Origin of the sequence: Pseudonocardia asaccharolytica DSM 44247 = NBRC 16224 (genome assembly GCF_000423625.1) — a bacterium.
Taxonomy (GTDB): Bacteria; Actinomycetota; Actinomycetes; order Mycobacteriales; family Pseudonocardiaceae; genus Pseudonocardia; species Pseudonocardia asaccharolytica.
On sequence record NZ_AUII01000024.1, the window covers coordinates 1 to 55,706 of the forward strand.

The 55,706-nt window shown below is 71.9% G+C and carries 56 protein-coding genes and 2 pseudogenes (1 of these 58 running past the window's edge); 36 read left to right on the forward strand and 22 right to left on the reverse strand.

From position 1 onward, the window contains the following. Window positions 1–249: pseudogene (locus G567_RS29970) on the reverse strand (IS1380 family transposase); the annotation flags it as partial. A 1,058-nt stretch (window positions 250–1,307) separates the two neighbouring features. Here G567_RS29970 and G567_RS0119470 point away from each other — a divergent pair. Next, complete coding sequence (locus G567_RS0119470) at window positions 1,308–1,652, forward strand: hypothetical protein (RefSeq protein WP_028931301.1); 345 nt, start codon at window positions 1,308–1,310, stop codon at window positions 1,650–1,652. Window positions 1,653–1,844: 192 nt separating this feature from the next. Here G567_RS0119470 and G567_RS32310 read toward each other — a convergent pair whose 3' ends face one another. Next, complete coding sequence (locus tag G567_RS32310) at window positions 1,845–2,372, reverse strand: helix-turn-helix domain-containing protein (protein WP_084796271.1); 528 nt, start codon at window positions 2,370–2,372, stop codon at window positions 1,845–1,847. Between the two features lie 277 nt (window positions 2,373–2,649). Between G567_RS32310 and G567_RS29980 the strand changes: the two genes are divergently transcribed. The 6 genes from G567_RS29980 (at window position 2,650) to G567_RS0119505 (ending at window position 8,717) form a co-directional block, all read left to right on the forward strand. Beyond that, window positions 2,650–3,624 carry an ATP-binding protein gene (locus G567_RS29980; protein WP_211223975.1) on the forward strand — a complete coding sequence of 325 codons (975 nt, stop codon included), beginning with the start codon at window positions 2,650–2,652 and terminating at the stop codon, window positions 3,622–3,624. Between the two features lie 62 nt (window positions 3,625–3,686). Continuing rightward, a complete protein-coding gene (locus tag G567_RS0119485) occupies window positions 3,687–4,130 on the forward strand; it encodes a zinc finger domain-containing protein (protein ID WP_028931302.1) in 444 nt (147 codons plus the stop codon). Continuing rightward, the gene (locus G567_RS29985; protein WP_084796273.1) at window positions 4,120–4,599 is read left to right on the forward strand and encodes a single-stranded DNA-binding protein; all 480 of its coding nucleotides are present in this window, start codon (window positions 4,120–4,122) and stop codon (window positions 4,597–4,599) included. Before G567_RS0119485 ends, G567_RS29985 begins: the two co-directional genes overlap by 11 nt. 41 nt (window positions 4,600–4,640) lie before the next feature. After that, entirely contained in the window at window positions 4,641–5,024 is a 384-nt protein-coding gene (locus tag G567_RS0119495) for a hypothetical protein (protein ID WP_154667165.1), read from the forward strand. Continuing rightward, window positions 5,021–6,343 carry a metallophosphoesterase family protein gene (locus G567_RS0119500; protein WP_028931304.1) on the forward strand — a complete coding sequence of 441 codons (1,323 nt, stop codon included), beginning with the start codon at window positions 5,021–5,023 and terminating at the stop codon, window positions 6,341–6,343. The genes G567_RS0119495 and G567_RS0119500 overlap by 4 nt, the downstream gene beginning before the upstream one ends. Before the next feature lie 40 nt (window positions 6,344–6,383). Then, on the forward strand, window positions 6,384–8,717 hold the full coding sequence (locus G567_RS0119505; protein ID WP_028931305.1) for an AAA family ATPase: 2,334 nt from the start codon (window positions 6,384–6,386) through the stop codon (window positions 8,715–8,717). 240 nt (window positions 8,718–8,957) lie between these two features. On the opposite strand, the gene G567_RS0119510 is transcribed toward G567_RS0119505, so the two are convergent. After that, a complete protein-coding gene (locus tag G567_RS0119510) occupies window positions 8,958–9,218 on the reverse strand; it encodes a Txe/YoeB family addiction module toxin (RefSeq protein WP_028931306.1) in 261 nt (86 codons plus the stop codon). Continuing rightward, a complete protein-coding gene (locus G567_RS0119515) occupies window positions 9,215–9,460 on the reverse strand; it encodes a type II toxin-antitoxin system Phd/YefM family antitoxin (protein WP_028931307.1) in 246 nt (81 codons plus the stop codon). The genes G567_RS0119510 and G567_RS0119515 overlap by 4 nt, the downstream gene beginning before the upstream one ends. Window positions 9,461–10,411: 951 nt before the next feature. Between G567_RS0119515 and G567_RS0119520 the strand changes: the two genes are divergently transcribed. From G567_RS0119520 to G567_RS29990, 4 genes are read left to right on the forward strand one after another with little or no spacing between them, the layout of a single operon-like run. Further along, entirely contained in the window at window positions 10,412–12,328 is a 1,917-nt protein-coding gene (locus G567_RS0119520; protein WP_028931308.1) for a methylmalonyl-CoA mutase family protein, read from the forward strand. Beyond that, window positions 12,325–14,529: a methylmalonyl-CoA mutase gene (scpA, locus tag G567_RS0119525; RefSeq protein WP_028931309.1), complete on the forward strand. Its 2,205-nt coding sequence runs from the start codon at window positions 12,325–12,327 to the stop codon at window positions 14,527–14,529. Before G567_RS0119520 ends, scpA begins: the two co-directional genes overlap by 4 nt. Continuing rightward, window positions 14,529–15,509, forward strand: a complete 981-nt coding sequence (meaB, locus tag G567_RS0119530) for a methylmalonyl Co-A mutase-associated GTPase MeaB (protein WP_028931310.1) — start codon at window positions 14,529–14,531, stop codon at window positions 15,507–15,509. Before scpA ends, meaB begins: the two co-directional genes overlap by 1 nt. Before the next feature lie 46 nt (window positions 15,510–15,555). After that, a complete protein-coding gene (locus G567_RS29990) occupies window positions 15,556–16,521 on the forward strand; it encodes a YihY/virulence factor BrkB family protein (protein ID WP_051233315.1) in 966 nt (321 codons plus the stop codon). A 79-nt stretch (window positions 16,522–16,600) separates the two neighbouring features. On the opposite strand, the gene G567_RS0119540 is transcribed toward G567_RS29990, so the two are convergent. Next, window positions 16,601–17,200, reverse strand: a complete 600-nt coding sequence (locus tag G567_RS0119540) for an MEDS domain-containing protein (protein ID WP_211223976.1) — start codon at window positions 17,198–17,200, stop codon at window positions 16,601–16,603. 49 nt (window positions 17,201–17,249) lie between these two features. Beyond that, complete coding sequence (locus G567_RS0119545) at window positions 17,250–18,977, reverse strand: helix-turn-helix domain-containing protein (protein ID WP_211223977.1); 1,728 nt, start codon at window positions 18,975–18,977, stop codon at window positions 17,250–17,252. A gap of 262 nt (window positions 18,978–19,239) precedes the next feature. On the opposite strand from G567_RS0119545, the gene G567_RS0119550 reads away from it, so the two are divergent. From G567_RS0119550 to G567_RS0119580, 7 genes are read left to right on the forward strand one after another with little or no spacing between them, the layout of a single operon-like run. Beyond that, window positions 19,240–20,751: an aromatic/alkene/methane monooxygenase hydroxylase/oxygenase subunit alpha gene (locus G567_RS0119550; RefSeq protein WP_028931313.1), complete on the forward strand. Its 1,512-nt coding sequence runs from the start codon at window positions 19,240–19,242 to the stop codon at window positions 20,749–20,751. A gap of 2 nt (window positions 20,752–20,753) precedes the next feature. Further along, window positions 20,754–21,002: a toluene-4-monooxygenase system B family protein gene (locus G567_RS0119555; protein WP_028931314.1), complete on the forward strand. Its 249-nt coding sequence runs from the start codon at window positions 20,754–20,756 to the stop codon at window positions 21,000–21,002. After that, complete coding sequence (locus tag G567_RS0119560) at window positions 20,999–21,364, forward strand: Rieske 2Fe-2S domain-containing protein (RefSeq protein ID WP_028931315.1); 366 nt, start codon at window positions 20,999–21,001, stop codon at window positions 21,362–21,364. Before G567_RS0119555 ends, G567_RS0119560 begins: the two co-directional genes overlap by 4 nt. Before the next feature lie 13 nt (window positions 21,365–21,377). Beyond that, on the forward strand, window positions 21,378–21,680 hold the full coding sequence (locus G567_RS0119565; RefSeq protein ID WP_028931316.1) for an MmoB/DmpM family protein: 303 nt from the start codon (window positions 21,378–21,380) through the stop codon (window positions 21,678–21,680). Between the two features lies 1 nt (window position 21,681). After that, entirely contained in the window at window positions 21,682–22,701 is a 1,020-nt protein-coding gene (locus tag G567_RS0119570) for a ferritin family protein (protein ID WP_028931317.1), read from the forward strand. 9 nt (window positions 22,702–22,710) lie between these two features. Next, window positions 22,711–23,712, forward strand: coding sequence for a 2Fe-2S iron-sulfur cluster binding domain-containing protein (locus G567_RS0119575; RefSeq protein WP_028931318.1), 1,002 nt, complete (start codon window positions 22,711–22,713; stop codon window positions 23,710–23,712). A 22-nt stretch (window positions 23,713–23,734) separates the two neighbouring features. Beyond that, a complete protein-coding gene (locus G567_RS0119580) occupies window positions 23,735–24,796 on the forward strand; it encodes an alcohol dehydrogenase catalytic domain-containing protein (protein ID WP_028931319.1) in 1,062 nt (353 codons plus the stop codon). On the opposite strand, the gene G567_RS29995 is transcribed toward G567_RS0119580, so the two are convergent. Further along, the gene (locus tag G567_RS29995) at window positions 24,770–25,270 is read right to left on the reverse strand and encodes an aldolase/citrate lyase family protein (protein WP_051233317.1); all 501 of its coding nucleotides are present in this window, start codon (window positions 25,268–25,270) and stop codon (window positions 24,770–24,772) included. The two genes, G567_RS0119580 and G567_RS29995, sit on opposite strands and share 27 nt — an antisense overlap. 80 nt (window positions 25,271–25,350) lie before the next feature. Between G567_RS29995 and G567_RS30000 the strand changes: the two genes are divergently transcribed. Both G567_RS30000 and G567_RS0119595 read left to right on the forward strand, forming a co-directional pair. Next, a complete protein-coding gene (locus G567_RS30000) occupies window positions 25,351–26,175 on the forward strand; it encodes a metal-dependent hydrolase (protein ID WP_161631725.1) in 825 nt (274 codons plus the stop codon). A 49-nt stretch (window positions 26,176–26,224) separates the two neighbouring features. After that, window positions 26,225–27,082 (forward strand): NAD(P)-dependent oxidoreductase, encoded by an 858-nt coding sequence (locus G567_RS0119595; RefSeq protein WP_028931320.1) that lies wholly within the window; start codon window positions 26,225–26,227, stop codon window positions 27,080–27,082. On the opposite strand, the gene G567_RS36720 is transcribed toward G567_RS0119595, so the two are convergent. The 3 genes from G567_RS36720 to G567_RS0119610 all read right to left on the reverse strand — a co-directional run bounded on the left by G567_RS36720 (window position 27,079) and on the right by G567_RS0119610 (window position 30,782). Further along, window positions 27,079–27,207 (reverse strand): hypothetical protein, encoded by a 129-nt coding sequence (locus G567_RS36720; protein ID WP_261763864.1) that lies wholly within the window; start codon window positions 27,205–27,207, stop codon window positions 27,079–27,081. The two genes, G567_RS0119595 and G567_RS36720, sit on opposite strands and share 4 nt — an antisense overlap. 108 nt (window positions 27,208–27,315) lie before the next feature. Next, on the reverse strand, window positions 27,316–27,927 hold the full coding sequence (locus G567_RS30005; protein WP_245585715.1) for a PadR family transcriptional regulator: 612 nt from the start codon (window positions 27,925–27,927) through the stop codon (window positions 27,316–27,318). Between the two features lie 314 nt (window positions 27,928–28,241). After that, window positions 28,242–30,782 carry a DEAD/DEAH box helicase gene (locus G567_RS0119610; RefSeq protein WP_028931321.1) on the reverse strand — a complete coding sequence of 847 codons (2,541 nt, stop codon included), beginning with the start codon at window positions 30,780–30,782 and terminating at the stop codon, window positions 28,242–28,244. A 180-nt stretch (window positions 30,783–30,962) separates the two neighbouring features. Between G567_RS0119610 and G567_RS32315 the strand changes: the two genes are divergently transcribed. Then, window positions 30,963–32,471, forward strand: coding sequence for a histidine kinase (locus G567_RS32315; protein WP_161631726.1), 1,509 nt, complete (start codon window positions 30,963–30,965; stop codon window positions 32,469–32,471). A gap of 129 nt (window positions 32,472–32,600) precedes the next feature. Here the strand turns inward: G567_RS32315 and G567_RS0119620 are convergent, their stop codons facing one another. Beyond that, a complete protein-coding gene (locus G567_RS0119620; protein ID WP_028931322.1) occupies window positions 32,601–32,990 on the reverse strand; it encodes a hypothetical protein in 390 nt (129 codons plus the stop codon). 308 nt (window positions 32,991–33,298) lie between these two features. On the opposite strand from G567_RS0119620, the gene G567_RS0119625 reads away from it, so the two are divergent. The 4 genes from G567_RS0119625 (at window position 33,299) to G567_RS0119640 (ending at window position 37,467) form a co-directional block, all read left to right on the forward strand. Then, entirely contained in the window at window positions 33,299–34,045 is a 747-nt protein-coding gene (locus tag G567_RS0119625) for an HAD family hydrolase (protein WP_028931323.1), read from the forward strand. Beyond that, a complete protein-coding gene (locus tag G567_RS0119630) occupies window positions 34,042–36,405 on the forward strand; it encodes a glycoside hydrolase family 65 protein (protein ID WP_028931324.1) in 2,364 nt (787 codons plus the stop codon). The genes G567_RS0119625 and G567_RS0119630 overlap by 4 nt, the downstream gene beginning before the upstream one ends. A 116-nt stretch (window positions 36,406–36,521) precedes the next feature. Then, on the forward strand, window positions 36,522–36,869 hold the full coding sequence (locus tag G567_RS30015; protein ID WP_051233320.1) for a TraR/DksA family transcriptional regulator: 348 nt from the start codon (window positions 36,522–36,524) through the stop codon (window positions 36,867–36,869). Between the two features lie 46 nt (window positions 36,870–36,915). After that, the gene (locus G567_RS0119640; RefSeq protein WP_028931325.1) at window positions 36,916–37,467 is read left to right on the forward strand and encodes a type 1 glutamine amidotransferase domain-containing protein; all 552 of its coding nucleotides are present in this window, start codon (window positions 36,916–36,918) and stop codon (window positions 37,465–37,467) included. 28 nt (window positions 37,468–37,495) lie between these two features. On the opposite strand, the gene G567_RS30020 is transcribed toward G567_RS0119640, so the two are convergent. Then, window positions 37,496–38,284 carry an RNA polymerase sigma factor SigF gene (locus G567_RS30020; RefSeq protein WP_037057722.1) on the reverse strand — a complete coding sequence of 263 codons (789 nt, stop codon included), beginning with the start codon at window positions 38,282–38,284 and terminating at the stop codon, window positions 37,496–37,498. A 248-nt stretch (window positions 38,285–38,532) separates the two neighbouring features. Between G567_RS30020 and G567_RS0119650 the strand changes: the two genes are divergently transcribed. Together G567_RS0119650 and G567_RS36330 are read left to right on the forward strand one after the other, a co-directional pair. After that, a complete protein-coding gene (locus G567_RS0119650) occupies window positions 38,533–40,770 on the forward strand; it encodes a HelD family protein (protein ID WP_084796280.1) in 2,238 nt (745 codons plus the stop codon). A 104-nt stretch (window positions 40,771–40,874) separates the two neighbouring features. Next, window positions 40,875–40,985: pseudogene (locus G567_RS36330) on the forward strand (F420-dependent glucose-6-phosphate dehydrogenase); the annotation flags it as partial. A 57-nt stretch (window positions 40,986–41,042) separates the two neighbouring features. On the opposite strand, the gene G567_RS0119655 reads toward G567_RS36330, so the two are convergent. Beyond that, window positions 41,043–41,354, reverse strand: coding sequence for a transglycosylase family protein (locus G567_RS0119655; protein ID WP_245585716.1), 312 nt, complete (start codon window positions 41,352–41,354; stop codon window positions 41,043–41,045). Window positions 41,355–41,969: 615 nt separating this feature from the next. Between G567_RS0119655 and G567_RS0119660 the strand changes: the two genes are divergently transcribed. The 3 genes from G567_RS0119660 to G567_RS34420 are packed head-to-tail and all read left to right on the forward strand — an operon-like array spanning window position 41,970 to window position 44,435. Next, window positions 41,970–43,100: an amidohydrolase family protein gene (locus G567_RS0119660; protein ID WP_186814222.1), complete on the forward strand. Its 1,131-nt coding sequence runs from the start codon at window positions 41,970–41,972 to the stop codon at window positions 43,098–43,100. Further along, a complete protein-coding gene (locus tag G567_RS0119665) occupies window positions 43,097–44,263 on the forward strand; it encodes a M20 metallopeptidase family protein (RefSeq protein ID WP_028931329.1) in 1,167 nt (388 codons plus the stop codon). The genes G567_RS0119660 and G567_RS0119665 overlap by 4 nt, the downstream gene beginning before the upstream one ends. Then, window positions 44,244–44,435: a hypothetical protein gene (locus G567_RS34420; protein ID WP_147201169.1), complete on the forward strand. Its 192-nt coding sequence runs from the start codon at window positions 44,244–44,246 to the stop codon at window positions 44,433–44,435. The genes G567_RS0119665 and G567_RS34420 overlap by 20 nt, the downstream gene beginning before the upstream one ends. A 48-nt stretch (window positions 44,436–44,483) precedes the next feature. Here G567_RS34420 and G567_RS32320 read toward each other — a convergent pair whose 3' ends face one another. Next, window positions 44,484–44,903: a DnaJ domain-containing protein gene (locus G567_RS32320; protein ID WP_051233321.1), complete on the reverse strand. Its 420-nt coding sequence runs from the start codon at window positions 44,901–44,903 to the stop codon at window positions 44,484–44,486. Between the two features lie 507 nt (window positions 44,904–45,410). On the opposite strand from G567_RS32320, the gene G567_RS0119680 reads away from it, so the two are divergent. Continuing rightward, window positions 45,411–45,785 carry a histone-like nucleoid-structuring protein Lsr2 gene (locus G567_RS0119680; RefSeq protein ID WP_028931330.1) on the forward strand — a complete coding sequence of 125 codons (375 nt, stop codon included), beginning with the start codon at window positions 45,411–45,413 and terminating at the stop codon, window positions 45,783–45,785. A gap of 27 nt (window positions 45,786–45,812) precedes the next feature. On the opposite strand, the gene G567_RS30030 is transcribed toward G567_RS0119680, so the two are convergent. Then, window positions 45,813–46,127 (reverse strand): hypothetical protein, encoded by a 315-nt coding sequence (locus tag G567_RS30030; protein ID WP_037057724.1) that lies wholly within the window; start codon window positions 46,125–46,127, stop codon window positions 45,813–45,815. 53 nt (window positions 46,128–46,180) lie between these two features. Further along, window positions 46,181–46,378: a hypothetical protein gene (locus tag G567_RS0119690; RefSeq protein ID WP_028931331.1), complete on the reverse strand. Its 198-nt coding sequence runs from the start codon at window positions 46,376–46,378 to the stop codon at window positions 46,181–46,183. A gap of 567 nt (window positions 46,379–46,945) precedes the next feature. Here G567_RS0119690 and G567_RS0119700 point away from each other — a divergent pair. Beyond that, window positions 46,946–47,428 carry an ATP-binding protein gene (locus G567_RS0119700; RefSeq protein WP_161631727.1) on the forward strand — a complete coding sequence of 161 codons (483 nt, stop codon included), beginning with the start codon at window positions 46,946–46,948 and terminating at the stop codon, window positions 47,426–47,428. 12 nt (window positions 47,429–47,440) lie between these two features. Here the strand turns inward: G567_RS0119700 and G567_RS30035 are convergent, their stop codons facing one another. The 6 genes from G567_RS30035 to G567_RS0119730 form a co-directional block, all read right to left on the reverse strand. Beyond that, window positions 47,441–48,292 carry an AfsR/SARP family transcriptional regulator gene (locus G567_RS30035; RefSeq protein WP_147201318.1) on the reverse strand — a complete coding sequence of 284 codons (852 nt, stop codon included), beginning with the start codon at window positions 48,290–48,292 and terminating at the stop codon, window positions 47,441–47,443. 171 nt (window positions 48,293–48,463) lie between these two features. After that, a complete protein-coding gene (locus G567_RS0119710; protein ID WP_028931334.1) occupies window positions 48,464–49,417 on the reverse strand; it encodes an anti-sigma factor RsbA family regulatory protein in 954 nt (317 codons plus the stop codon). Beyond that, a complete protein-coding gene (locus tag G567_RS30040) occupies window positions 49,414–50,418 on the reverse strand; it encodes an MEDS domain-containing protein (RefSeq protein WP_245585717.1) in 1,005 nt (334 codons plus the stop codon). Before G567_RS30040 ends, G567_RS0119710 begins: the two co-directional genes overlap by 4 nt. Before the next feature lie 157 nt (window positions 50,419–50,575). Further along, window positions 50,576–51,622: a class I SAM-dependent methyltransferase gene (locus G567_RS35635; protein WP_028931335.1), complete on the reverse strand. Its 1,047-nt coding sequence runs from the start codon at window positions 51,620–51,622 to the stop codon at window positions 50,576–50,578. Beyond that, a complete protein-coding gene (locus G567_RS0119725) occupies window positions 51,622–53,199 on the reverse strand; it encodes an acetolactate synthase large subunit (protein ID WP_028931336.1) in 1,578 nt (525 codons plus the stop codon). Before G567_RS0119725 ends, G567_RS35635 begins: the two co-directional genes overlap by 1 nt. 73 nt (window positions 53,200–53,272) lie before the next feature. Continuing rightward, window positions 53,273–53,794, reverse strand: coding sequence for an OsmC family protein (locus G567_RS0119730; protein WP_028931337.1), 522 nt, complete (start codon window positions 53,792–53,794; stop codon window positions 53,273–53,275). 88 nt (window positions 53,795–53,882) lie between these two features. Between G567_RS0119730 and clsA the strand changes: the two genes are divergently transcribed. The 4 genes from clsA to G567_RS0119750 all read left to right on the forward strand — a co-directional run. Then, window positions 53,883–54,509, forward strand: a complete 627-nt coding sequence (clsA, locus tag G567_RS30045; RefSeq protein ID WP_051233323.1) for a cardiolipin synthase ClsA — start codon at window positions 53,883–53,885, stop codon at window positions 54,507–54,509. A gap of 17 nt (window positions 54,510–54,526) precedes the next feature. Next, window positions 54,527–54,916, forward strand: coding sequence for a glycine cleavage system protein GcvH (gene gcvH, locus G567_RS0119740; protein WP_028931338.1), 390 nt, complete (start codon window positions 54,527–54,529; stop codon window positions 54,914–54,916). 82 nt (window positions 54,917–54,998) lie between these two features. Next, window positions 54,999–55,454 (forward strand): glycogen accumulation regulator GarA, encoded by a 456-nt coding sequence (gene garA, locus G567_RS0119745; protein WP_028931339.1) that lies wholly within the window; start codon window positions 54,999–55,001, stop codon window positions 55,452–55,454. Window positions 55,455–55,616: 162 nt separating this feature from the next. Further along, window positions 55,617–55,706, forward strand: partial view of a bifunctional nuclease family protein gene (locus tag G567_RS0119750; protein WP_028931340.1) — the beginning only. 387 nt of this gene lie beyond the right edge of the window; the window shows 90 of its 477 coding nt (coding positions 1–90); it begins with the start codon at window positions 55,617–55,619; its stop codon lies off the right edge, out of view.

Here is a 55,706-nt window from a genome sequence, read left to right on the forward strand (position 1 = left end):
AGCTCGGGTGGTGTCGAACAGCGTCCCGGTCGCGCCGGCGCGCAGCAGCTCGGTGTCGTCGATGCTGTCGCCGCCGGCGAGCATGGACCCGATCACGGTCAGTGCCTTGGTGCCGCTGTTCGCGCCGTGCCGCTGCAAGGTCAACCGGCGGTCCACGAGTCCGGCCAGGCCGACTCGCTGCGCCAACACCGCGGCCGGCAGCAGCCCGGCGGACGGCACGAGATTCGGTTCGTCGAACCTCACGGACACACGCGCCAGGTCATGAGATGCTCGCACTCGTCAGATGCCTTCCCTGCGCGGACGTGGTGGCCTCAGCAACCGACATCGTTCCCGCTCGGAGGGCATTTGATCTTTCAGGCGCGCCGTAGCCCACGAGGCTCAGCGGTGGATCCGGGCTTATGCCTGTCCGGTTGGCCGAGCAGGGCAGGGCCGTAGCGGCCGTCCTTCGGGACGGCCGAGGATCGCAACATCGGTTCGCTGGTCGACACGGGCGAACTGGTGCGGTAGCGGCCGTCCTTCGGGACGGCCGAGGATCGCAACCACCAGGCGATCTCGACGGCCCGGTGCTTGGCGGGGGCAGCGGCCGTCCTTCGGGACGGCCGAGGATCTGCGCGACCCGAACCCGAAAAGCCGCACCGGCGCGATCCGGATCATCGGGGTTCTCCCCGGCCGCCGGCTTCGTGGTGACCGTCATCGTGGACCCGGTCGACGACGCAGGCATCACCGCCTGGAAGACCACCGGAACCGACACAAGGGCGGCGGCCCGCGGCTGGTCGAGCAGATCACCTCCCGGACCCAGCTCCTGCCGATCGACGAGTGAGCTCAGAACCCGGACGAGAGGAGAAGCGTCATGAACGCCCGCCGCACCAGTCCGTCGCTGCGTCTCGCCCTCGCCGTCGCCGGGCTGATAACCCTGCTCGTCGCCGCCGGGTTCGCCGGGCAGGCAACGTGGGTGACGACCATGCTATGGCCGCTGCCGGACGGGCGGCTGTCTCACCTGTTCATCTCGGCGATCCTCGCGGGTTCGGCGATGCCGCTGCTGCTGGCCGCGGCGACCGGGGAACTCGCCGGACTGGTCGGCTACGCGGCCGGATTCGGCGTGATGTACGGCGGGATGGGCGCCTATGCGGCACTGCTGGCCGCCCGCGGAACGCACCTGTGGGCGCTCGGCTTCGCCCTGGCCTGCGCGGGGTTGACCGCCCTGTTGATCGCGTTGGCCGCGGCCGCGCGGCGGGGTCCGAGGCGGGCAGCTGCTGGCGCGGGTACCCGGAGCGCTGCCCTGGCCGCTGGCGGCGGAGTCGTCGGTCATGTACGGGCTCGCGTTCGTCGGGATGGGTGTCTATTTCGGGTACGCGCTGCGCAGGCCCACCTGGGTTCACGCGCGGGGCCAGCTGCTCGGCTTCCTCGCCTACGACGCGGTGCTGATCGGCCCGTTCCTCCACGGCTTCTCGGTCGTGCGGCCGGAGTATCTGCCACGTCTGGTCGTCGCCACCGCGATCGTCGTGGGCAGTGCGGCACTGGCGGTGTATTACCTGCTGCTGCACCCGCCGACGCGGCTGTGGCCGGTGGCTCGGCCGGGGGCGGGGTCGTCGTACCGGCGGCAGGCGGCCCCTCGTCGCGGCGCCGACGCCAGGCCGGCCGGATCGGCCTGAGCGCCTCCCCGCCCGACCCGTGATCAACGGTTCGGAGCCACCGGCCGCGGCAGGCGCGGCTCCCGGCTCCCAACCGTTGATCACGGGCGATGGGCCGGTGCGTTTGCCGGCTGCGGCGATGACGCACCGCGCCCGGGTCGGTGACGCGGACGAGTCGGGACTTCGGTCAGGGACCCGATCAGCCGGCCCGTCCTACCGGCGGCTCATCCCCCACATCGGGGCCGAGGGGCCCGGGACCCGGCCGGTGAGCGGCGACTCGTCGACCCCCGTGCCGAGCTCGGCGATCGTCTCTTCGAGAAGGTTGGACAGGATGAGCAACTTGTCGCGCGGCCCGATGCGCAGCTCGCGGAAAGCCGCCATCCATACGTGACCGTTCGACACGCTCACGCGGTCGTCGCGGATCGGGGGGAGCGTCTCGTCGGCCTCGCCGAGAATCGGGCGGCCGCCCGCGAGGACGCGACGGATGCTGCCCGCACCCCAGTCCAGGGCTCGCTCGAGCCGACACAGGATATGCGGCCGATAGGAGCCGCGGTGACCACTCTCGAGCAGGTAGAGGGTGGCGGGGGAGGGGCCGCCGGCGCTGTACACCTCGGCCTGGGTCAACCCGAGCTCGGCTCGCCGTTCTCGCACGAGCCGACCGAGCTGCGCCCAGTCCTGTTGATCTGAATCGTGGTCGGCGTCCAACCCCGGATCCCGATCTTCCTCATGCCTCGGCCGCATGGGTCGATGATGCCGTACGCCTTAGGACAAGCCTAGCACCGGAGGGGCCTGGCGCGCCGAATACTAGGGCTAGACAGGGATGTCTGAGGCGTTTTACTAGCCAATTTAGGGATTGCTTTCATTCAGACAGAGCCAGGCGTCGCTATCTTGCCCTATCTAGCCCTCGCCGTCTATGATACGAACACATGTACGAATCCGGGGTCGAGGGTTCGGTGCGGCCATCACGCCCACCACGCTCGGCTCCTACCCGGACCACTCTCCGGATGGGAGAAGGGGCGTGACCAGTTTCATCTTCAACCGCGCCAGCAAGGAACAGGCCAAGGCGCGCATCGCGCTGACCGGACCGACCGGGTCGGGCAAGACCTACACCGCACTGATCGTGGGCACCGAACTCGGCGAACGGGTGGCCGTCATCGACACCGAGCGCGGCAGCGCATCCAAGTATGCAGACAAGTTCACCTTCGACACCTTGCAGCTGACGGCGTTCGAGCCGAGCGCGCTGATCGACGCGCTCGCCGTCGCCGCTCACACCGGGTACGACGTCCTGATCGTCGACTCGTTCTCGCACTTCTGGTCCGGCGCAGGCGGGATCCTCGAACAGGTCGACAACGCCGCCAAACGCTCCGGGACCGGGGGCAGCTTCGCCGGATGGCGGGAAGCCCGTCCCCAGGAGCGGGCGATGCTCGACGCCCTGCTCGCCTACCCCGGCCACGTCATCACCACGATGCGGGCGAAGACCGAGTACGTCGTGGAGACCGATGAGCGCGGCCGCAAGGTACCGCGCAAGGTCGGGCTCAAGCCCGAGCAGCGGGACGGGATCGAGTACGAGTTCGACATCGTCGGCGACCTCGATCACGAGAACACACTGGTGATCTCGAAGTCTCGCGCGGAACTGCTGTCCGGGCGCGTGGTCCGCAAACCGGACGCACAGTTCGCCGACGAGATCCGTGACTGGCTCAACGCCGGCGTGCCCGCCCCGACCGTGTCCGACTACGTTGCGGCCGCCACCGCCTCCGACGCCACGTACGACCAGCTGCGCGCCCTCTATGACGAGGTGAGCCGGCGCGCCTGGCTCGACGCCGCCGTCCTGGACACCGAGGGCAAATCCGTCACGCTCGGTGAGCTGATCGTGCACCACGGCACCGAGGCGAAGAACAGGAACGGGTCGCCGGACGGCGAGGGGTCGCCGAATGAGACGAGCCCAGGTTCGCGGCGGCCGGGTCAGCGGGACCACCGCGGTCAGGCCGCGTGACCTCACTCGTCACCGCCCCGTGGCTCCGGGGCACCGACGGGTCTCGTGGAAGACAGCGACCGATGGCTCTGGTTGAACGGTCACAGCTCGCCGCGGTGCTGGCCGCAATGGGCTCGCCGGTACGGATACTGGACGTTCCGGGCGGGATCTGGCGGGAGCTGCTCGCCGACGTGGACGCCGCCGACGCGCTGCTCGCCGTCATCCGGTTGGCCCGCCGGCGGCGCGACATCACCGCCGGTGATATCCGCGGCGAGGCGCGCGCCATCCGCGAGGAGCGGCGCACCGGTCGTCCGGGGGACTGCGAACCCGACGGACCCTGGCACTACCGCACGGAGCTCCCGGCCGCCGTCACGGCGATGGTGTCCCGCAGGGTGTCGTGCCCGTGGTGTGGGGCAGGCCCGGGCCAACCGTGCACCCTGCCCGGCGGCCACGTCCCCTTGCGACGAACCCCCGTCCACCCGGCTCGAGTCCTCGCGGCGGGATTGGAGGAACCTCATGTACGGTGAGACGCTCATCACTCTCGTCGGTAACCTGGTCGACGATCCGGAGCTGCGCAGCACTCCGAGTGGTCAGACCGTCGCGGACTTCCGCGTCGCATCGACCCCGCGCCACTTCGATCCCCGGACCAACGAGTGGGCGGACGGCGAGAGCCTCTTCCTCACCTGCCGTATCTGGCGGCAGCCCGCGGAGCACGTGGCCGAGTCCCTCCGCCGTGGGATGCGGGTCATCGTCGCGGGCAAGCTCCGGCAGCGGTCCTACGAGACCAGGAAGGGGGAGAAGCGGACCGTCTGCGAGATGGAGGTCGACGAGGTCGGCCCGAGCCTCCGCTACGTGACCGCACGGGTCGCCAAGCCCGCGCGCGACCCCGGTTCCGGATCTGCCGGCGGCGCCGACGACCTGCTCTCGGCAGTCGGCTCCCCTGGCGAGGGCGGCCGCAGGGCCGCGCCGCCGAGGGAGGAGAAGACCCCGTTCTGATCCCGGGCCGGGCCGGTGGAAAAGACCAGGAGGTGACGATGATGAGCCCGAGCACGTCCACGACCTACGCGGTCAACCCGTATGAGGCCACCGCCCGTGCGCGCAAGGCGTTCCGGCTGTTCCGGATCATGGGGGCGGCCATCGACGCCACCCCCGGGTTGCCGGTGACCGCCGGCAACCTCCGCGTGATCTGCACCGACGATTCCCTGACCGGGCTGCGCCATGAGATCGAGGAGCTGGCCGGCGTCCGCCCCGCCTCGGAGATCACGTGGGCGACGGTCGAGGGACTGCTCATCGAGCGCTACCTCGGCCGCCCCGAGGTGACCGACCCGGTCCCGCGTCTCGTCGACGAGATGGACCGCAGTGAGGAGGAGAGGCAGGCGGCGCCGGCCACTCACGAGGCCCCCGGCGAAAGGTCCAGATGACGGGCCACGGCTACACGATCGGCGTACGCGGCTGTCAGCATCTGGGCTACGCGGCCCGCAGCATGCGCCTCAACCCCACCACCACCTGGAACCAGCGGATCGTCGACGGCCACGTCGCGCACCGTCTGATCATGCAGGACATGATCGACGCGCGCGTCGACGGCATCGTCGACGGCGGCGACCTCACCCACTGGAACAAGCCGGTTCCACGGGATGTCGAGGTCGCCAACCGGACCGACGACCTGCGGGTTTCGGCGGGGATCTGGGCGGTCGCCAACTCCGGGAACCACTGCGCCGGGGGCGGCAGCGACCTGTCGGCCATGAGCATCATGCATCGCCCCCATCTGGGCATGAACGCCGTGTATCCGGATCCCAAGCGGGCCCGGGGGGACGGGACGGGTCCGTATCCGGGGCTCTACGAGATCCACATTCCCGTCGACGGCCTGGCCCTGCACTGCGTGTCGCACTATGGACTCGACCGGTCGCTGGCCGACCACGGGATCCGCATCGATCCCCGACCCGTGCCCGGCCTGGTCAACCTGTTGTTCTGTCACGGGGTGTTTGCCGCTGACGGACGCCTCTACCAGTGCGTCAACCCCCATGGCGAGGAACGGACGATCCCGGTCGACTGGGCGCACCGCGGCTGGGAGGCCATGCTGCTGTCCCACTATCACCGCGCCGGGCCCGTTCCCGGTTTCGACAGCGGCGAACACGGTCAGGTGTGGTACACCGGCTCGGCGCTCACCCGCGGCTTCGCGGACGACACCGGTCCCCGTGGCTGGCTGCTGGTCACCATCCACGACACCGGCCGCGTCGCGATCGAACTGCGGACCATCTGGCAGCGGCCCCAGTTCGACCTGCCGGCCATCGACGCGGCCGGACTCTCCGCCACGGAGCTGGACGACATCCTCGTCGGCAACATCGGCCGCACTCCGCTCGAGGACGCGGAATCCGCCCGCGTCACCGGTCACGGGGGCGCCATCGTGCGGCAGGTCATCCGCAACACCTCCCCCACGCAACGGCAGGCCCTCGGCGCCCGAGCGGGCCGGTACGCCACTCTCACCCGCGCCGCCGCCTGGTGGGACATCACCTATGACCAGCGGAGCAACGGGGACCTCGTCAGCGAGAGCGGGACCGGACGCGACATCACCCGGCGGTTCACCGACTTCGGCGCCGAACTGCGTCGCCGTTCCGGCCGCCTCGCCGAGGCGCTCGAGATCCCCCGCCGCCTGCGGGGTCCCGTCCTCGAGCAGGCCGGTATCTGGGCGGACGAGACCGTCTCCGCAGCCGAGCTCGCCGAGCCGGACCGGCTGGGCTGACGGGGTGGGCTGACGTGGGTCGACGACGAGGACGTACCCGATGATCCTGCTGACCCGCATCGAGGTCACCAACATCCGGTCGATCACGCACGGCGTCATCGAGCCGTTGCCCGACGGCATCACTGCGCTGGTCGGCGTGATCGGGACGGGCAAGAGCACGTTCCTCGAGGCGGTGCGCTGGGCGTTGTACGGCGAGGTGCCCGGTGGCCTGCGGCAGGCCGAGATGCGTCGCCGCGGCGCGGACGGCCGGCGGTGCGAGGCGGCGGTGGACTTCATCGTCAGCGGCACCGCGTTCCGTGCTGTCCGGGGCCTGCGACAGAAGACAGCCAAGGGACGGGTCATCGAGACCGCCTACGCCGAGCTGTTCATCGACGGTGCCCGGCAGCCCCAGATCACCCCGACCAAGCTCACCGAGAAGGTGGTCGGGATCAGTGGGCTCACCGGTCGGGCCTTCAGCGGCGCGTTCTTCATCCCGCAGAACCGGCTGCCGACCCTCGCCCAGGGAACTCCCGGCGAGATCCAGCAGGTCTTCGAGGAGCAGACCGGCCTGACCCCGTTGACGCGCCGGGTGGAGGCGGCCCACCGGGACGCCGGTCAGGCGGCGGCGACAGCGGAGGCACTCCCCGGCTCGGCGGAGGAGGTGAAGACCGCCCAGGAGGCACTGGAGATCGCCCGGGCCGAGGAGCGGGGCGCCCAGCAGCGGTTCGCGACCGCGAAGGCGGGCGCGGACGCCTCGCGGCGCGCGCTCACCGCGGCCCAGGCCGTCCACGGCCTGCTCACCGACCGGCGGTCGGCCGCCGAGCAGGCCCGCCTGGACGCCGCCCGCGCCGAAACCCGCGTCGCGGGTCTCGCCGAGACCATCCGTGAACTCGTCGAGCAGGCCCGGGACCTCCCGGCCGGCGACGGCCGGGACGCCCGCCGTCGCCTGGCCGAACTGCGGACCGCGCGGCAGGCAGCCGACCATGCCGGACACACCATGGAGTCGGCGTCCGCGTCGGTGTCCGAGGCCCGGCGGCGGCTGCGCGACGCCCGCGGCCAGCTCGAGCGGTTGCCCGTCGACCTGGAGGAACGCCTGGATGCCGCCAGAAGGGCGCAGACCGATGCCGAGCATCGAGTGGGGAGACTGCGCGGTGAGTACACCCGGCTGAACCAGGCCGTGCAGGCCCTGCGGTCCGCCGGCGCGCGCGCGGCCCGCTGTCCCACCTGTGGCCAGGAGGTCGCCCACCTGGCCGAGTTGCTCACCGGCCTTGCCGAACAGGCGGCGCAGTGCGAGACGGACGGTCACCAGGCGGCCCGCAGCGCCCACGCCGCGGCCGCACAGAACGCGGAGCTCGCGGCCGCGCTCCGTCGGCAGGAGGCCGCCCGCACCGCACTCCGGCAGGCCCGAGACGAGGTGCGCGACGCCGTCCGGGCGCGGCGCACCGCCGCCGGGCGGGCGAGGGTCACCCTGGACGAGCTCGCGACGCTGCTGCAGGTGGCGGGGGAGGGCGCGCGGGTCATGGCTGCGGCCGAGGCGGCCGAGGACGCCGCGGCCCGGGAGGTCAGTGCGGTGCGCTATGCCGAGCAGCTCCGAACCCGGCTGGTCAGGGCGCGCGGCGACCACGCGGCGGCTCAGGCCGCGCTCGCCGAGCTCCACACCCGGGCGGCCGACGTCACCACCGTCGAAGAGCTGGACAACGCCGCCGCGGCGCTGGCCGCGGCCCGTGCGGACTGGGAGGCCGACAGCGCCCGGTGCGCGGAGGCCGCGACGAGGGCCGAGGTTCTCGCCGAACGCTGCCGGGTGCTGGAGGCGGCCCGCGACGGCGAGCAGCGGCTGCTCGAGGCCAAGCTGGACGCGCTGGGCAGGGCGGAGATCCTCCGGCACGCGGCCCGCATGCTGGCCGGGCTGCGCCGCGACCTGCTGGCCGAGTACACGGCCACCGTGTCGGAGGCGGCGACGGACCTGCTGCGGCAGATCGGCGGCGAGCACACCGCCTTCCACATCGACGAGCGGTTCGCCCCCGAGGTCGTCCTCGCCGACGGCACCCGGCGGCCGTTGCGAATGTTGTCCGGTGGGGAACAGGCCCGCAGCGCCCTGTGCTTCTGCCTCGGGATCTCCGCCCAGATCACCGGCGGCAGCCGCACCGGAACGATCAGCGCCGACGAGATCACGGCCGCCTACGACGACGAGACCCGCCAGGCCATCGTCGACCTGCTGCGCGACCTCGGGTGGCCGTTGCTGATCATCGCTCACAGCCCGGAGATCGTCGAGATCGCCAATCGCGTCGTCCGGCTCGGCAAACCCGACGAGGCCACCGGCACCCGCGTCCTGTCCGGGGCCCCGGACGAACCGACACCGGGGGAACTGGCCGACCTGCTGCCCCGCCCAGAATGATCGACGGTCGGGAGCCGGGAACCGCGTTTGCCGCGGCCGGCGATGCCCAATCCTTGATCATGGGTGGTGGAGGTGGCCCCCGGCTCGATCCGCACCGTCGCGGTGTCGGCTGCTGCGAGCACGTGGAAGCGGTCGGTGAGGGCGCCGGTGCGGGTGTCCCGATCCCGGGGCTGTCCCATGATCCCGTCCGGCCTGCTGGCCGCTCACCGCGGGCGTGGTCGACGGGGCCCGGGGGGCAGGTCAGTCGCCGTAGTGGTAATGGGCTTGCAGGATCACGATGTCGTCGGCCTCGACGAGGTAGACCAGTCGATGTTCCTCGCTGATGCGGCGTGACCAACTGCCGGCGAAAGCGTGGCGCAGAGGCTCGGGCTTGCCGATGCCCTCGAACGGGTCGCGGAGGATGTCCTCGATGAGCCGGTTGATGCGCTTGACGGTAACGCGGTCGGTGGCCACCCAGTGCTGGTAGTCCTCCCACCCGTGGGGAGTGAAGACCAGCCTCACCGCGTCAGTGGACGCTCGTCGCGTTCGCCCCGGTGTGCCTGGGCCAGGCTCTCGAGCAGACGACGCGCATTCGCCGGGGAGCGCAGCAGGTGCGCGGTCTCCTCCAATGCCTCGTAGTCCGCGCGGGACATCAAGACCGCATCGCCGCGGCGAGAGTTGATCTCCACGGGCGTACGGTCGTTGTTGACCTGTTCGATGAGCGGAAAGAGGTTCTTGCGTGCTTCGGACGCGGTGATCGCCATCGTGACCCCTCCAAGTGGTACAAAATATCGTACCAGTTGATGTGGGTCAGTGTCGGCCAGGGCGTCCCACCGTCGGGGTCGAACGCGGGCTCGGCCGGGTCGAGACGCGGACCTGGTACTCGACGATCCGAGCTTGGCCAACGCGTCGAGGGCCTCGTCCGCGGCGCAGCAGCGCGCGGTCCCGGTCGGTCTCGGCGATCCCCTCCACGTACCGGGCCCTGGCGAGGTAGGCCGACCGGCCGCAGCGCTCCAGCTCGGCGGCGGGCGGCGCCGATGCGGCTGGTACACCTCCAGCAACCAGGTCATCAACCTGCCCGGTGGCGGCTCCGCGAGGGCCGCTTCGGCCAGTGCCCGCAGCGCAGCGGCGTCGAGGGCGGGCAGGGCAGCCGGCGCAGCAGCCCGTTCCGACCCGGCGCAGAGCGCCGCGATCTCACCGCGCGGCAGCACCCGCAGGTGCCGCTCCAACGCCGCGGCCCACAAACCGAACGCCGAGCTGACGCCCAGTGGGTAGGCGCGGGCCGACAGCACGGTCCACCCCGGATCCGTGAGCAGCTCCCTGGCGAGACGGGTTTGCCCACCCCGGCGTCGGCGGCGATCAGGACGCAGCGGCACGTGCCGTCGCGCGTGCGCGCGGCCTCGGCGCGCAGGGCCGCCAGCTTCTCGGTGCGCCCGACGAGCGGCGGGCCGGGCTGCGTCGCGTCGGCACCCTCGGTCCGATCCGGCGGGTCGACACGCTCCGGGGATGAGGCCGGTCCGGCGGGGCGGTGCGGTGGATCGTTTCGGCCGATGATCGCCTGGCGTGAGCCGCCTGACACAGGTCGTGTCGGCGTGCGGCGCCCGACCTAGACTCGGCAGGATTCCCACGGGCCGGACAACTCCCGCCCGCGGCGACCATGCAGGAGAGGCGCCCGTCGCGGCCGTGCAGGCGGTGGCGGCCGGTGAGGAGCACGGATGAATACCCCGCAGGTGGACACCGACGCGCTGGACCGGGCCGTCCCGGACGAACCGGACGAGCTGGTGCTCGCCGCGGAGTTCCCCGCGGCCACCCGGGAGCAGTGGGTCGAGCTCGTCGACGGGGTCGTGCGCAAGACCGGTCGCATCGCCGCCGACGCCCCCGCCGGTGCCGGCGCGGAGAAGATCGGCTGGAGCACCCCGGACGGCGTCCGGGTCCAGCCCCTCTACACCGGGCAAGACCTCGCCGAGAACCTGCCGATCGGCGTCCCGGGGGCGCTCCCGTTCGTCCGCGGCTCCCGCGCCGGAGGGCCCGTCCCGGATGGCTGGGACGTCCGGCAGCGGCACGCCGACCCGGACCCGCAGGCCGCGAGGAACGCGATCGCGGCCGACCTGGAGAACGGCGTGACCTCGCTGTGGCTCGCGGTCGGGGAACACGGCACCGCCGTCGCCGACCTGTCCGCCGTGCTCGCCGATGTGCTGCTCGACCTCGCCCCCGTCGTGCTCGACGCGGGCGCGCAGGCACCGGCCGCCGCCGAGGCGTTCCTCGCACTGGCCGCGCAGCGCGACGCGCCCGCCGCCGGCCTGCGCGGCAACCTCGGCCTCGATCCGATCGGGCTGCGCGCCCGGACCGGCTCCGGGCCCGCCGTGGAATCGGTCGCCGACCTCGCGCGCCGGGTCGCCGAACGGTTCCCGGTGCTGCGCGCGATCGTCGTCGATGCCCTTGCGGTGCACGGCGCCGGCAGCTCCGATGCCCAGGAGCTGGGCTTCTCCCTCGCCGCCGGGGTCGCCTACCTGCGCGCGCTCACCGCCGCGGGGCTCGACGTCGCCGCGGCCGCCCGGCTGGTGGAGTTCCGCTACGCGGCCACCGGCGAGCAGTTCGCGACGATCGCGAAGCTGCGCGCCGCGCGCCGGCTGTGGGGTCGCGTTCTGGAAGCCTCCGGTGCGGACGGCCCCGGCCAGGCCCAGCACGCCGTCAGCTCGCCGGTGATGCAGAGCCGCCGCGATCCGTGGGTGAACCTGCTGCGCGGCACCGTGGCCGGGTTCGCGGCCGGCGTCGGCGGCGCCGACGCGGTGACCGTCGCGCCGTTCGACGCCGCGATCGGGGTGTCCGAGCCGTTCTCCCGGCGCATCGCGCGCAACACCCAGGCCCTGCTCATCGAGGAGTCGCATCTGGCCAGGGTGATCGACCCGGCCGGCGGCTCCTGGTATGTCGAGCATCTCACCGACGACCTGGCCAGGGCGGGATGGGCGTTCTTCCAGGAGATCGAGGCCGCGGGCGGCGCGGTCGCCGCGCTGGACTCCGGGCTGGTCGCCGATCGGGTCGCCGCCGTGCGCGAGCAGCGGCAGCGGGCGGTCGCGAAGCGGACCGTCCCGCTCACCGGGGTCAGCGAGTTCCCGGACCTCGACGAGCGGCCGGTCGCGCGTCGCCCGCTCCCGCGGCCCGCGGCCCACGAAGCAGTTCACGGCGGCCTGCCGACGTTCCGGCTGGCCGAGCCGTTCGAGGCCTACCGGGACCGATCCGATGAGATCCTGGCCCGGACCGGGACCCGGCCGACGGCGTTCCTGGCCACCCTCGGTCCGCTCGCCGCCTACACCGCGCGCGCCGGATTCGCCCGCAACCTGCTACAGGCGGGCGGCATCGCGGCACCCGATGCCGGCCCCACCGAGACCCCCGAGGACGTGGTGGCGGCCTTCACCGAGGCGGGTACCCCCGTTGCGGTGCTGTGTTCCACCGACGCCCTCTACGCCGAGCGCGCCGCGCTCACCGCGGCGGCCCTGCGCGCGGCCGGGGCGACGGCCGTGCTGCTCGCCGGCCGCGCCGAGGTTCCCGGGGTCGACGGATATCTCTACGCAGGCTGTGACGCGCTGGGCGCGATCGAGGACGTGTACGGCGCTCTGGAGGGTGCGAAGTGACGATTCCCGACTTCACGACGGTTTCGCTGGAGCCCGAGCCGCAGGCCGACAAGGCCGCCGACTGGACGGCCGCGCTCGCCGGCGCCCCGGCGCCGCAGCCGTGGGAGTCGCCGGAGGGCATCGCGGTCAAGCCGCTCTACACCGCGTCCGACCTCGAGGGCCTCGACTTCCTGCAGACCTACCCGGGCATCCCCCCGTACCTGCGCGGGCCGTACCCCACCATGTACGTCACCCAGCCCTGGACGATCCGCCAGTACGCCGGGTTCTCCACGGCGGCCGAGTCCAACGCCTTCTACCGGCGTAACCTCGCCGCCGGCCAGAAGGGCCTTTCGATCGCGTTCGACCTGGCCACCCACCGCGGCTACGACTCCGACCACCCGCGGGTGGCCGGTGACGTCGGGATGGCGGGCGTGGCGATCGACTCGATCTACGACATGCGCCAGCTGTTCGACGGCATCCCGCTGGACCGCATGTCGGTCTCGATGACCATGAACGGCGCCGTGCTGCCGGTGCTGGCGCTCTACATCGTGGCGGCCGAGGAGCAGGGGGTCGCGCCCGAGCAGCTCGCCGGGACCATCCAGAACGACATCCTCAAGGAGTTCATGGTCCGCAACACCTACATCTATCCGCCGCGGCCCTCGATGCAGATCATCTCCGATATTTTCGGCTACACATCGGAGAGGATGCCCAAGTTCAACTCGATCTCGATCTCGGGCTACCACATCCAGGAGGCCGGGGCGACCAACGATCTCGAGCTCGCCTACACCCTTGCCGACGGCGTGGAGTACCTGCGGGCCGGGATCGGCGCGGGGCTGGACATCGACCGGTTCGCTCCGCGGCTGAGCTTCTTCTGGGCGATCGGGATGAACTTCTTCATGGAGGTCGCCAAGCTGCGGGCGGCGCGGCTGCTGTGGTCGAAGCTGGTCAACCAGTTCTCCCCGCGGAACCCGAAGTCGCTGTCCCTGCGGACGCACAGCCAGACCTCGGGCTGGTCGCTCACCGCCCAGGACGTCTACAACAACGTCGTGCGCACCTGCATCGAGGCGATGGCCGCCACCCAGGGCCACACCCAGTCGCTGCACACCAACGCGCTCGACGAGGCGCTCGCGCTGCCGACGGACTTCTCCGCGCGGATCGCCCGCAACACCCAGCTGCTGCTGGCCCAGGAGTCGGGCACGACGAAGGTCATCGACCCGTGGGGCGGCAGCTACTACGTCGAGCGGCTGACCTACGACCTGGCCCGCCGCGCCTGGGCACATATCCAGGAGGTCGAGAAGGCCGGCGGGATGGCCCAGGCCATCGACGCCGGCATCCCGAAGCTGCGCGTCGAGGAGGCCGCGGCACGCACCCAGGCCCGCATCGACTCCGGGCGCCAGCCGGTGATCGGGGTCAACAAGTACGTCGTCGGCGACGGGGACGCCGACGAGCACCTCGAGGTGCTCAAGGTCGACAACGCCGGGGTGCGCCGCGAGCAGCTGGAGAAGCTGGAGCGGTTGCGCGCCGAGCGCGACGACCGTGCCGTCGACGCCTCGCTCACGGCACTCACCAACGCGGCCGCGGCCGCCGCGGAGGGCACCCGGCGCGGATTCGACCAGAACCTGCTGGCGCTGGCCGTGGACGCGGCGCGGGCGAAGGCCACCGTCGGGGAGATCTCCGACGCGCTGGAGAAGGTCTTCGGCCGCCACTCCGGACAGATCAGGATCATCTCTGGCGTGTATTCGCAGGAGGCCGGGAAGAACCCGGTGATCAGCCGCGCCCGCGAGCTCGTGAGCGAGTTCGCCGCCGAGGAGGGGCGCCAGCCGCGCATCCTCGTCGCGAAGATGGGCCAGGACGGCCACGACCGCGGCCAGAAGGTGATCGCCACGGCGTTCGCCGATCTCGGCTTCGACGTCGACGTCGGCCCGCTGTTCCAGACCCCCGCCGAGGTCGCGCGCCAGGCCGTCGAGGCCGACGTGCACGTCGTCGGGGTGAATTCGCTCGCCGCCGGGCACCTCACGCTGGTGCCCGAGCTGCGCGACGAGCTGGCGCGGCTCGGCAGGCCCGACATCATGGTCGTCGTCGGCGGCGTCATCCCGCCGGGTGACGTGCCGGAGCTGCTGGAGATGGGGGCCGCGGCTGTCTTCGGGCCGGGGACGGTGATCGCCGAGGCGGCCGTGGACCTGCTCGGGAAGCTGTCGGCCGCGCTGCACGCCGAGCACTGATGGCGCGGCGGATCGACGTCCCGGCGTTGGCCAAGGGGGTCCTCGACGGCAACCGGGCGGTGCTGGCCCGCGCGATCACGCTGGTGGAGTCGCACCGGGCCGATCACCGGCAGGCGGCGCAGCAGCTGCTGATGGAGCTGTTGCCGCACGCCGGGGCCGCCCAGCGGGTCGGGATCAGCGGGGTGCCGGGCGTCGGGAAGTCGACGTTCATCGAGGCGCTGGGTACCCGGCTCACGGGGGCCGGGCACGCGGTCGCGGTGCTGGCCGTCGACCCGTCCTCGACCCGCACCCGTGGCTCGATCCTCGGCGACAAGACCCGGATGGCGAAGCTGGCATGCGACGAGAACGCGTTCGTCCGCCCGTCGCCCAGCGCCGGGACGCTGGGTGGGGTCGCCAGGGCGACCCGCGAGACGATCGTGCTGATGGAGGCCGCGGGCTACGACGTGGTGCTCGTCGAGACCGTCGGGGTCGGCCAGTCCGAGGTCACCGTGGCCGCGATGGTCGACACCTTTCTGATGCTGACGATCGCGCGCACCGGCGACTCGCTGCAGGGGATCAAGAAGGGCATTCTCGAGCTCGCCGACGTCATCGCGGTGAACAAGGCGGACGGCCCGCACGAGAAGGAGGCGCGCGCGGCCGCCCGGGAGCTGCGCTCCGCGCTGCGGCTGATGACCCCGACCAGCGAGTCATGGTGGCCGCCGGTGCTGACCTGCAGCGCCCAGACCGGCGCCGGCCTCGACGAGGTCTGGGCGAGCATCGAGAAGCACCGGGCCACCCTCGAGCGGACCGGGGAGCTCGCGACCCGGCGGGCCGGCCAACAGGTCGAGTGGATGTGGGCGATGGTCCGCGACCAGCTCATGGACCGGCTGCAGTCGCACCCCGGCGTGGCCGGGAAGCTGCCCGGGCTGGAGCGCGACGTCCGCGACGGGCAGCTCACCCCGACCCTGGCCGCACAGACGATCATCGATACATTGGGCTGATGCCGGCGTTGGGCCGATCCGGTGGGAAAGGCGCATCCTGGAGGGGATGACCGCCGGATCGGCTCACCCGCAGCCCGAGAACGCCCCGGCCCGCGAACCCCCGGCCCGCGAGCTGCCGGCGCGGGGTCGGCGAAGACCGGTCCGCGCCCTCGTGGTGCGGACCCTCACCCGCGCGTGGGACGACAACATCTTCTCCGAGGCGGCGGCCGCCGCGTTCTGGCAGACGCTCTCGCTGCCGCCGCTGCTGCTGGGGCTGCTGGGGGCGCTCGGCTATATCGGCGGCTGGTTCGGCCCGGACACGGTCGAGGTCGTGCAGGATCGGATCATCACCTGGACCAGCGGGGTGTTCAGCCGCAACGTCGTCGACCAGATCATCGCCCCGACCGTCGAGGAGATGCTCTCGACCGGCCGCAGCGAGCTCGTCTCGGTGGGCTTCCTCATCTCGCTGTGGTCGGGGTCGTCGGCCATGTCGTCGTTCGTCGACGCGATCACCCGCGCCCACGACCAGTACGGCCACCGCAACCCGGTCTGGCAGCGGACCCTGGCGCTGCTGCTGTATCTGGTCGGGCTGGTCGCGGGCATCATCGCGCTGCCGGTGCTCGCCCTGGGTCCGGACCTGCTGCCGCAACTGCTGCCCTCGTCCTGGCGGCCCACCGCGGTGAGCCTCATCGGCCTCCTCTACTACCCGGTGCTCGGCACCCTGCTCGTGCTGGCGCTCACCACCCTGTACAAGGTGGCGCTGCCAGCGAAACCGCCGTGGTGGCGCGGGCTTCCCGGCGCGCTGCTGGCCGCGGTCGTGTTCCTGGCGGGGGCGACCGGGCTGCGGATCTACATCAACTGGCTGACCACGACGGGGTTCACCTACGGTGCGCTGGCCGCCCCGATCGCCTTCCTGCTCGCGGCGTTCTTCATCGGGCTGGCCATCGTGCTGGGGGCGCACCTCAACGCGTCGATCCAGGCGGTGTGGCCGGCCCGGTTGCGCGATCGGCGCAGGGCTGGGCGCCGCGGCTGAGCGCGTTATGGAGCCATAACGCGGTCCGGGGCCGGTGCGTAGCGACGTTATGGAGCCATGGCGCGCCTGGGCGCCGGGGTCACCGGCGCGTGGCGAGGAACTCGGCGGGCTCGATGTAGTAGGGGTTGTCGTAGATCATCCCGCTGGCCATCACCTTCGGATGGGTCTTCAGGATGTCCATCAAGATCGCGCCACCGAACCGGTCGAGGTCGTACATGCAGATGACGACCTGTGGGTAGCGGTCGGCGTAGCGGTTGTACTCGGACTCGTAGGCGATCAGTTCCTCGACCCCGGGGAGGTCGCGCAGCGCCCAGCTCATCTCGCAGATGATCCGGACCAGGGGGCTGCCGCCGGCCGTCGCATCGGCCAGGAGCCGCATCCAGAACGCGAGCATCCGTTCGGCGCTGAAGGCACCCGATGTGAAGTACGTGTCCAGCGAGCAGCGCAGGTCGAGCTCGGGCCCGGGTCCATCGACCTCGTCCACATCCAGTGCGGACCGGAGCTGGTTCGGGTCGGTGCCGTCGAGGATGCAGACGCACTTGTCCCCGGCGTGGAGCCCCTCGCGCAGGAAGGGGAGCAGGATCGCGTCTCGCTCGTCGGTGCCGCTGTAGAAGCCGCACACGTGATCGCCCGGGGCGAGGGACAGCCCCGGGATGCCGACCGCGACGGGTCCGGTCACCAGCGCACTCCTGTGTGTCGTCGATCGCCGGGAACGGGTGGCTCGCAGACTACCCGCTCCTCGCGGGGTGGCGCGCCGTCGGTTCCGCATGCAGTGCCCGCAGGGTGTACCACGCGCGGGTGGCCAGCTGGAGGTTGAACCGGGTGTCGGGATCGGCGAGGTCGTGGCCCGAGATGTCGCGGATGCGCTGCAGGCGGTACCGAAGGGTGCTGCGGCCGACGGCCAGCGCGGCGGCGGTGGCGTCGTAGGCGCCGCCGCACTCGAGGAAGCGGCTCACCGTCCTGACCAGCTCGGAGCGCCGGCGCGTGTCGTAGTCCAGCAGCGTGCCCAGCCACCGGCGGACGTACCGCTCGACCCCGGACAGGTTCTCGACCTCGGCCAGCAGCTGGTAGACGCCGAGCTCGTCGTACTCGATGACCCGATCGTCGCCGTGGGCCAGCGGGTGCAGCCGCAGCGCGAGGCACGCCTCCCGGTACGAGCGGGGGACACCCGAGCGGTCGTCGGCGCGGCTCCCCGCGCCGATCCGGCAGCGCCGGCCACCGAGCCCGCGGACGACCGCGGCCCGGAACGCGTCCCAGGACGTCTCCGCATCGGCCAGCACGACGACGGCTCCGGCCCGGGACACCACGAGCGACCCGACGCCGAGGTCGCGGGCGGCACGCCGGACGGCATGCAGGAGGGCGTCGTCCTCGCCCGACTTCGGTCCTTCCACGACGAGGACGCGGTAGGGCCGCTCCAGGTCGTAGCCGAGCGCGCGGGCCCGGGCGAGCGTTGCGGGGTCCTCGGTGCCGAGCAGCAGCTCGTCGATGATGTCGCGGCTCAGCCGCAGCTCGGTCTCGGCGAGGCTGCGGAGGCGGGCCAGCTCCACGGCCAGCACCGTGGCCCCGTGCTCCAGCGCCACCAGCTCCTGCTCGCCGGCCCGCCCGGCGGGATCGGCGAGCGCGAGGACGCCGAGCACGTCGTCGCGGGGATTGGCGACGGCCAGGACGCGGCCGCCGTCGCGCACCGGTCGGCCCTCCTGCAGGATCTGCGACAGCAGCGCCTCCCGCGCGGCCGGGGCGGCCTTGGGGTACCGCTCGGCGCGGTCGGGCCCGGCCCAGGCCGTCAGGTTGCCGTACCGATCCTCGACCGCCACCGGAAAGCCGGTGAGCTCATGGACGGCGCGGGCGATGCCCTCGGGGCCCTCGCCGGCGAGCGCGGCCCGGGTGAGCCGATCATGGATCGCGCTCTTGCGCTCGAGCGCGTCGACCAGATCCGCGAGCACCGCATTGGTCGTGCGCAGTTGCTCCCCCGACGCCCGCTCGCGTGCGTGCAGATCCGCGTTGGCCAGCGCGACGCCGGTCTGCTGCACCAGCACCCGCAGCAGGAACAGCTGCGAATGTGACGGCTGCGCCGCGGCGGTCACGATGAGATGACCGAAGTTGCCCTGCAGGCTGCGCAGCGCGAACGCCCATGCCCAACCCGCGTCCGCGATCTCCACCGCGCCGCCCGAGCTGAGGCGCGCACACCGTTCCTCCAGGGCAGCTCTGACCTCCGGGCGCGTGCACGCGCCCACTGCCGCTCGCCAGCCGATGTCGGAAAGGTGCACGCCCTCCAGCCGGCAGCGTCCCAGTGAGGTGACCGCATTCCCGGCCAGCCGCAGGATCTGCTCCGCGTCGCCATGCCCCGTCATCAACATCGCGAGCACGAGCAGGCCCTGCAGGCTGGACAGCTGGTCGCGCAGCCCGAGCGATTCGGCGTCGGGTCCCGCGGGGACGGCGCTCGGGATCGCGCTCACCGGTTCCACCGCCACCTCCGGTGTCGATTCTGCCCCGGATGCGGCGATCGGCCTAGACCGTGCAGGGCGACGCCCTCCGCTCGATGGGGGTCCGACCAGCAGCATTCCGTCAGTCGGACGGCAGAGTTGGCCTTCGGAGGGCCAACCCGGGGGCGTCTTCGGCCCCGCCAGGGCGTAGCGCGCCCGTCGCGACGCCCGCCACTCTCGTGCCACTCTCCGCGCCGGCGAGGCGGCCGGGCGGAGTCGATTCCCGGGAGGACCGATGCCCCGTCTCGCCCGTTCCGAGTGGTACGACCTGGCCAGGGACATGAACTGGAAGGTCTCCTACGTCGAGGAGTCCGACGCATGGCCGGATGAGCTCTCCACCGCGAAGGGCATTCCGATGGAGGCCTGGTGGGGCTGGGACGAGCCCTACAAGGTCAGCTATCGCGAGTACGTACACAACCAGGCCGGCAAGGACGCGTCCGTCTACGCGGTGAACTCCGTCGTCGCGCGGTCGAAGATGTTCTCGCAGTTGGACGAGGGCTGGAAGTCGGCGATCCTCGCCCACTACGGGGCGATCGCCGCCGCCGAGTACCTGGCCAGCATCGGCGAGTCGCGGATGGGCCGGTTCGGGCGCGCGGCCGCGTGGCGCAACATGGCCCTGTACGGCACGCTGGACGAGATCCGCCACGGCCAGATCCAGACCTACTTCCCCTACGGGCTGCTGGATCGCGAGCCGCGGGCCGACTGGGCGCACAAGACGTTCCACACCAACGAGTGGGGCGCGATCGCGGCCCGCCACCTGTTCGACGACATGTTCACCGCCAACGACGCGGTCTCCACGGCCATCCAGCTGACCTTCACATTCGAGACGGGGTTCACGAACCTGCAGTTCCTCGGCATGGCCGCGGATGCGATGGAGGTCGGCGACATCGACTTCGGTGCGCTCATCTCGTCGATCCAGACCGACGAGGCCCGGCACTCGCAGCAGGGCGAGCCGACGATGAAGCTCCTCATCGAGCACGGCCACAAGGACTACGCCCAGAAGCTCGTCGACCACATGTTCTGGCGGTCCTGGCACGTCTTCGCGCTGCTGACCGGCCTGTCGATGGACTACTACACCCCGCTGGAGCACCGCTCGCACTCGTTCAAGGAGTTCATGGACGAGTGGATCGTCAAGCAGTTCCTCGACCAGTTCCGCGACTTCGGCCTGGAGCCGTCGTGGTACTGGGAGGACTTCCTCAAGGAGACCAACTGGTACCACCACGCGCTGCACCTGGGCGTCTGGTTCTGGCGGCCGACCGTGTGGTGGAACCCCGACGGCGGTGTCTCGCCCGCGGAGCGGGAGTGGCTGGAGGAGAAGTACCCCGGCTGGAACGACACGTTCGGCAGGTACTGGGACGTCATCGCCGAGAACGTGCGCAACGGCAGGCCGGAACTGACGCTGCCCGAGACCTTCCCGATGGTGTGCAACATGTGCCAGATCCCGCTGTGCAATCCGGCGGGCCACGCGGCCGGTCATCTGGACAGCCCGGTTCCGCTCGTCCACGACCACGCCGGCCGCCGTTACACCTTCTGCTCGCAGCCGTGCAAGTGGATCTTCGAGCAGAACCCGGGCAGGTTCCAGGGCCACATGTCGATCATCGACCGGTTCCTGGCCGGCCAGATCCAGCCGCCCACGGTCCCCGGCGCCCTGGCCTACATGGGCCTGTCCCCGGAGGAGATGGGCCGGGACGCCACCGACTGCTCATGGGCGTTCGCGAACGGAACCGTGCTGACGAGGGGTGCATGATCATGGCGCCGTTCCCGGTGCAGGGAATCACCGAAGGCGACTTCGTCGTCGTGCTCGTCCCGGTCGACACCGAGGACCCGATGACGACGGTCGCGGAGAAGATCGCGCACCACGCGGTGAACCGGCGGGTGCCCGAGAACGACAGGCCGATGGTGGTCCGGCACAACGGCAGGGTGCTGGCCGCGGACACCACCGTGGTCGACGCCGGGGTCGCCCCGCTCGACGTGCTCGAGGTCGTGCACCCGTCATGACCGACCAGATCCGCTGGGTGGAGGCCGCCACCCTCGACGAGCTGTGGCAGGGCGAGATCCTCGACGTCGAGCTCGAGGGCGAACCCGTACTGCTCGTCCACCTGCTCGACGGGGCGATCCGGGCCTACCAGGGCATCTGCCCGCACCAGGAGGTGCTCCTCGCCGACGGGAAGTGGGACGAGGAGACCAACGTGCTGCTGTGCGGCGGCCACCACTGGGAGTTCGACCTGACCTCGGGGAGCGGGATCAACCCGTCCGGTTGCCGCCTCTACCGCTACCCGGTGCGGACCGACGGTGCGGCGGTCCGGGTCGGCCTCCCCCAGGACGGCGAACGGCACTACAACCGCTGCCCCGGCACGTGAGAGGACGAAAGTGATGACCGACAGGCACGTCAAGATGGTCGGCCCCGTGGTGCGCGGGATGGACGCCGACCTCGCCGAGGCGGTGATCGAGGCCGTCGAGATCGACAACCCCGGCGCGCAGGTACACGTCGACGACCGGGGCGGCTACATCCGGGTCAGCGTCCCGCAGCGCTGCCGGCTCACCCAGACCAGCCTGGAAGAGGCGCTCGGGCGCCCGTTCCCGCTCGCCCAGCTCGAGCCGTCCCTGTCCGCCTTCGCGGGGCGGATGAACCTCACCGACGACGAGATCGTCTGGTACCTGGACCGAGAGGACTGAGATGACTCCCGCTACGAGCACCGGCGCCCGCCGCCGGGCCAGGACGTGGAGCCTGCTGGGGGACGTCCGCCGCAAGGTGACCCCCTACGAGGCCGTCACGGCGAAGTTCCACTACCATTTCCGGCGCGACCCGGCCCCGTTCGAGCTCGACCCGGAGATGTCGCTCAACCGCTGGTACCTGCGGCACCGGGAGAACTCGCCGTTCCAGGTCGACGACTGGGAGGACTTCCGGGACCCCTTCAAACTGACCTACAAGGACTACGTCTCGCTGCAGCACGAGCGGGAGCTCTACCTCGACGGGCTGGTCGACCAGTACGAGGTCGCGGACGTCACGGCCCGGCTCGACGAGGGGTGGGTCGAGACCCTCCGCCGGCTGTTCGTCCCCCTGCGCTTCCCGCTGCACGCCCTGCAGATGATCAGCTTGTACGTCGGCCAGATGGCCCCCTCGTCGTTCATCACGAACCCGGCGTCGTTCCAGGCCGCCGACGAGATGCGCCGCATCCAGCGCCTGGCGTACTGGACCAAGGTTCTCGGCAACACCCACGGCGACCACATCGCCACCACGGCCGCCGCCCACGATCCCTGGGCGGAAGGCGGCGAATGGCAGCCGCTGCGCGAGACCGTCGAGCGGCTGCTGGTCACCTACGACTGGGGCGAGGCGTTCGTCGGGCTGAACCTGGCGGTGAAGCCGGCGCTCGACACGCTCATCGACTGGCAGCTCGGCGAGCTCGCCGACCGCAACGGCGACGTGTTCCTGTCCCTGCTGTTCTCCGAGTTCGAGCGGGACGCCCGACGCAGCAGGGAGTGGTCGGCGGCGCTGGTCGACTACGCGCTGACCCGTGACCCGGGCCTGCGCGGCGTGGTGACCGGCTGGCTCGACGTCTGGACCCCGTCGGCCGAGCGCGCCTGTGACGGGCTCGCGCCGCTGTTCGAGAAGGCGCCGGAACCGATCCCGGCCGCCGACGTCGCGAGCGCGGTCCGTGCCCAGCTGGCGCAGCTGCGGACGACGTGCGGGCTGTAGCCGGCAGCCATGAACAGGTACGCGGTCACCGTCGCGGGGGGCGGCCCGACGTTCGAGGCGGGGGCGGGGGAGCGGATCCTCGGCGCGGCCCGGCGCGCCGGGGTGTGGCTCCCGTTCGAGTGCGGCTGGGGCAGCTGCGCGTTGTGCAAGGTCACCCTCGTCGAGGGCGAGGTCGGCCTGCTGTTCCCGGACGCTCCGGCCGTCACCCCGCGCGACGCGCGCCGCCGGCGCATCCTGACCTGTCAGTCCACGCCGCGCTCCGACCTGACCATCAAGCCGCTCGCGGTCGGCTTGATGGTCAGGTCGGAGACACCGGCCGAGCGCCCGACCGCGGACCACACCGGTGAGCTGGTCGGACGGGACGAGCTCGGCCCGGACATCCGCCGGTTCGTCTTCCGGCTGGAGCGGGCGGCCGACTTCCGGGAGGGCCAGTACGCGATCCTGGATTTCGGGGACGGGTTGCGGCGCTGCTACTCGATGTCCAGCCGGTCGGGGTCGCCCCTCGTCGAGTTCGTGACGAAGCGCTATCCGGGGCGGGCCGGCAGCGAGCGGCTGCATTCCCTGCCGCTGGGTGCCACGGTCGAGCTGGAGCTGCCCTACGGCGACATGTGGCTGCGTCCAGGCGCACGTCCGGTGGTCCTGATCGCCGGGGGTGTCGGGATCTCCGCGGTGCTGGCCCTGCTGCGGCAGCTGCACGCCGCGGTGGACCCACGCCCCGTCCTGGTCTTCTACGGGGCCGGCTCGCGCCCCGAGCTGGTCTGCTGGGACGAGGTCGAACATCTCGTCCACGGGTTGCCCGGCGGCAGCCTGCACGGCGCGCTGACGAGCCCCGAGAACGGCTGGCCCGGCACAAACGGCCTGGTCACCGACGCCCTCGCCGAGCACCTCCCGGCACCCGAGACCGCCGACCACTACCTCGCCGGCCCACCCCCGATGGTCGACGCCGTGCTCGCCCACCTGCGGGCGCGCGGCGTCGAGCTGACCCGAATCCACTACGACCGCTTCGGATGAGAAGCCAGAAAGGTGAGCAACGATGCGCGCAGCGGTGTACCACGGTCCGGGAGACATCCGGATCGACGACGTCGAGGCCCCACGCATCCAGGACCCGGGCGATGTGATCGTCAAGACCCGCACCGCGTCGATGTGCGGCTCGGACCTCTATCTGTTCAACGGCGAGGTCGAGCACATGGTCACCCCGGGACGGACGACGCTCGGACATGAGGTGTGTGCGGAGGTCGTCGAGGTCGGCGGCGCCGTGGGCCGCTTCGCCGTCGGAGACCGGGTCACCTTCCCCTACTCCGTCAGCTGCGGCACCTGCTTCTGCTGCCGGGTGGGCCAGACGGCGCACTGCGAGACGTCCGGCAAGGCGATCTACGGCTTCGGGATGGCGTTCGGCGACCTGGGCGGCAGCCAGGCCGAGTACGTCCGGGTTCCACTGGCGGACGGTCATCTCGAGCACGTACCGCCGGAGATCGGCGACGAGGCAGCGATCTTCCTGTCCTGCAACCTCCCGGCGGCGGTCACCGCCGTCGACGCGGCCGCGATCGAGCCCACGGACACCGTTGCCGTCGTCGGCTGCGGGCCGACCGGTCTGCTGGCCCTGGAGCTGGCCCGGCAGCGGACCGGTCAGGAGATCCTCGCGTTCGACCGGGTGCCGGAGCGTCTCGTGCGGGCGAAGGAGCTGGGCGCACGACCCGTCGACGTCGAGTCCGCCGAGCTGGACGGCCTGGTCGCCGAGGCGACGTCCGGCCGCGGCGTGGACAAGGTGATCGAGTTCGCCGGGCGCGGAGACGCGTTCAACCTGGCCGTGTCGATCAGTCGGCCCGGCGCCGTGATCAGCGGGGGCGGCGTCTACCTGGAGCAGGCGCACCCCGTCTCGCTGTTCGACATGTACTTCAAGAACCTGCAGATCCGCCTCAACGGGTTCGCGAACGCCAAGACGGCGCAGTGGAAGGCGATGCAGATGGTGGCCAAGAAGGTGATCGACCCCACCACGGTGGTCTCCCACGAGGTGGATCTGGATGGGCTGCCGTCAGCAGCAGCGGCGTTCGCCGGACGCCGCGGGGGCTTAGTGAAGATGCTGGTCCGCGTGTAGGCCGCGGCGCGCCCGGCTGGCCGCCAGGTGCTCGGCCGCCGCCACCGTCTCGATCATGACGATGCAGAGCGGCTCCGGGGGCTGCGGCGCCAGGCGCGACCGCCACCCGGCCCGCACCGGACCGAAGCTGCGCGAGCTGGCCGGCGGGAACCGGCATGCCTCCACCGCCGCCCTGGCCTCGGCGGCGGAGTCGACCAGTGGGACGACCACGCCGTCCGCACCCCGGTCGAGCGCCTTGCAGATCACGGCCGGGGAGTTCGACGCGACCCGCACCAGCGCCGGTGTCACGATCGCGGTGAGCGCCTGCAGCATCGCGAGCAGCGCGTCCTCGCCGATCAGGCCGTGCTGGGTGTCGATGCACGCGAACCCGAAACCGATCGACCCCATGAGCTCGGCCGTCCCCGAGCCGGGCAACTGCATCCACCCGCCCACGAGGTCGTCGCCGAGCCGTGCCGCGAGGTCGGTGCCCTCCACCCCACCCAGCCTGCCCGATCTGCGGCCCGCGCGCCTGTCGAGGCGCGGGCGTGTCCTCGCCTAGGCTCGATCGTCGGTCGGTGGTGGGGAGCAGGGGGGCACGGGTGCTCGGGGTCAGTCATGCCCTGTCGGGTGCGGCGCTGGGTCTGGCGGTCGCGGGCTTCGGGTCGTGGCTGGTCGAGGTGCCGGCCACCGCGGGCAGCGTGCTCACCTTCTCCGCGGTCTGCGCGGGTGCGGCGCTGCTGCCCGACCTCGACCACCCGAGCTCGACGGTCACCCGCCGGTTCTCCTGGGCGTCGATGGTCGCCAGCCGGGTGGTGCGCCCGCTGTCCGCGCTGCTCTACCGGGCCACCCGGGCGTCCCGCGACACCGGTCGCGGCACCCACCGCGGCCTCACCCACACCGCGCTGTGCGCCGTGCTGATCGGGGTGCTGGTGAACCTCGCCTCGGCGCGCTGGGGCACGCCGGTGCTGGTGGGCACCCTGTTCGTCTGTCTGGCGCTGGCGATCAAGGGCCTCGACGCGCTCGTCCCCGGGCCACCGTCGCTGGTGATCGCGGCGGGGCTCACCTACGCCGTCGAGGTGTGGGTGCCCGGCGGCACCGCCGGGACGGCCGGGTGGCTCGGCGCGGCCGTGACCCTCGGCATGCTGGTGCACGCCGTCGGCGACGCGGTCACCGAGTCCGGCGCGCCGCTGCTGTGGCCGCTGACCATCCGGCGCCGCCGCTGGTACCCGGTCGGCACCCCGCGGCCGCTGCGGTTCCGCGCGGGTGGGCGGGTCGAGACGATGCTCGTGGCGCCGGCGCTCACGGTCGGCGTGCTGGTACTGGTGGTGCTCGTCGTGCCGGGGGTGTTGCCGCTGGTCCTGCGGATCGGTGCGCACGTCGGGCAGTTGCTGCCGCACTGAGATCGACCGGCGGGGCTGACGCCCCCACCCGTCGAGGCGGGTCCGGGGGATGGGCGATGATGCGGGCGTGCACCACGCGCTGCCTGCCCGCCCGGTGATCGGCATCCTCCATCCCGGGGCGATGGGCGCGGCCCTCGGAGCCGCGCTCAAACCGGTGGCGGGCGCGGTGATCTGGGCGGCGGCGGGCCGCAGCCAGGGAACGTCCAAGCGCGCCGAACTGGCCGACCTGGTGGGCGTCCCCGATCTCGGCGAGCTGGCCCGCCGTTCCGACATGATCGTCTCGATCTGCCCGCCGCACGCGGCTCGGGACGTCGCCGAGCAGGTCGCCGCGGCCGTCGTGGGGCGTCCGGATCCGCCGCTGCTCGTCGAGGCCAATGCGGTGTCCCCGGCCACCGTGCGCGAGATCGGGGCGTCGCTGGGCGCGGAGAAGGTCGTCGACGGTGCGGTGATCGGCCCGCCGGCGTGGGAGCGGGGACATTCGGTGCTGTGGCTGTCCGGCGGGGCGGCGGGCGTGATCGCGGAGCTGTTCGCGGGCTCGCCGTTCGAGGCCCGGGTGCTCGGTCCCGAGCTCGGCACCGCGAGCGCGCTCAAGGCGTGCTTCGCGTTGCAGAGCAAGGCGCTCCCGGCGATCTGGCTGGAGCTCGCGGCCGCCGCGCGCCGGTTCGGGGTGGACGAGGCGTTGCGCGGCGAGCTCGCCCGGACCGGCGTCGATCTCGACGCCGAGCTCGACGGGGTGACCCGGCGCGCGGGGGCCAAGGCGTGGCGCTGGGCCGGTGAGATGGACGAGGCCGCCGAGGCGATCGCGGCGCTGGGCCTGCCCGACGGCTTCTCCCGGGCCGCCGCGGAGATCTACCGTCGCGCGTCCGACGGGTCACTGCCGGGCTGGTCTCAGCCCGCCGCGACCTAGTTCGAGCCGCTGTTCCAGCCGCGGTTGGCCATCGGGCCTGCCTTCCCGGGCGCCGCCCACCCGAGGGCCAGCGCCGCGACGAGCGTGCTGAGCAGGGCCGCCGACACCAGTCGAGTGTGGTTCATGGACGGGCTCCTTAGATGTGGTGATCTGTCGCCCAGCGTGGCTGCGTCGCCCACCAGAGTCGTGTCTCTTGCGGGAATGTCACTCAAAAGTGTGATCCATTCAGTACGTCAGGTTGCGCTGAACGTGCCGTCTCTGGGCTCGCCGTTCTGGCCGGCCCGGCGAGCGTGGCGCAGCCGGCCCAGATCGTCATCGGCGAGCGCGGTCCAGAACCGCAGCGCCGCGTACTCGATCTCCAGGCCGAGTTCCAGGGTCAGCATCCGCGGGCGGGCGCCGGGGCCGTCGGGATCGCCACCGAGTCGCTCCTGCATCCCCTCGTAGACCGCGATCCGATCCTGATGCCGCTTGATCTGCTCGTGGGCGAGCGCGGCGATGTTGGCGGGGTCGCCGGCGCAGCCGAAGAACAGCTTCAGCTCCGCGATGTCGCGTATCTGGAAGTGGTCGTGGGTCGGGGCGGCGAGCCAGACCTCCAGCGTCGCCCGCCCGGCGTCGGTCAGCGAGTAGGTCTTGCGCCGCCGCCCGATGTCCTCGGTCGTCACGCCCAGCAGGCCGAGCGTGGCCAGCCGGGCGGGTTCGGAGTACAGCTGCGCGTGCGGGAAGTGCCAGAAATAGCCGACCGAGTCCCCGACCATGCGCTTGAGGTCGTACGGCGTCGAGGGGCCGCGAAGCGCGATCATGCCAAGCACAACGTAGGACGTCGCGGACAACCGGGCGGCGCTCACGGATCCGATCGTATCGGTGGCCGAGCGTGACGGAAGGGCGTTCATCGACCACTCTTCAGCGGGAACGCGAGCGATCCATCGTCACGGACGGCGGGAAGGACCCCACCGTCCTTCCCTACACGTCCCCCAATCATTGACGGATCGTCGGTGCACCAGCCCGACCGCAGCGGGGCGTTGGAGTCCACCGACGATCCCGCCGCCGACCGTGACACCCAGTTCGCCTACGGTCTCGGGCGCCTGCTCGACGGGGTGGAGCGGCTCATCGAGCAGCGCCCCACCCCCTCGTCGACGGGTGAGAGGAGGGGCGAGGGGGATCAGTGGCCGCCGAGTGGCTCCACCGTCGTCACCCAGACGACCGGGGCGCCCCCCTCGTCGGACGCCGCGAGGTCGACCTCCGCGCTGATCGCCCAGTCGTGGTCGCCCGCCGGGTCGTCGAACACCTGCCGGACGAGCCAGCGCTCCGGTTCCTCGCTGATCGTGACGAGGTGCGGGCCGCGCGCGTTGGGGCCGGTGCCGATGGCCGAGTCGTCGCGCCCGTGCTCGGCGAAGTACGGCTCCAGCGCCGCGCGCCAGGCCGCCGCGTCCCAACCGGCCTCGGCGTCGAGCTCGCTCAGGGCGTCCCATCGGTTCAGCGCCGCGAGCTCGACGCGGCGGAACATCGCGTTGCGCACCAGCACCCGGAACGCCCGGGTGTTGCGGGTGACACCCGCGGGCCCCTCGTCGAGAGCGGGCGGATGCGCCTGCTCGCCCGCGCCCGCGCCCGCCGCGAGCGCCTCCCACTCGTCGAGCAGGCTGGAGTCGACCTGGCGGACGAGCTCGCCGAGCCATTCGATGACGTCGGCGAGCTCCTCGGTCTTGGCCTCGTCGGGCACGGTCTGGCGCAGCGCCCGGTAGGCGTCGGCGAGATAGCGCAGCACCAGCCCCTCCGAGCGGGCGAGCTGGTAGTGCGAGACGTACTCGGCAAACGTCATGGAGCGGGTGAACATGTCCCGCACGACCGACTTCGGCGACAGCCGCGCATCCTCCACCCACGGATGGCCGCGCCGGTAGGTCTCCAGCGCGGCGTCGAGCAGCTCCTCGAGGGGTTTCGGATAGATGACGTCCTCGAGCAGCACCATGCGCTCCTCGTACTCGATCCCCTCGGCCTTCATCGCGGCGACGGCCTCGCCGCGGGCCTTGTTCTGCTGCGCGTACAGCACGGCGCGAGGGTCGTCGAGCGTCGCCTCGACGACCGAGACGACGTCCATCGGGTAGTCGGGCGAGGCCCGGTCGAGCAGCTCGATCGCGGCCAGCGCGAAGGGGGACAGCGGCTGGTTGAGCGCGAAGTCGAGCTGCAGGTCGCCGACGATACGCACCCGGCGGCCCTCCGCATCGGGGTCGGGGAACTCCTCGACGACGCCCGCGGTGCGCAGCGCCCGGTAGATCGCGATCGCCCGGCGGATGTGGCGGCGCTGCCGCTCGCGGGGCTCGTGGTTGTCCTCCAGCAGGTGACGCATCGCGGCGAACGGGTCGCCGGGCCGGGAGATGACGTTGAGCAGCATCGCGTGGGTTACCACGAAATGGCTGGTCAGCGGCTCGGGCTGGGCGTTCTGCAGCCGCTCGTAGGACTTCTCCGACCAGCCGACGAACCCCTCCGGCGGCTGCTTGCGCACCACCCGGCGGCGCCTGCGGGGATCGTCGCCCGCCTTCGCGAGCGCCTTGGCGTTCTCCACCTCGTGCTCGGGGGCCTGCGCGACGACGGTGCCGACGGTGTCGTAGCCCGCCCGGCCGGCCCGCCCGGCGATCTGGTGGAACTCGCGCGCCCGCAGGCCGCGGGTGCGCACCCCGTCGTACTTCGACAGCGCGGTGAACAGCACCGTGCGGATCGGCACGTTGATCCCGACGCCGAGGGTGTCGGTACCGCAGATGACCTTGAGCAGCCCGGCCTGCGCCAGCGTCTCCACCAGCCGCCGGTAGCGGGGCAGCATCCCCGCGTGGTGCACGCCGATCCCGTGGCGCACCAGCCGGGAGAGCGTCTTGCCGAACCCGGCGGTGAACCGGAAGCCCCCGATCAGGTCGGCGATCGCCTGCTTGTCCTGTTTCGACGACACGTTGACGCTCATCAGAGCCTGCGCCCGTTCGACCGCCGAGGCCTGCGTGAAGTGCACGACGTACACCGGCGCCTCGTGGGTGGCCAGCAGCTCGGCGATCGTCTCGTGCAGCGGGGTGAGCGCGTAGCGGAAGTACAGCGGCACCGGCCGCTGCGCCGAGGTGATCACCGCGGTGGCCCGGCCGGTCCGCCGGGTGAGGTCGTCGCGGAAGAAGGAGACGTCGCCCAGGGTCGCGCTCATCAGCAGGAACTGTGCCTGCGGAAGCTCGATCAGCGGCACCTGCCAGGCCCAGCCGCGGTCGGGATCGGCGTAGTAGTGGAACTCGTCCATGACGACGCTGCCGACGTCGGCGCCCCGCCCGGAGCGCAGCGCGATGTTCGCCAGGATCTCCGCCGTGCAGCAGATGATCGGCGCGGTCTCGTTCACCGCGGCGTCCCCGGTGAGCATGCCGACGTTGTCCGCACCGAACACCTCGATGAGCGCGAAGAACTTCTCGCTCACCAGCGCCTTGATCGGCGCCGTGTAGAAGGTGCGCTCGCCGCGGGCCAGGGAGATCGCGTGCGCCGCGATCGCGACCAGCGACTTTCCCGAGCCCGTCGGGGTGGAGAGGATGACGTTGCTGCCCGTGACGAGCTCCAGCAGCGCCTCGTCCTGCGCCGGGTACAGCGAAAGGCCCTGCTCGGTGAAGGCCCAGTCGGCGAAGGTCTCGACGAGCGCGTCGGCGTCGAAGGGGGAGGGCAACCGGTCGGTGAGCGTGCGCGTCATGGTCTGCCGATCGTCCCCCCTCACCGCCTGCCCGGCGCCCGCGGGGCCCGGCACCGGGCCGCTCGTCCCTCCGCGGCCGCCGCACGGCTACCGAGGGCCGCAAGAGATGCGGCCGCTGACTACGCTGCGTGTGTGATCTGCTGGGCCCGATCGGGCGGTATGCCCGATTTCGTGCCCGCCATGCGTGCCGCTCCCGGCACCCTCCCCACCGGCCAGGGCTGGGCGGTCGAGCTCGCCTGGGAGGGCCTGCGATGCATCGCCTACGCCCGTCCCGGCCACCTCCGCCTGCTCACGGTGCGCGACCTCCCGGTGACGGGGTCGTTCCCGGAGCTTCGGGTGCTCGCGGCGACCGCGCCGCGGCGGGGGATGGTGCTCGAAGGCACGATCGTCGTGCCCGACGACACCGGCCTGCCGAGCGCTCGGCTGCTGCGCAGGCGCACCGCCACCGGCAGGCCCGGGGCGGCGCTGCTCGACGAACTCTCGGCCGGCTTCTTCGTCAGCGACCTGCTGTGGCTCGACGGTGCGTCCACCCTCGCGTTGCCCTACGGCCGCCGCCGGGCCCTCATCGAGGGGCTCGGCCTCGCCCGGCAACCGATCGTGGTCTCGCCCTCGTGGCCGGCCGGCGACGCCGGGCAGGTGCTGCAGATGGCGCGGCGCTACGGTATGGACGTCATCTACGCGAAGCGGCTCGACGCCCCCTACCAGCCGGGGCGGCGCACCCGCAGCTGGCTGCGGGTGCCGGTGTGCCGCATCCAGCGGGTGGTCGTCGGCGGCTGGAGTCCCGCCGACCCGCGGCGCCCGGAGTCGGTGGCCGCGCTGCTGCTCGGCGTGCCGGAGCACGACGGGCTGCGCTACGTCGGTCGGGTGGGGCTCGGCTCCGGCCCTGACCATCACGCCGTCGCCGAGCTGCTACCCGGGCTGCAGGCGGGGGCGTCGCCGTTCGCCGAGCCGCTGCCGGATCCGGTCGCGGCAGACGCCGTCTGGGCGGTGCCGCGGCTGGTCGGATGCGTCGAGTTCACCGAGTGGACAGCGGGCGGGCGGCTACGGCTGCCGGTCTGGCGCGGGCTCGATGAACGCGGTGATCTCGGCGAGGTTGCTGAGGCCGGCGAGACGGACGCCGGCCCGCCGCAGGTCCCGGCCGCAGGTCCCGGCCGGCCGGCGGCGCCGCGCACCCGCGTCGGCGGGAGTGCCGCGACCGTCCCGCAGCCGCAGGCCGGGGCTGCGGGCGAGACGGTCCGGACCCGCCGGCTCGAGCAGCACTTCGTCTACAACGCCCTCAACACGATCGCGGCGCTCGTGCGCACCGATCCGACCCGCGCCCGGGAGCTGCTGCTCGGCTTCGCCGACCTCACCCGGGCCGCGGACCAGCCCGCCGACGCCGCCATCCCGCTGGAGGCGGAGCTGGCGTCGGTGCGCGCCTACCTCGACCTCGAGCAGGCCCGGTTCGGACGGCGGTTGCGCGCGGCCGTCACCGTCGAGCCCGCGCTGGCGGAGGTCCCGGTCAGCCCGACGTCGGTGCTCACGGTGGTCCGGGAGATCGTCCAGCGGCGCATCGAGCCACGGCCGGAGGGCGGCAGCCTGGTGGTCACGGTCGCCGCCGACGGCGCCGGCTGCCTCGTCACGGTGCTCGACGAGGGGATGGGGGAGCGGCGGGAGCTGCGCGTCGGCGCCGCCGGGCCGGACCCGTGAACGGGCCCGGTCCGTACCGTTCCCGTCGGCGGCGAGCGGCGCGGCGGACCAGGAACCGGCCGCAGGTCCACACCGTGTCCAGCACCAGGATGGAGGACGTATCCGGGTCGGGATCGCCGCCGGGCCGGGTTACTCGCCCGGCGAGAGCGCGGGGGGCTCCTTGCGCCGCCCGCCGCGCTGCATGTCACCGGTCGTGATGCGCCGGCGCGGGTCGATCAGCCGCTTCCACTTGGCGTGGGCGGCCTGCCGGCTCGACAGCTGCGCCTCGACGGCCTCGGCCACCTGCCGCCAGGTCATCCCGTCGGCGCGCAGACCGCGGATGAGGTCGCGTTCGTAGTAGTCGGCGAGCCTGCGCATCTCGTGGACGAGCGCGTACCAGGCGGCCGGGCCGCGGCGAGGCAGCTCGCCCGCCTTGGCCAGCTCCTTGAGCCGGTCGAGCTGTTCGGCCAGGGACGGCCCCGGATGTTCCGGGAACGGTCCCATCCGCTCCATCCAGCGCTTCGCTTCGTCGTACTTCATACGTCGTTCATACATTGACGCACCGCCCAGGGGAAGGGTCCCTGCGCATTCGTCCGGCACCACACCCGTTGTCATTCATAGATTGACACGACGCACCGGAAACCCAGGACCCACCGACAAGACACACCCACCCGTCACGCCTCATCCGGGACAGGCCTCGAAGGGGAAGACCCCATGCCTCCGAACGGCCGACGGGCCGGCTCGCCGGATGCGGTCCCGAACCCGCCCGGCCGGTCCGATGGCGCGGCGCCCGCCGTCATCGGAGTCCTGCCCTGCGGTCCGCATCGAACACCCGCTACCGTGCGCTCATGCTGGGCCTCCCCGATGGCACCCGGGCCTGCCTCTTCGACCTGGATGGCGTCCTGACCGACACCGCGAGCGTGCATGCCGCGGCCTGGAAACAGATGTTCGACGAGTTCCTGCGCGCCCGGGCCGACCGGTGCCGCGAGGAGTTCCGCCCATTCGACGTCTCGGCCGATTACGGCCCCTACGTCGACGGCCGTCCCCGCCTGGAGGGCACCGAGATCTTCCTGCGCTCCCGCGGCATCGAGTTGCCCATGGGCGATCCGGACGATCCGCCGGACGCCGAGACCATCTACGGGCTGTCGACCCACAAGAACGACCTGGTGCAGGTGAAGATCCAGGCCGACGGGGTGGACGTCTACCCCGGCTCGGTCCGCTACCTCCAGGCGGTCCGCGACGCCGGGCTGCGTACCGCCGTCGTGTCGTCGTCGGCGAACGCGAGCCAGGTCCTCGACGCGGCCGGGCTGGTAAAGTACATCGACCATCGGGTGGACGGGGTCGTCGCCAAGGCGCGTGGCCTGCAGGGCAAGCCGGCGCCGGACACGTTCCTCGCGGCGGCGGCCGATCTGGGGGTGGAGCCGGCCGCGGCCGTCGTCTTCGAGGATGCGCTGGCCGGGGTCCAGGCCGGCCGCGCGGGCCGTTTCGGGTCCGTGGTCGGGGTCAACCGGTTGGATCAGGCCGACGCGTTGCGCGCGCACGGCGCCGATGTCGTCGTCGACGACCTCGCGGAGCTGCTGGTGGCGGCCTCATGACGGCGGCGGCGGACTCCGGGCGGCCCTTCACCGTCGAACCGTGGATCGTGCGCGAACCGGTCCTGCACCTGGATGCCATGGGGCAGACGGAGTCGGTGTTCGCCCTGTCCAACGGCCATATCGGATTGCGCGGCAACCTCGACGAGGGGGAGCCGCACGCGATCCCGGGCACCTATCTCAACTCGCTCTACGAGCGCCGCCCGCTGCCGTATGCCGAGGGCGGCTACGGGTACCCGGAGTCCGGTCAGACGATCATCAACGTCACCAACGGCAAGCTCATCCGGTTGCTCGTCGACGACGAGCCGTTCGACCTGCGCTACGGCGAGCTCCGCCGCCACGAGCGGGCGCTGGACCTGCAGGCGGGCATCCTGACCCGCGACGTCGAGTGGGTCTCGCCCGCGGGGCGCGCGGTCCGGCTGCACAGCGAGCGACTGGTGTCGCTGACCCAGCGGGCGATCGCCGCGATCAGCTACGAGGTGGAGGTGTTGGACGAACCGGCGCTGCTGGTCGTGCAGTCGGAGCTGGTCGCGAACGAACAGCTGCCCGCCGTCGACGACGGCGACCCGCGCGTCGAGGCGGCGCTGGCCGAACCCCTCGTCGCCGAGCAGCACCGCAGCGGCGAGGCGGGCGCCACGCTGGTCCATCAGACCCGGGTGTCCGGGCTGCGGCTGGCGGCCGCGATGGACCACGAGGTGCACGGCCCGGAGCGGGTCAAGGTCACCTCGGAGGCCACCGAGGACATCGGCCGCACCACCGTGATCACCCGGCTGAAGCCGGGGGAGAAGCTGCGGGTGGTCAAGTACCTGGCCTACGGCTGGTCGGCGCGCCGGTCGCTGCCCGCCGTGCACGACCAGGTGCGCGCGGCGCTGGCGGCGGCGCGGTTCACCGGGTGGGACGGCCTGGTGGCCGAGCAGCGCTCCTTCCTCGACGACTTCTGGGCGACCGCGGATATCGAGATCGACGGCGACGCCGAGCTGCAACAGGCAGCCCGGGTCGCCACGTTCCACGTGCTGCAGGCCGGGGCGCGCGCCGAGCGCAGGGCGATCGGGGCCAAGGGCCTCACCGGCAACGGCTACGACGGCCACACCTTCTGGGACACCGAGACGTTCTGCCTGCCGGTGCTGTCCCATCTCGCTCCGGACGCCGCCGCCGATGCTCTGCGGTGGCGGCAGTCGATCCTGCCGCTGGCCATGGAGCGGGCTCAGCAGCTGGGGCTGGCCGGCGCGGCGTTTCCGTGGCGCACCATCCGCGGGCAGGAATGCTCCGGGTACTGGCCGGCGGGCACCGCGGCGTTCCACATCAACGCCGATATCGCCGACGCCGTGCGCCGGCACGTCGCGGCGACGGGTGATACCGCGTTCGAGTGCGAGGTCGGCCTGGAGCTGCTGGTGCACACGGCGCGGCTGTGGCGCTCCCTCGGCCATCACGACTCGGCGGGCGAGTTCCGCATCGACGGGGTCACCGGCCCCGACGAGTACACCGCGATCGTCGACAACAACGCCTACACCAACCTGATGGCGCAGCTGAACCTGCGCTACGCCGCCGAGGTCGCCGCGCGGTATCCACGGGCGGCGGCGCGGCTGGGCGTCAACGCCGAGGAGATGGCGAGCTGGCGCGACGCGGCGAGGGCGATGCGCATCCCGTACGACGAGAGCCTCGGCGTGCATCCGCAGGCGGAGGGGTTCACCGACCACCAGCGGTGGGACTTCGAGAACACACCGCCGGAGAAGTACCCGCTGTTGCTCAACGTCCCGTACTTCGACCTGTACCGCAAGCAGGTGATCAAGCAGGCCGACCTGGTGCTCGCCATGCAGCTGCGTCCGGAGGTGTTCAGCCCCGAGCAGATGGCCCGCAACTTCGCCTACTACGAGGCGATCACGGTGCGGGACTCGTCGCTCTCCGCGGCGACGCAGGCGGTCGTCGCGGCCTGGACGGGACATCTCGACCTCGCCTACGACTATCTTGCCGAGGCGGCGCTGATCGACCTCAACGACCTGGCCGGAAACACCGGCAACGGCATCCATATCGCGTCGATGGCCGGCACGTGGAGCGCCGTGGTCAGCGGCTTCGGTGGGATGCGTTCGGACCGCGATGGGATCTCCTTCGCACCGCAGCTGCCCTCGGCCCTTTCCCGGATCTCGTTCGGGCTGAAGTGGCAGGGCCGGCAGCTGCGCGTCACGATCACCAAGGACGAGGCGGAGTACCGGCTGGTCAGCGGTCCGCCGATGCGCCTGCGCCACCACGACGAGCCACTCGCGCTGGCCGATGACCCGGTGATCCGGCCGATGCCGCCGCCGGCTGTCGTCGAGCCGGTGGAGCAGCCGTACGGTCGGGCGCCGCGGCAGCGCCATCCGGGCTGAGCTTCGTTCCTGTGCGCGGTAGGTCGTGCTCGGGCAGACTCACCGCGCACGAGTGGACTCCAGCGCTTGCGGGTATGCGCCCTCTCCGACGCCCGACCCGCATTGGAGGGACCCGCATGAATCCTGATCGCGCCCGGCAGCTGCTGACGGCCGAGTTGGCGGAGCTCGACGAACGCTCGCATCGCGCCGACATCGAGGCCGACCAGCCCCTGGACGACCCGGTACTGGGCACCCACCCCGGTGACCACGGCAGCGAGGTCGCCGCGCAGATGGACAACACGCTGCTCGCCGACACCGTCGCCGAGCAGCGCAGAAGGGTCGTGCGCGCGCTGGAGCGGCTCGAGGGCGGCAGCTACGGCCGCTGCGCGGTGTGCGGCACCCGGATCGACGACGAGCGGCTCGAGGCCCGTCCCGAGGTGGCCACCTGTCGCGAGCACGCGGACAGCCCGATCGCGGGGGAGTGACCGGCCGCGGCGGTTTGGCGTCCCGGCCGGTGGGTAGCCGATTGTCATGACAGGAAAGCTGGCGGGCAAGCGCATCGCGATCCTGGCGACCGACGGCGTCGAGCAGGTCGAGCTGACGAACCCGCGCGACGCGGTCACCGCGGAGGGCGCCCGGACGGAGCTGGTCTCGATCTCCACGGGGGAGATCCAGGCGATGAACGGCGACATCCGGCCTGCCGACACGTTCCCGGTCGACCGGACGGCGGACCAGGCGTCCGCATCCGACTACGACGCGCTGATCATGCCGGGCGGAACGGTGAACGCCGACCGGCTCCGGATGGACCGGGACGTGCGCACCTTCGTGGCGGAGATGCTCCGGGCCGGGAAGCCCGTCGGGGTGATCTGTCACGGCCCGTGGACGCTGATCGACGCCGACGTGGCCAAGGGCCGCACCCTGACCTCGTACCCGAGTCTGCGCACCGACCTGCGCAACGCCGGTGCCGAGACGGTCGACCAGGAGGTCGTCAACGACCACGGGCTGGTGTCCAGCCGCGGCCCCAAGGACCTCCCCGCGTTCTGCACCGCGATCGTCGAGGAGTTCGCGCGTCCCCCGAGCTGAGCAGGGCGGGCCGGGGTGCCGCCGCCGGTCATGCGCCGCCGCCGGTCATGCGCCGCCGCAGGGCGGCCACGGTCTGGGCGAGCAGCCGCGACACGTGCATCTGGGAGATGCCGATCTCGTTCGCGATCTGGGTCTGGGTCATGTTCCCGAAGAACCGCAGGACGAGGATCGTGCGCTCGCGCCGCGGGAGCTCGTCGAGCAGCGGGGTGAGCGTCTCGCGGTACTCGACCTTGTCCAGCTCCGCGTCGGCCTCGCCCAGGGTGTCGCGCAGCACGGCGTCGGCGCCCGCGACCAGCTCGTCGAGCGACGACGAGCGGTAGGCGTGCTGGGCGGCGAGCCCCTCCAGCACCTCCTCGGTGCTGATCTCGAGCCGCTCGGCGATCTCGCTGGGTCGCGGTGCCCGCCCGAGCTCCTGGGAGAGAGGATCCACCGCCTTGTTGATCGAGCTCTGCAGCTCCTTGAGCCGCCGCGGTACACGCATCGACCACGTCCGGTCGCGGAAATGCCGGCGGACCTCGCCGGTGATCGTGGGTACGGCGTAGGACAGGAAGTCGACGTCGCGACGCGGGTCGAACCGGTCGACGGCGTTGATCAATCCGACGGTGCCGATCTGCTCGAGATCGTCGACGGGCTCACCGCGACCCGCGAATCGCCGCGCGATGTGCTTGACGATCGGCAGATGGCCCGTGACCAGCCTGGACCGCAGCTGCTCGTGTTCGGGGCTGCCGGGTTGGAGGGCGGCCAGTTCGGTGAACAGGGGCGCGAGCGAGGCATACCCGGAGCCGGACGGACCTTCGGAGCGTTGCTCAGCAGCCATGCCGTGCGGGACTGCTGCGGAACAGAGAACACTGCACGGCTCGATCTACCCGACGCTTCCGACCAGGAAACCCGAGCGCTGGTAGGTTGGATGACCGCGTGCTCACCGGAACCGCACATCGTCCGGGAGCTTTGTCATCCGTCCACGCGTGCGAAGGTGTTGTCCTGGTGTCGAACAGCGCGTCGTCCGCAAGTCCGCTCGATCCCGAAGGCCAGGATGCGCTCGCTCATGAGCAGCAGTACGTCACGATGCTGTATGCGCGTCTCGACGATCGCCGGGCCGAGACGGCGCGGCGGCTGCAGAACGTCCTGCAGGGCGAGACTGTCGGTACCCCGCAGGCGCTCACCGAACGCGACGCCGCGGTCGCCATGTACACCGACCGGCTCGCCGCACTGCGCGCCGCCGAGCACGGGCTGGCCTTCGGCCGGCTGGACACCGAGGCGGGAGAGATCCGCTATATCGGCAGGCTCGGGTTGCTCGACGAGGAGCGCGAGTACGAACCTCTCCTGATGGACTGGCGCGCGCCCGCGGCCCGGCCGTTCTACACCGCGACGGCGGCGTCCCCCGAGGGCATGCGACGCCGCCGTCATCTGCGGACCCGCGGACGCACCGTCGTCGCGATCGACGACGAGGTGCTCGACCTCGCCGACGCCGAGGCGCTGGCCGGGCACTCCGGGCTGACCAGCGAGGCCGCGCTGATGGCGGCGGTGTCGCAGGCGCGTACCGGGCGGATGAGCGACATCGTCGCCACCATTCAGGCCGAGCAGGACCGGATCATCCGCTCCAAGCCGTCCGGGGTGCTGGTGGTGCAGGGCGGGCCGGGTACCGGCAAGACCGCGGTCGCGCTGCACCGCGCCGCCTACCTGCTCTACACCCACCGCGACCGGCTGGCCCGCCGCGGCGTGCTGGTGGTCGGTCCGAACGCCACATTCCTGCGCTACATCGGGCAGGTGCTGCCGTCGCTGGGTGAGACGAGCGTGGTGCTCGGCACCGTCGCGCAGTTGCACCCCGGGCTGCACGCCCGGCGGGTCGAGGACGCCCGGACCGCGGCGCTCAAGGGTCGGGCGGAGATGGCCGCGGTGGTGGCCACCGCGGTGCGTGACCGTCAGCAGGTGCCGCGCAAGCCGATCGAGCTCGTCGTCGAACAGCAGCGGGTGCGGCTCGACCGCGAGGTCGCGAACGCCGCGCGGACCCGGGCCCGACGGTCGCGCAAACCGCACAACGAGGCGAAGCGGATCTTCCATCGGGAGGCGGTGCGGCTGCTGGCCGAGCAGGTGGCGGCCGACCTCGGCAGCGGCGGGCTGCTCACGGCCGGGGACCTGGAGGACATCCGGGCCGAGCTCACCGAGAGCCCGCAGCTGTCCCGCGAGCTGGACGCGCTGTGGCCCACGCTGTCGGCCGAGCAGCTGCTGACCGACCTGTTTGCCGATCCGAGGCGGTTGGGCTTGGTGGCCCGGCGGATCCCGGCCGCGGAGCGCGCGTTGCTGGCCCGGCCCGCTCCGGCCGAGGACGTGCCGCTCGACGAGCGCTGGTCCCCGGCCGACGTTCCGCTGCTGGACGAGGCCGCCGAGCTGCTGGGCGATGACGGGCGCAGCGCCGCGGCGGAGGCCGCCGCGGCGCTGCGCGCCGAGGTCGAGTACGCCCAAGGTGTCCTCGACGTCCTCGACCTGGAGGACGATCTGGACCCGGAGCTGTTGCGCGCCATCGATATCGTCGACGCCGACCGGCTCGCCGAACGGCAGCGGGTGCGCCGCTACGACTCCACCGCCGACCGCGCCGCCGCGGACCGGGAGTGGACCTACGGGCATGTGATCGTCGACGAGGCGCAGGAGCTGTCCCCGATGGCGTGGCGGTTGATCATGCGCCGGGTACCGAGCCGGTCGATGACGGTGGTCGGCGATATCGCCCAGACCGGGGATCTGGCCGGTGCAGGCTCATGGCGCGAGGTGCTGGGCACGTTCGTGGCCGACCGCTGGCGGCTGGAGGAGCTGACCGTCAACTATCGGACACCCGCCGAGATCGCCGACGTCGCCGACGATGTGCTGGCGGAGATCGATCCCGGCCTCGCGCCGCCGCGCTCGGTGCGCAGCACGGGTGTGCCGCCACGGGCGCTGCAGCTCGCCCCCGGTTCGCTCGCCGGGTCGGACGGCGTGCTCGCCGATATCGTGGCGCAGGAGCGCGCCGCCGTCGGCGAGGGCCGGGTCGCCGTGCTCGCCCCCGCTGGGCGGGTGGCGGCGCTGCGCGGATGCCTGCCCGGGTTCGCGGGCGAGGACGATCTCGAGGCGCCGGTCGTGGTGCTGCCGATCATGGCCGCCAAGGGCCTCGAGTTCGACTCCGTGGTGCTGGTGGAGCCCGCCGAGGTGCTCGCGGGGTCCCCGCGCGGAGTCAACGACCTGTACGTCGCGCTCACCCGCGCCACCCAGCGGCTCACCGTCGTCCACACCGACGAGCTCCCGCCGGTCCTCAAACGCCTCCGCCGCCCGTGAGTGCGTAACAGTGTTCTAACACTGTTACGCACTCACGGGCCAGTGGCAGCGACGGATGTAGCAGGCTGGGGGTTGGTCGCGGTGCGCGGCGACGACGGCGGGAGCTCGACGCCGGGCTCAACCACCTGGTTTTCCACGGCCCCGGCCACGACCAGCAGCGGTTCCTGACCCAGTTCGCCGCGGACGTGCTCCTGAGGCTGCGGGCGCTGGGCTGACGACGCGATGGCGGCGTCCGGCCGCCGCCGGTGTCCCGGTGGCGGCCGGCCCTGGGCTCAGCGCAGGCCGAGCTTGCGTGAACAGGCCGGCCAGGCACCCCAGCCCTGCGCGGTCAGCACTCGTTCGGCGACGGCGATCTGCTGTTCCCGGCTTGCGTTCTGCGCGAGGCCGGTGCCGCCGAAGGCGCGCCAGGTCGACGGCGTGAACTGCAGACCGCCCGCGAAGCCGTTGCCGGTGTTGATGTTCCAGTTGCCGCTGCTCTCGCATTGGGCCAGCCGGTCCCACGTCGAGCCCGAGGCGGCGTTCGCGGTGCCGGTGACCGCGAAGGGGGCGGTAGCCGCGAGAGCGCCGGCCAACGCGAGTCGCATGAGATTCCGGCCGGAGAAGAAGGTACGGAGAGTGGACATAGATGTTCTCCCACCGCGCCATGGAGGAACTCCGGGCAAATTCCGCGCACGGATATGCTCGGGTGACCGGAGTCAACCGCGCTCCGCAGACGTTTCCTGCAAAGCGTTCGGCATGATTCCTCGCCCCGTCCCGGCTCATGTGATCGACGGACCGACGCCGCAGGACAGGGCAGGGCGCGACGGGCCGGTGTGCGTTCCTGACCGGACTCGGGGGCCGGCCGCCGAGGACCCTACGCACCTGGACCCGGTCCAGCACAACTCGATCAACGGTGACCAATCTCACGGCAGGGCACTATTTCCCCCCGAACCGTCGCCATTGCGGCTGGTCAGTCCCGGACTTGATAACGAGAGGATCACGCTCGGGGAATCGCTTTCAAACTGGAACTCTACCGAATTGGTCACACGCGGTTCCCGTCGGCAAACATCGATCTCCGTCGCGCCGTCTGCCGTGCCGCACCCGGCCACCGGGGATATGTTGTCCAGGGCGGGCACTACCGGGCGTCGAGCGGAGGCCGAGATGGTCGTAATCCGATCGCCTCACGACATCGCGGCCGAGCCGTGCGGAGTCCGGTGACCATGTCGGGCGGTGAGCTCGCGACATTCATCGGTTCGCTGGCGCTGGTCGACCATCACTCCCATGGGGTCGCGGCCGGCCCGTTGGACGGCCCGGCATTCGAGGCGCTGCTGAGCGAGGGCGGCGCGCCGGCGCCGGGCATGTCGAACTTCGACACCCCGCTGGGACTGGCGCTGCGCCGCTGGTGCGCACCGGCGCTGGGGCTGCCCCCGCACGCCGCCCCGCAGGACTACCTCGCCCGGCGCGCGGAACTCGGCGCGGCGGAAGCGGCCGCGCGGCTCCTGAGATCCACCCGCACCCACGAATATCTGATCGACACCGGATTCCGCAGCGACGAACTCCTCGACCCCGCACGGTTCGCCGCGGTCTCCGGCGCGCGGGCGCACGAGGTCGTCCGGCTCGAAGCGGTCGCCGAGACGCTCGCCGGGGCTTCGGTGCGCCCCGCCGGTTTCGCCGACGCGTTCGAGGCGGCGCTCGAGGAGGCGACGGTCGGCGCGATCGGGCTCAAGAGCATCGTGGCCTATCGCGGCGGCTTCGACTTCCCGCCCGACCCACCGGCACCGACCGAGGTGCGCCGGGCCGCCGAGAGCTGGCTCGGGAGCGGGGCGCGCAGGCTTGATCACCCCGTCCTGCTGCGGCACGTGCTGTGGAGCGGGATCCGGCGCGGTCTGCCGTTGCAGCTGCACGTCGGCTATGGCGATCCCGACCTGGTCCTGCACCGGACCGACCCCAGCAGGCTCACCGGCTTCCTGAAGCTGACGGCGGACAGCGGTGTGCCGGTGCTGCTGCTGCACTGCTACCCGTACCACCGCCATGCGGCCTATCTGGCGGCCGTCCTGCCGCACGTGCATCTCGACCTGGGGCTGGCGATCCCCCATGTGGGAGCGCGGGCGGCCGCGCTGCTGGCCGAGACCCTCGAGCTGGCTCCCTTCGGCAAGCTGCTGTACTCCTCGGACGCGTACGGCCTTCCCGAGCTCTACCTGCTGGGTGCGACGCTGTTCCGACGGGCCCTGGCCCGGGTGCTGGGGGACTGGCTGGACGAGGACGCCCTCGCCCGTTCCGACGCCGAACACATCGCCCGCTCGATCTGCCGGCACAATGCCGAACGCGTCTATGGGCTGGGCCCGGCATGACGGCCACGCTGCTGCGCGCGGTATCCGCGGCGCTGGAGGACGAGCTCGCCGACGCGGTGGAGCTGCGTCACCTGCTGCATGCGCACCCGGACCTGTCCGGGGACGAGGCGCGGACCGCGGACCGGGTGGTCGACGCGCTCGGCGGGAGCGAGGTGTACGAGGTCGCCGCCACCGGACGGCTGATCCCCATCGGCGGCTGCGCCGGACCGGTGGTGGCCGTGCGCGCCGAGCTCGACGCCCTACCGATCATCGAGGACACCGGGGCTCCTTTCGCGGCCACCGTCGGCGCCATGCACGCCTGTGGGCACGACGTGCACCTCGCCGCGCTCGTCGCGCTGGCCAGGGCGGTGCGGCGGGTCGGCACACCGGTGCCGTTGCTCGCCGTTCTCCAGCCCCGGGAGGAGACCCGGCCCTCCGGGGCCCTGGACCTGGTGCGCGAGGAGGCGTTCACGCGGCTGGACGTGCGCGCGGTCATCGGCGCGCACCTACAGCCCGCGCTGCCCGCGGGATGCGTGAGTGCCACCCCAGGGGCGGTGAACGCCTCGTTCGACGAGGTCGTGCTCAGGATGCGGGGCCGCGGCGGCCATGGGGCCTACCCCCACCTGAACCGCGATCCGGTGCTCGCCCTGATGCACGCGCTGGTCGCGGCGCACCAGATCGTCGCCGTACGCACCGATCCGATGCAGTCGGTGGTGTTCACCGTCGGCCACCTCGATGCGCCCGGGACCGCCAACGTCATTCCGGACGCGGCCACCGCGCGTGGGGCACTGCGCGCGCTGCGCGAGGCGGACCGGACGATGCTGCACCGCGAGGTGGGACGTGCGGTGCACGCCGCTGCCGAGGTATTCGGCTGCCAGTGCCAGCTCGAGATCCATGACGGTCAGCCCGCCGTGGTGAACGACGAGCGGCTCGCCGTGGCGACCCGGCGCTGGCTCGACCTCGCGGGTTTCGTGACCGACCGTGCGTTCCGTTCGTGTGGAAGCGACGACTTCGCCTACTACGCCGCCGTCGCACCGTCGCTGATGATGTTCGTCGGGGTGGGGGACGGCGACACCACGGCCGGCCTGCACAGTCCCCGGTTTCTCCCGCCCGACTCGACGGTGCGGGATGTCGCGCGAAGCATGCTCGCCGGCTATCTCGCCGGTGTCGGTGGCTTGGGGTGATCGGCTGGGCCGGGACGCCGCGGACCCGGTCCGGCCTATCGGGGTGGGTCAGCCGGTGATCTGCTTGGCGCCGTCTCCGGCGCCGGTCATCGAGACCGCCCAGGTGCGGTTCCGCTTCGTTCCCTTCGCCGATCCCGAACCGGGCCGGCACACCGGCGCCGAGTACCTGTGATCGCCGCAGCTCCCGGCTCCGGGTCGCCGAGGTTCGCGGTCGGGCCGCTCAGAACGACAGATGGACCCGGACGGGCCCGACGACCAGCGAAACCGACCATGGCCGGCGGCGGACCTCGCAGCGGACCGGGATCGGCACCGGGCCCGATCGAGACGGTGCGTCCGCCGCGGCCGATGCCGCGGGCCGGCGCGGCGGCTGCGGCCCGGCGCCGGAGCGCGGTTTCGCGCGCGCGGGCCCGGGATCGCGGGGTGGTTGGCGACCGCGCAGCGCCCGGTAGGCGGCCTGCACCTCGTCGAGGGTGATGGCCTCCCGGGCCGCGGTGGGATCCCGGGTGTCGGGGTGCAGTTCGCGCAGGCGCCGTCGATAGCCGCGCGCGATGTCGGCGGCCGAGGCACCGGGAGCGACCCCCAGGACCGCATACGGATCCCGGTTGCTCGCCGGCCCATCGTGCGGGGGGATGCGGGCCATGACGGTTCCGTCTTTCGTGTTCGGGCACCGGTGCGCCGCCCCGCCGGCGAGGCGGCTGGATACCGCCGACTCTACGACGGCATCCACGCACCGGCATGCTGCGCGCCCGGCGTCGGCCGCAGACCTCAGAGAGGAGACAGCATCGCCGGAATCGAGCCGGGGAGACAGCGCCGCCGGTTCCCACGGCCGGGCGACCCCGGCACAACGTGCGTCCGATCCTGAAAGGCACGCCGGCGAGATGTCACGGACATGGCGAGGGGTCCTTCGTCAGCCGTTTTGCAACGGCGCGCCGGATCGCATCTTTGGGCATACAATCGAGCGAACAACAATCGAATGCCGACCGAACTGCGCCTCTGCCGACCGCAGAGGCTGAGGTGCTGGTGCGTGCCGACCAGGCACGGGTCTGGACTGCCGAATCGATCTGGAGGCAGCGCAGGCAGTTCCACCGATTCTCTCTCCACCAGGACGAATGATCCTGCCTTGGTTCAGTGACGATGGAGGGCGGCGATGGTGCAGATCCAGGAGGTCCGACTGGTCGACGACCTGACCGGTGAGCAGGCCGACGAGACGGTCGTGTTCGGCTTGGACGGCAAGGGGTACGAGATCGACCTGTCGAAAGCGCACGCCGAATCGCTGCGCAACGTGCTCGCCGAGTTCGTCGCGGCGGCGCGGCGGGCCGATGGCGGGCGGCGCGGACGACGGGCGAGCGCCGGCCGTCGAACGGCGGCCGGGCCCGACGGCGGGGCGCCGGCGCGCCCGGCCGTCGTGGACCGCGCGCAGAACCAGGCGGTTCGGGAATGGGCGCGCGAGCACGGAATGAAGGTTTCCGAGCGCGGCCGGATCCCGGCCGACGTCCTGCGGGCCTACCAGCAAGCGCATTAACCTCCCTCGGTGGAGAGCGGTATCTGCCTACGGCCCTGCACCGGGGTCCGCGTCGGCCTCGAGGACCCGCAGGATTCTCCGGCGGGCGAGCCGTTCGACGAGTTCCGGCAGCGCGCCCGGAGGTTCGCTCTGCAGATCGTGGCGGCAGTCGAGAACGACGCGGCTGATGAGGGCCAGGTCGAGCCGGGAACCGAATTCGGCCATGAGCCGCTCGGTGGCATCGGCCAGGGAGAGGTGGTCGTCGCCCGGCTCGATATCCCTGAGCGCGCTGGGGGAGGAAGTCGGATCGGCTCGGACCGGCCCGTCGCTGTGGGGCTGCAGCCATACGTTGGACGGACTCACCGAACACCTCCAACCGGTTCGTCGATCGGATCAACCGTCGTCGTGGCGCGGGATCAGCTCGGGGTGAGGAGCGTGTCCGTCGGCGCCTCCTCGACGGGCGGTCTCTCGCGTCCGACGTCGTCCTTGAGGTCGTCGACGCCCGGACCATGGAGAGCGGCGAGGAGCTGCACGTGCTGAGCGCTGGGGGAGCGATCCGTGGAGTCCGCCGGGTCGACCTGCTGGAGATCGGAAACATGCTGGCGCGCTGCCATGAGTCCTTCTCCTTCCAATGTCATAAAGCTATAGCTAACATATTAGCTATTGATATGGCATGGGTCACTATCGAGTGGGACCGTATCCGGTCGGTCCTCGGAAGGGGGTGGTTGCCGGAAGAGGATCGGGACGCGCCCGAGGGACGTGGGTCGCATCCGGAACCGAGCCAGGGCGCCGTCACCGCGGGCGAGATCGCGGGTCTCTTCGGCGTGTCCGCCGATCAACACCGCTGAGGACGTCGGCCCCACCACCACCTTGCCTGCCGGTGGGGCCGCTGTCTGTCCGGGGTGACCGTCCCGACGATCCATCCGGATGCCGCCAGGTAGAGCCGGTCAAGCACGAGGACCCAGCAAGGGTTTGCCCGGTCTGGTCGCGGCGGCGTGTTCGTAGCGCGTCCGCCGCGAACAAGGCAGGGTCCAGCAGAAACCCCTGTCAGATGCCATTTGCCCGAGGCGATGGCCAACCGGGCCGGGCGCCGGAACCCGAGATCAACACCACATTCGATTCAGGGTTTGGCCGCGGCAGGGATGGGCAACCGGCAGGTACGGAAGGAGAACGGACATGCCATGGCCACGAGGACCGACAATGTGAACGGTCGTGAACCGGCCGGCGGCCACGGGACGAGGCCGAGCCTGAACACCAGGTTCGATGCCACCGAACCGTTGGAGCTGCACCATCACGCGGATCCCCACGAGCTCAGGGCGATCCGCGCGGAGATCGCAGACTGGGCCGATCGGACGGGGCTCCCTGACCACACCCTGGTCGATCTCCAGCTCGCAGTCGGCGAGGCCGTCGCCAACAGCGTCGAACATGCCTACCGCGGCCGTCGGCCAGGGACCGTCGATGTCCGACTCGATGTCCACCGACGCGGTGCGCACCGAGTCGTCAACGTCCGGATCGCCGATCGCGGACGTTGGCATTCCCGGCCCCGGCACAGCGGAAATCGCGGACGGGGGCTGTTCCTCATCGGAGAACTGGCCGAGCAGGTGCGGGTGACGCCGAGCCTGATGGGCACCGAGGTCCGCTTCACGATCCCGATCGGCAACTGAGACGGGCAGGCCTCAGCGGGTGGAGCCGGGCACCGATCCGCCGGAGACGAGCCGCCGCGAGCCCGTCGGGCCGTATCGGATCGAGCGCAGGCCGGGCAGCGCGACCGCGGAGCGCTGAACCGGGCGGCGGAAGCCTCGCACCACCGGCCATGCCGGGGCGGGCGGAAAGATACCGTCCAGAGCGGACGCCACGGGAACTCCGACGCTGGAACGCAGCAGCTCGTGGTACTCGTCGTACTGGGCGACGGCCGCCGCGATATTGCCCTGCGCGAGATGCGCCTCGATGAGCGCCCTGCGCGCGCTCTCCCGGCTGGGCGCGGTCGCCACGGCGGTCTGGGCCAACTCGATCGCGGCATCGTGATGTCCCGCGGCAGTGAGCCGCAGGCTCAGGTCCTCACACGCGTTCAGCCGCAGCTGGCGGAAACGTTCGCGCTCGATGGCGATCCACGACGCGGTCCAGGAGGGGAGGATGTCCGCCCGCAGGGCGGACGTGTCGGCGATCTCGGTGGCGGGACGTTCGGGCAGCGTGCGCACGAGGGCCATCGCCTCGGCAAGATCGACCTCGACGTCAGGGGCGAGTGCCACCGGCGCGTCGGTGATGGACGGCCCGGCGCCGACGAGCAGCCCGGGTACGTCGATCGCGTCGAGGGCCTCGGCCAGCAGCCGCAACGCCGCGTCGGCGGGAACCTCCGGCCACAGGTCGGCGGCCAGCGCGAGCCGCGGCTGGGGCCGCGGGTGCACGGCCAGATAGGCCACCACCCGGCGGGCGTCCGCGCTGAGCGGCACGCCGGCGCCGTCCTGGTCGAGGGCAAAGGATCCGAGCACCGTCACCCGGTGCAACGGCCGTCGCTGATCGTCAGGCATGGATATCCCCGCAGGTGGTGAAACGTCTGTGTGTCGACCCGTCCGCAGGCCTCATGGCACCGAGTACGCCGGCGAGTCTTCTCCGCCGCACACAGCTTGCCAAGGGGCTCTTTCGTCACATCTGCAGCCTGCGTACGGCGGACGGGTGACGTCGATCGGATCGATCTTAACTCATGGGGAAGCGTGTAACCGAACGTGGGTACCCGCACGGTCCTGCCACACATGCAGCAGGTCACACAGCTGCCGGGCGATCCACATGCCGCGGCCCCGGGGGTCGGTCGGACGCGGCGCCCGCAGGCCCGGCAGCGGATCGGCGAGGGTGCCACCGTCGTGCACCTCGCACACCAAGCCGTCGGCGGAGAGCCACAGTGACAGCTGCGCCTCGCGTGTGCCGTGCTCGACGGCATTCGTCGCGATCTCGTTGATCGCCAGCACGATGTCCTCGATCCGGGCGGGGGTGAACGAGGTACCGGTGAGCAGGTTGGCGACCGCGGTGCGGACCTCGCGCAGCTGCCACGCCGTGTAGGTGAGCTGGACGTCCGGCGGGCCGAGCAGCGCGGGCGCCGGGGTCGGGGTCGCCTCCAGCACCTCCCGGGGGAGGCGGTGGGCCGGGTTGTGCCGGAACTCGCCGTCGACGAGCAGCAGCGGATGGTTGCGCCGGGCGCCGTCGAGGATCTCCAGGTGCAGGGGCAGCTCGGGATAGAAGCACAGCAGGCTCACCGGCAGGTCGCCGAGCGCGATGTTGGCCGCGGCATCGAACTCGGTCCAGTACCGGCCATCGACGCCGTCGAGCCGGTTGTCGTGCTCGGCGACGACCGTGACATGCCCCGATTCGCTGGTCAGCTCGCGCAGCTCACGGGCGCGCCGTACCGCGGTGGTCTGCCCCGAGCCACGGGTGAACGGGTGCGGCTCGGCCAGCACGATGAGCCCGGCGGGGTTGCCGAGCGCGGTGTGCAGCGCCCGTTCCGTAGCGGGGCGCACCGACAGCGCGACGGGTTCCCCACGCTCGAGGAGCGTGCCGATCAGCGGCAACAGCTGCGCGACGAGGTCGTCGGGGGAGCAGAAAAACCCCGCGGCGTGCCGCAGCCGAAGCGGGACCGCGACCCGGGTTGTCTCGACCTTCATCGCACCTCTCGAAGAGTCCCGGCCGTGCCTTCCCCGACCGTATCCGCCACCGTGTCCTGGCATTGCCGTCCCGGCCCATCCTCGTCCGGGGCAACGCCGGGCGTCGGGGGCGGAGCCTCGGCGCCTTCGTGCGGACGGCTGAACTCCAGCAGCACGAGCTGGGCGGCGAACGGCGCCCCGCACCGGTCGAGCACGCGCGCGATCCACGGCCGGACGTCGCGCAGAACCAGCCGATGGGTGCTGGGGAATCCCTCGGCCCCCTGTACCAGGGCAACGGCGCCCGCGACGTCGAGGAATCTCAGCGAGGCAAGGTCGAGCTCGATATCGGTCGGGGCCGAGTGTGAGCGCAGCGCGTCGTCGAGGGTGGTCTCGAGCAACCGGGTGACCGCGGGTCGGTTGCTGTGGTCGATATCGCCGGCCAGTCGCGCGCTGGTGGCCCCGGTGCGGGTGATGCGCAGCAGCCCGTCGTCGTAGGCGGTCGGAGGGGTCAGCTCCTTGCCGTGCAGGCCGCACAGCCGTTCGATCTGGGCATCGGTGTAGCGGACCCGGTCGTAGAGGCAGAGCGCGGTGACGCTGCGGCTGCGGACCAGCTCGTCGAGCTCGCTTTCGAACTCGACGATGTCGAGCAGGCCGGGCCGGGTGGTGCCGTAGCTCATCTGGCCCGTCATCCGCAGGCCCGCGTATCCGCGTGCCTTCGCCTCGTCGATCCGGGCGCACATCAGCTTCCGGGCCTCGGACAGCGACGCACGGAACAGCTGGCGAATCCTCGCCGCCGGAAGGATCTCCAGCTGCCCGGTGCGCAACGGCTGATCGACCGGTACGCGGTCATCGGCCAGCCGACCCAGCACCGAATCGACGGTGCCGTCGTCGAAATAACACACCTGCTCGTTGCGGGACAGCCCGCCGGCCACGAAGTCCGCCGAGATCTCCCAGAGCTGCTCGTCGCTGACCGGAACCGCGCATACGTGATCGCCGGGGCCCACATCCGCCGTCGATCTCACCACTGTGTGTACCCAATCGGAGCTTTGTACGATGTTGCTGCAGACACTGCATGGTCCCGGAGCCGTTCGGTACCACCACCCCTCATGTTCCCGCCGAACCGGCGGTCCCGCGCGATGAACGGGTGTGCGGATCCGCCCGTACGGCCCGACCAGCTGCTCAACCGGGTTTGGCCGTGGTCAGGACCGTGAAGCCGGCGCCGACCAGCCGTCGGTTCACCGGGCCGGTCAACCCGGCGGCGCGCAGCAGATGCTCCTGCTCCTCCCGGGTGGGCAGCACGTTGCCCCACAGCAGCTCCTCGAACCCGGTCATCAGTGGGAACCAGAACTCCGGTTCGCGGGCCTGCTGCGGAGTCGACGGGTAGGTCTCGTCGACGATCACCAGCCACCCCGCCGGTCGCAGTGCCGCGGCGGCGTCGATGATCACCTTTGGCCGTTGCTCCGGCGCGATCTCGTGCAGCACCTCGACCAGCACGACCACATCGACCTGTGTGCCGCCGAGCGCCTCGGAAACCGACCCGTGGTGCAGCCGGACCCGACCGTCGACGCCCGCCGCCGCGACCTTCTCCGCCGCGACCGCGAGCGAGTCGGCATCGATGTCCACCCCGATACAGCGTGCGACCGGGAACCGTTCGGCCACCGCCACCAGGAGCGTTCCCGTGCCGCAGCCGATCTCCAGCACCGCCCCGCCCGCCGCGAGCGCGTCGGCGACACCGGGCAGCTTCGGCAGGAGCCCGCGGGCGGTCATCGTCTGCAGCCCGCGGGTGGCCTCCGCGACCAGCCGGGCGAACCCGTCGCCGCGGCCCTGGAACGGGGTGACCGCTCCGGTGCGCATCGCCTCGGCGGTCGCCTCGAAGTCCCGGGTGGCGACCTCCGTGCCGAGCAGGACGTAGCCGGCCAGATAACGGGGGTCGGTGGGGTCGGTGAGGATCGCGTCCAGATGCGGGGCCAGCCGGTAGCCGTCGGTGCCGTCGGGGATATCGAGGACCCCCAGCCCGTGCGCCGTGCGACACCACGTCGCGGCATAGGGCTCGTGCAGCTGCAGCCGGTCCGCCAGCTGCGCCACCGTCGCACCGGGATGCGCGGCCAGGTCGTGCACGATCCCGGTCCGCAACCCGACCGCGAGCAGCCAGGTGGCGTCGAAACCGCGCCGCCACTCGACGATGCGCCCGACCTGTTCGTCGGGGATGGGCTCCGGGGTACCCATCACGTCACCAGCGCCGGGACGACCGCCTCGATGAGGTGCGGGCCGGGCTCGGCCATGGCCCGGTGAAGCGCCGCGGCGAGTTCCTCGGCGGCCCCGGCCCGAACCGCGGGTACCCCCATGCCGCCCGCGATCTGCACGAAGTCCAGCCGCGGGTCGCCGAGGTCGAACAGCGCGCGGGCTCGTTCGCCGCCTGCGGCCGCGCCCACCCGGGTGAGCTCCAGCCGCAGGATCGCGTATGCGGAGTTCTGGTAGAGGACCGTGGTGACGTCGAGGCCTTCCCGGGCCTGGGTCCACAGGGCGGAGATCGTGTACATCGCGCTGCCGTCCGCCTGCAGGCACCAGACGGGCCGGTCCGGGCAGGCCAGGGCCGCGCCGGTCGCGGCGGGCAACCCGTAGCCGATGGCTCCGCCGGTGAGGGTGAGCCAGTCGTGCCGCGGGGCGCCCGCGGTGGCCGCGGCCAGGCCCGTCCCGGAGGTGATCGCCTCGTCGACGACGATCGCGCCCTCGGGCAGCAGCGCTCCCACGACGGCCGCGGCGCTGTCGGCGGTGAGGGTGCCGGTGGGGAGCGCCGGACGCGACCCGGTCGCGTCCGGCGCCCGGACGTCTGATGCGACGAGGTCGGCGAGCGCCTCGAGAGCGGCGGTCGCGGCGCCGTCGCGGGGCGCGACCTCGTGCACCTGACAGCCGTCGGGAACCAGGTCGCTGGGCTTGTCCGGATAGCCGAAGAACGTCACCGGGCGCTTCGCCCCGGCCAGGATCAGGTGCCTGATCCCGGTGAGCTGGTGGACCGCCAGGTCGGCGAGGTATCCCAGCCGCGCCACCGGCGGGAGGCCGGCGCCGCGTTCCATCCGGGTCGGGAACGTCTCCGACAGCAGCCTCGCGCCGGTGGCCGCGGCGATCCGGGCGGCGGCGTGCAGCCCGCGCTCGCGGGTGGCCTCGCCGCCGATGAGCACCAGGCACGGCTCGCCGGAGCCCAGCGCCTTGGCCGCGGTGTCCACCGCGCCGGTGCCGGGGGTGTCGCGGAGTCGCCGGGCCGCCGGTACCGCGCCGGGCGGGGCCCCCACCGCGTCGGCCGCCGCGTCGGCCCAGGACACGTCGGCGGGCAGGATCAGGGTGGCGACCCGCCCCGGCGGGCCGGTCGCGGCGGCGATCGCCGCCGCGACGTCCTGGCCGATCTCGGCGGAGCTCGCGCAGCGCCGCACCCAGCCCGACACGGTGCCGGCGATCGCGTCGAGGTCGGAGTCCAGCGGGGCGTCGTAGCGCTTGTGGAAGGTCGCGTGGTCGCCGACGATGTTGACCACCGGGGTGCCGGCCCGCCGCGCGTTGTGCAGGTTGGCCAGCCCATTCCCGAGGCCGGGCCCCAGATGCAACAGGGTCGCGGCGGGCCGGTCGGCCATCCGCGCGTAGCCGTCGGCGGCGCCGGTGGCGACACCCTCGAACAGGGTGAGCACCCCGCGCATCCTCGGCACCGCGTCCAGCGCGGCCACGACGTGCATCTCCGAGGTGCCGGGGTTGGCGAAGCAGACCTCCACACCGCCGTCCACCAGCGTCTGGATCAGTGCCCGGGCTCCGTTCACGATGTGCGCTCCTTCGTCGCGCCCGTGAGTGCGTAACAGTGTTAGAACACTGTTACGCACTCACGGGGGTGGGTCAGCTGGGCGCATTCCCGTTCACCGCGACCGAGACCCCGGTACCGGGCCCGCAGCGGAGGGTCTGCAGCACGACGCAGTAGCGCTCGGTCAGTTTGATCAGCGTCGCGATCTGCTCGGCGTCGGCGTCGGTGGTGAGGTCGAACGTCAGCCGGATGTCGCGGAACCCGACCGGCGCCTCCTTGTCGACACCCAGGGTGCCCCGGAAGTCGAGGTCGCCCTCGACGTGCACCCGCCCGCCCACCGGGATCGCCAGCGCCGTTGCGACCGCCCGCAGCGTCACTCCCGCGCAGGCGGCGAGCGCCTCGAGCAGCATGTCGCCCGAGCAGAGCTGAGTGCCGTCGCCGCCGGTTGCCGGATGCAGACCGGCCTCGGCCGGCGCGGTCGCGGTCCGTACCCGGCAGGCGACACCGCTCCCGTCCAGTTCGCCGTCGGCCCGCAGCGTCACCAGCGCCGATCCCGGGTCCTCCCGATAGCGGGCCTTGAGCGGGGCCTGCAGATCTTTCAGCGATTCGGTATCCACGATGTCATCGTGCCGTCCCGGCCGCCGATCGGCACTGCTCGGGCGACTGGCGGGGTCGGGCCGCAGGCACCGTCGTAGGCTGCCGGGCGTGGCCGACGCGCCGAGCACTCCAGTCGATCGGGTGGTGACCATCCCGAACGTGCTGAGCGTGCTGCGGCTGGCCGGGGTGCCGCTGTTCCTCTACCTGCTGCTCGGGCCGCGCGCCGACGGCTGGGCGCTCGTCGTGCTGGTGGCAGGCGGGTTCAGCGACTGGCTCGACGGGAAGCTCGCCCGCATGCTCGGGCAGTACTCCCGGCTCGGCGCACTCCTCGACCCGGCGGTGGACCGGCTCTACATCCTCGCCGCGCTCATCGCCCTCGGGGTCCGCGAGGTCGTGCCGTGGTGGGTGGTGGTCGTCCTCGTCGGCCGCGACCTGGTGCTCGGGTTGTGCCTGCCGGTGCTGCGCCGCCGTGGATACGGCCCGTTCGTGGTCACCTATGCGGGGAAGGCCGCGACATTCCAGCTGCTCTACGCCTTCCCGCTGCTGCTGGTCGGGCAGGGCAGCGGATGGTTCGCCGAGCTGGCCCTGCCGTTCGGGTATGCCTTCGCCGGCTGGGGGGTGGCGCTGTACCTGTGGTCCGGGCTGCTCTATCTGACCCAGTTCGTGCTGGCCCTGCGCACCCCGGCCGTCGTCGCGGCCCAGGCCCGCGACCCCGAGGCGACCACCGCACGGTGAGGGCTACGCTGCCCAGCGTGATCCCCGAGGACCTCCGCTACACCGAAGCCCACGAGTGGGTCCGAGAGCTGGGCGACGGCGTCGTCCGCGTCGGCATCACCGACTACGCGCAGCAGCAACTCGGCGATGTCGTGTTCGTCCAGCTGCCGGCGGTCGGCGACAGCTTCGCCGCCGGGGATGCGCTGGGCGAGGTCGAGTCCACCAAGTCGGTGTCCGACATCTACGCTCCGGTGCCCGGCGAGGTCATCGCCGTGAACGACGCGCTGGAGGGCAGCCCGGAACTGATCAACTCGGCTGCCTACGATTCCGGCTGGATGATCGACCTCCGGCTCGCCGAGGGTGCCTCGGCACTGCTCGATGGCCTGCTCGATGCCGCGGCGTATCAGCAGCTGACCGAAGGGTCCTGATCCTGGCCCGCACGGTAGGTTTGTGTCGTGGCGCGGAGAGGACCGGGCCGTCCAACCACACACCCCAGGAGGAGACCCCGAGGTGACCACGAACGAGGGGCCCGGTGTTCCGCCGGAACGTGCTCCGGAAACCACGTCGGTCTTCCGGACGGACTTCTTCGCCGATGCTGAGCAGGCGGCGCAGGAGCAGACGGTCTCCGGCGTCGACGCGCTGCCTCCGGGCTCGGCGCTGCTGGTGGTCAAGCGCGGCCCCAACGCCGGCTCCCGCTTCCTGCTCGACCGGTCGACGACCAGCGCCGGCCGCCACCCCGACAGCGACATCTTCCTCGACGATGTCACCGTCTCCCGTCGCCACGCCGAGTTCCGCCGTGACGGAGGCGAGTTCGTCGTCGTCGACGTCGGTAGCCTCAACGGCACCTACGTCAACCGGGAACCGGTCGACACCGCGGTTCTCGCCAACGGCGACGAGGTGCAGATCGGCAAGTTCCGGCTGGTCTTCCTTACCGGGCCGCGTGGAACGGACACGGACCGCGGCTGAGCGCGACTGTGATTTGGCTGCGAACTGCCCGTCCGGAGGCGCGCGCGGTGGGGATCGCCCGTGTAGCGTCGGGGGGGTCAACGCCGGGCGGGTCACCGGAGCGAAACAACTCCGGGGACTGAACGGTGTGCGGACGCACGATGGGTGAGGAGGCGGGCGCACATGAGTGAGATGCGCGTCGTGGGTGTCAGGGTCGAACTGCCCGCGAACCAGCCCATCCTCCTGTTGCGGGAGACGAACGGAGACCGGTAC

Bases quoted from the DNA above. Each gene is read 5' to 3' on its own strand.
- G567_RS0119470 (WP_028931301.1), top strand. From the start codon at position 1,308: ATGTACGGGCTCGCGTTCGTCGGGATGGGTGTCTATTTCGGGTACGCG.
- G567_RS32310 (WP_084796271.1), bottom strand. From the start codon at position 2,372: ATGCGGCCGAGGCATGAGGAAGATCGGGATCCGGGGTTGGACGCCGAC.
- G567_RS0119485 (WP_028931302.1), top strand. From the start codon at position 3,687: ATGGCTCTGGTTGAACGGTCACAGCTCGCCGCGGTGCTGGCCGCAATG.
- G567_RS29985 (WP_084796273.1), top strand. From the start codon at position 4,120: ATGTACGGTGAGACGCTCATCACTCTCGTCGGTAACCTGGTCGACGAT.
- G567_RS0119495 (WP_154667165.1), top strand. From the start codon at position 4,641: ATGAGCCCGAGCACGTCCACGACCTACGCGGTCAACCCGTATGAGGCC.
- G567_RS0119500 (WP_028931304.1), top strand. From the start codon at position 5,021: ATGACGGGCCACGGCTACACGATCGGCGTACGCGGCTGTCAGCATCTG.
- G567_RS0119505 (WP_028931305.1), top strand. From the start codon at position 6,384: ATGATCCTGCTGACCCGCATCGAGGTCACCAACATCCGGTCGATCACG.
- G567_RS0119515 (WP_028931307.1), bottom strand. From the start codon at position 9,460: ATGGCGATCACCGCGTCCGAAGCACGCAAGAACCTCTTTCCGCTCATC.
- G567_RS0119520 (WP_028931308.1), top strand. From the start codon at position 10,412: ATGAATACCCCGCAGGTGGACACCGACGCGCTGGACCGGGCCGTCCCG.
- meaB (WP_028931310.1), top strand. From the start codon at position 14,529: ATGGCGCGGCGGATCGACGTCCCGGCGTTGGCCAAGGGGGTCCTCGAC.
- G567_RS29990 (WP_051233315.1), top strand. From the start codon at position 15,556: ATGACCGCCGGATCGGCTCACCCGCAGCCCGAGAACGCCCCGGCCCGC.
- G567_RS0119550 (WP_028931313.1), top strand. From the start codon at position 19,240: ATGCCCCGTCTCGCCCGTTCCGAGTGGTACGACCTGGCCAGGGACATG.
- G567_RS0119555 (WP_028931314.1), top strand. From the start codon at position 20,754: ATGGCGCCGTTCCCGGTGCAGGGAATCACCGAAGGCGACTTCGTCGTC.
- G567_RS0119560 (WP_028931315.1), top strand. From the start codon at position 20,999: ATGACCGACCAGATCCGCTGGGTGGAGGCCGCCACCCTCGACGAGCTG.
- G567_RS0119565 (WP_028931316.1), top strand. From the start codon at position 21,378: ATGACCGACAGGCACGTCAAGATGGTCGGCCCCGTGGTGCGCGGGATG.
- G567_RS0119570 (WP_028931317.1), top strand. From the start codon at position 21,682: ATGACTCCCGCTACGAGCACCGGCGCCCGCCGCCGGGCCAGGACGTGG.
- G567_RS0119575 (WP_028931318.1), top strand. From the start codon at position 22,711: ATGAACAGGTACGCGGTCACCGTCGCGGGGGGCGGCCCGACGTTCGAG.
- G567_RS0119580 (WP_028931319.1), top strand. From the start codon at position 23,735: ATGCGCGCAGCGGTGTACCACGGTCCGGGAGACATCCGGATCGACGAC.
- G567_RS0119595 (WP_028931320.1), top strand. From the start codon at position 26,225: ATGGGCGATGATGCGGGCGTGCACCACGCGCTGCCTGCCCGCCCGGTG.
- G567_RS36720 (WP_261763864.1), bottom strand. From the start codon at position 27,207: ATGAACCACACTCGACTGGTGTCGGCGGCCCTGCTCAGCACGCTCGTC.
- G567_RS0119610 (WP_028931321.1), bottom strand. From the start codon at position 30,782: ATGACGCGCACGCTCACCGACCGGTTGCCCTCCCCCTTCGACGCCGAC.
- G567_RS32315 (WP_161631726.1), top strand. From the start codon at position 30,963: ATGCGTGCCGCTCCCGGCACCCTCCCCACCGGCCAGGGCTGGGCGGTC.
- G567_RS0119620 (WP_028931322.1), bottom strand. From the start codon at position 32,990: ATGAAGTACGACGAAGCGAAGCGCTGGATGGAGCGGATGGGACCGTTC.
- G567_RS0119625 (WP_028931323.1), top strand. From the start codon at position 33,299: ATGCTGGGCCTCCCCGATGGCACCCGGGCCTGCCTCTTCGACCTGGAT.
- G567_RS0119630 (WP_028931324.1), top strand. From the start codon at position 34,042: ATGACGGCGGCGGCGGACTCCGGGCGGCCCTTCACCGTCGAACCGTGG.
- G567_RS30015 (WP_051233320.1), top strand. From the start codon at position 36,522: ATGAATCCTGATCGCGCCCGGCAGCTGCTGACGGCCGAGTTGGCGGAG.
- G567_RS0119640 (WP_028931325.1), top strand. From the start codon at position 36,916: ATGACAGGAAAGCTGGCGGGCAAGCGCATCGCGATCCTGGCGACCGAC.
- G567_RS30020 (WP_037057722.1), bottom strand. From the start codon at position 38,284: ATGGCTGCTGAGCAACGCTCCGAAGGTCCGTCCGGCTCCGGGTATGCC.
- G567_RS0119650 (WP_084796280.1), top strand. From the start codon at position 38,533: ATGCTGTATGCGCGTCTCGACGATCGCCGGGCCGAGACGGCGCGGCGG.
- G567_RS0119655 (WP_245585716.1), bottom strand. From the start codon at position 41,354: ATGCGACTCGCGTTGGCCGGCGCTCTCGCGGCTACCGCCCCCTTCGCG.
- G567_RS0119660 (WP_186814222.1), top strand. From the start codon at position 41,970: ATGTCGGGCGGTGAGCTCGCGACATTCATCGGTTCGCTGGCGCTGGTC.
- G567_RS0119665 (WP_028931329.1), top strand. From the start codon at position 43,097: ATGACGGCCACGCTGCTGCGCGCGGTATCCGCGGCGCTGGAGGACGAG.
- G567_RS32320 (WP_051233321.1), bottom strand. From the start codon at position 44,903: ATGGCCCGCATCCCCCCGCACGATGGGCCGGCGAGCAACCGGGATCCG.
- G567_RS0119680 (WP_028931330.1), top strand. From the start codon at position 45,411: ATGGTGCAGATCCAGGAGGTCCGACTGGTCGACGACCTGACCGGTGAG.
- G567_RS0119690 (WP_028931331.1), bottom strand. From the start codon at position 46,378: ATGGCAGCGCGCCAGCATGTTTCCGATCTCCAGCAGGTCGACCCGGCG.
- G567_RS0119700 (WP_161631727.1), top strand. From the start codon at position 46,946: ATGGCCACGAGGACCGACAATGTGAACGGTCGTGAACCGGCCGGCGGC.
- G567_RS30035 (WP_147201318.1), bottom strand. From the start codon at position 48,292: ATGCCTGACGATCAGCGACGGCCGTTGCACCGGGTGACGGTGCTCGGA.
- G567_RS0119710 (WP_028931334.1), bottom strand. From the start codon at position 49,417: ATGAAGGTCGAGACAACCCGGGTCGCGGTCCCGCTTCGGCTGCGGCAC.
- G567_RS35635 (WP_028931335.1), bottom strand. From the start codon at position 51,622: ATGGGTACCCCGGAGCCCATCCCCGACGAACAGGTCGGGCGCATCGTC.